The following is a 57671-nucleotide window of genomic DNA, read 5'->3' as shown; positions in this document are numbered from 1 at the left end:
CGATCGTGTGGGGGTCGGCGAACGGCAGCGACTCGGGTCGCGATGTGCACAGCACGATCACCCGCTCGCCGGCGATGCGACGGCTGACGAAGGCCAGCACGTCGATCGACGGCTGGTCCATCCAATGGACGTCGTCGAGACACACAAGGACCGGTGTCTGTCCCGCCGAGTCGACGAGCAGCTCCAGAACCGCCAGGGAGGTGAAGAACGGCTGCACCTCGATCGAGTCGGTCATCGCGAAGCAGGCCAGGAGGGCGTCGCGCTGCACGGCCGGAAGCCGGTCGACGCGGGGCAGCAGGGGCCGCAGCAGCTGGTGGAGGCCGGCGAACGGCAGGCGCGTCTCGGACTGACTGCCCCGGGCGGTGAGCACGGTGAACCCGGCGGACCGCGCGTGCTCCACGACCTCTGCCTGCAGAGCACTCTTGCCGACCCCGGGTTCCCCGAACAGCCCGATCGCGCGCCCCCCGGAATCCACCGCGTTGAGGTGACCGAAGAGGGATCGCAGCTCGTCGTCGCGTCCGACGAGGCGCCGGCCATAGGTCGTGCTCACGCAACGATCATCCGATCGACAGCTCCCGCTGTCCACCAGGGGCCGGACGCATCAGTAGGACGGCGAGGGGACGTCGTCACCTCCCGGCCGACCGAGTGCGGCGGCGATCTGCCTCCGCGAGGTGATGCCGAGTTTGCGGAACACCTTGTTCAGGTGGAACTCGACCGTCGAGGTCGTGATGAACAGCCGGGAGGCGGTCTCCGCGTTGGTCAGTCCCGAAGCGGCCAGCAGGGCCACCTGCCGTTCCTGCGACGTGAGATCGAACCGGGTTTCCGGGACGCGTCTGCGTGCTGTCTCCCCTGTCGCGAGCAGCTCGATCCGGGCTCGTTCGGCGAACAGCGAGGCGCCCCACGCGCTGAAGGACTCGTACGCGGCCCGCAGATGGGTCCTGGCCTCGGATCGGCGCTTGCGCCGACGGAGCCACTCGCCGAACAAGAGGCGTGACCGGGCGTGTTCCGCGGCGAGGGGGACGGCTGCCAGAAGGTCGATCGACTCCTGGTACCACTTCTCCGCATGGGCGGTCTCGTCCACCAGGGCACGGCATCGGGCCAGGAGCCCCAGCGCCCACGGCGTTCCGGCAAGCTGCGCGCGATCTTCGAGCCGCTTCAGCGCAAGGGCCGCCGTGTGCCGGTCGCCCGCGCGGACGGCGGCTTCCACGAGCAGCGGCAGCACGAGATTGCCCTGCGAGGGCACGTCCTCCTCATAGGTGGGCAGTGCGTGGCGCAGCGCCTCGTCGTAGCGCCCCAAACCGAGGTTGAGAACGCAGAGAGCGTGATGTGCCAGGTGGCGCAGCATGCCCAGTCCGCATGTCGTCGATACGACGTCCATCATCGCCACAACGGCGTGCACATCGCTTTCCCTGCCCATCCACGCATACAGCAAGCCCCTGTTGAGATCTCCCTGAGTCGTCAGTCCGATGGCCGCGGCGTAGTCGTCGGCCTCGGCGAAGAGCGCCTCAGCCGCGGTCAGCCGCCCGTTCCGTATCTCGGTGTACGCCAGGACCGACAGGGACAGGCTGAGGCCGTACAGCGCACCTCGGCTGCGGTCCGCGGCCGCGAGGCGGCCGACGATCTCGACGAATGCCCCGATGTCCCACACGTCGTCCGCCGCCAGGCCCACGATGACGCTCAACGGGCTCGCCATGTCGTGCAGTTCGGCTGAGGCGCGCAGCTTCGCCAGAGCTTCCTGGATCGTCGCCACGCCGCTCTCGTAGCCGTGGGCCGTACGGAGAGCCAGGCCTCTGATCAGCTGCTCGGGGCTCCAGTCCGGGGCGTCCGGCCGGTGCGGGGTGGCGACCGCGATCTTGGCCACGTCCGTCAAGGTCGTGCGATCCATGGGGTCCCGGGCGATGACGGCGGCGTGCATGGCCTCGTAGAGCAGCTCCCAGGTCATGCGGGGGTCCGCGTCGCCGAGTTCGGCCACGGCGTCGAGCATCATGGCGGGGACGCGGTCGTTGCTTCCGGCGTTGAAGAGCTCCGCCGAGGCCCGGATCCGCAGCGCACGGGCGCGGGCGGAGGGCTGTTGGAGTGCGGGTACGGCGAGGTCGAGCAAGGGGAGCACCGCGGCCCGGTCCCCGGAGGTCAGATGGGCTTGGGCCGCGGCGAGGTAGCGCTCAGCGCGTTCGGCGGGGTCGACGGTGAGTTCCGCCGCCTTGGACAGGAACAACGCCTGAGCGGAATATCCACCCCTGGCCCGGGCGCAGTCCGAAGCAGTGTCCAGGTCCGCGGCGGCCGCGTCGTCGGGGCCGACGGTTGCCTGGGCGCGGTGCCATGCTCGCCGGTCGGGAACTCGGGCCGGGTCGCTGGCCGCTTCGAGGGCGGCATGGATCCGCCGCCGGTCGTGCCCGGAAGCCGCCGCGTAGACCGAGGAGCGGATGAGCGGATGCCGGAACCCGAGGCCGGCGCCGTGGTCCAGGACCCCGGCCTCGATGGCGGCGGCCGCGGACCTGGCCGCCAGGCCCAGCACGCCGGCCGCGTGCCAGACCACCGCCATGTCGTCGGTCGGCGCCGCGGCCATGAGAAGGAGCAGCATCCGGGTGTCCGACGGCAGCGCGGCCACCGACTGCCGGAAGTACTCCTCCAGCAGCCTGCTCACCGGCAGCGGATCGGGCATCGGCGCGACCCCGGCGAGCTGCTCGGCGCCGAGATGCGCCGCCAGTTCGACGAGCGCCAGCGGATTGCCCCCGGTACCGGCCACGATCCGGTCCGCGACCGCCGTGTCCAGGTGCCCGCCAACGGCGAGGGACAACAGCTCCCGGGCTTCGGCGGCGGGCAGCCCGCCGACACGCAGGGAAGGCAAGACGTCGAACAGTCCGTGGTCGCCGAGGTCGTTCCTGGTCGCGAAGATCAAGCCCAGCGAGTCGGCGTGCAGCCGCCGGGCGACGAAGGCCAACGTCTCGGCCGACTCCCGGTCGAGCCAGTGGACGTCGTCGATCAGGCACAGCATCGGCAGCTCCGACGCCGCGGACGACAGCAGCGCCAAGGTCGCCAGACCGACGAGGTACCGGTCCGAGTACGAGGTGTCGGCCAGACCGAACGCGGCGTTCAACGCGCCCCGCTGTCTGGCGGGAAGCCGCTCGATGCGGTGGAGGTGCGGCCGCAGCAGCCGGTGCAGCGCGCCGTAGCCCAGGAGCTGTTCGGCTTCGACGCCGACCAGCCACGTCAGCCGGACACCGGCGGCCTGGGCCGCCGCGTGTTCCAGCAGCCGTGTCTTGCCGACCCCTGCTTCGCCCGCCAGCACCAGGACCCCGCTGAGTCCTTCCCTTGCTGCGTCGAGGAGTTGTCCGATCGCCTCGCGTTCGGCGACGCGGCCGACCATCGGCCGCACCGTCCCGGAACGAGCCCCGCGCCACACCATGGGAATCCCCTGTCATCGACACCGTGACGTGAGAAGACGCTAGGCGCGTGGGTACCTCGTAATCGAGCGTCACATGACGGTGATCCGACTCAACCCGCCACCCGCCACCCGCCTTGCGCAGCTCGGCGGGGGAGGACGACTCCGAGTGGCCCCCGCCCGGGAGACAGCAACAAGGACCGTGCTCGGGTCGAGCGCCGTGGGCCGAGGAGGCGGCCGGGGCTGGCGAAGCGCTACGGCGTGACGTCGATCAGGACCTTGCCGACCGTGCCGGTCTCCACCGCCCGGTGGGCGTCCGCGGTGCGGTGGAGGGGGAAGCGGACCAGCGGGAGGCCGTGCTCGGTGCCGACCGGCAGGGCGCCGTCGCGGAGGGCGGCGGAGACGTCCTCGACGGCCGCGGCTCGGGCCTCGGGACCGGCCGTGAAGAGCACCAGGAACTGGAGGCGTGTGTTCAGCACCATGTTCTGCGGCACGTTCAACTCGACCGGCCGGCCACCGTCGTTGGCGTACGTCGCGATCGTGCCGCGGGGTCGCAGCACGGCCACGTCCAGTGCCAGGTTCGTGCCCAGCGCCACCTCTGCAACGATGTCGACGCCGTCCGGGGCGACAGCGCGGATCTCGGCGGCCGGGTCGCCCTCGCGGTAGTTGATCACGTGGTGGGCTCCGGCGGCGGTGGCCAGGCTGGCTTTCTCCGGGCTGCTGACCGTGCTGATCACGGTGGCGCCGGCCCAGCGGGCGAGCTGGATCACCGCGTGCCCGACCGCTCCGGCCCCGCCCGCGGCGAGCACCACCTTCGCGTCGAGCGCCCCGGGCCGCAGCCGGCGGGGCCCGTCCTCCGCGACGGTGAGGGCGCGGTGCGCGGTCAACGCGGGGACCCCGAGCGCGGCGCCGACGTCGAAGCCGGCCTCGTCCGGCAGCGGCACGGCCTGTGCGGCGGGCACGACGGTGAACTCGGCTGCGGTGCCGGTGGGTCGCCCGGCGGCGGCCATGAACAGCCACACCCGCTGACCGATCCGGCTCCGGTCGACACCCTCACCGACAGCGTCGACCGTGCCGGCGCCGTCGAGGTGCGGGGTGATCTCGGAGAAGCGCTTGGGGTGGCCGGCGCCGGAACGCGCCTGCCAGTCGGTCGGGTTGACCCCGGACACGGCGACCCGGACGCGAACCTCGCCCGGGCCGGGCGCCGGCAGGTCACGGTCGACGAACCGGAGGACGTCGGGGGCGCCGTTGTCGCGGTAGATGATGGCCTTCATGATCCGTCCTCGGAGCCTGGTGGAGCGGGATTTCCCGGCATGGCCTGGCAGTTCGCCAGGAAGTCCGGCGTAAGACGTAACGCGTAAGGCGTGGGGCGTGGGGCGTCGGGGCGTGGGGCGTGATCGCGGCCCGGCCACCCGGTCCCGGTCAGCCGATGGGCACGTCGCTGGAGCGGGACTCGACGGCATCGAGGGTGGCGAGGGCCGCCGCGTCGAAGGCGATCTCGCCTGCCGCGACATTGGCCTCCAGGTGGGCGGCGTTGGCGGTGCCCGGGATGAGCAGCACGTTCGGGGCGTGGTGCAGCAGCCAGGCGAGGCCGATCTGGGAGGGCGTGACGCCCAGGGACTCGGCCGCGGCGACTACCGCCGGCTCGTCGGTGACCTTGGGCAGGCCGGGGAAGGCCCCGCCGAGCGGGAAGTACGGCACCCAGGCGATGTCCTCGGCCGTGCACAGCCGCAGCATCTCCTCGTCGTCGCGGGAGACGAGGCTGTACGCGTTCTGCACGCAGACGACGCCCGCCGGCAGGGCGCGGCGCAGGACGTCGAGCGTGACGCTGCTCAGGCCGATCGCGCCGATCTTGCCCTCGTCGCGCAGGGCGGTCATCACCGCGAGCTGGTCGTCGAGGTCGACGACCTGGTCGCCCTCGGGGCGCAGCCCGGGGCCGGAGTCGAGGCGCCGCAGGTTGACCACCGGGAGGCGGTCGACACCGAGGCTGCGCAGATTGTCCTCGACGCTGGCGCGCAGCTGCTCGGGCCGCTGCGCCAGACGCAGCGCCGGCTTCCCGCCGGGGTTGGGGTCGGCGCCGACCTTCGTGACGACCAGGACGCCGTCCTCGGGGCGCAGCGCCTCGCGGATCACGGCGTTGGCGAAGCCGAAGCCGTAGAACTCGGCGGTGTCCACGTGGTCGACGCCCAGCTCGACCGCGCGGCGCACCAGCGCGACGGCCTCATCGCGCCGATCGTGCAGGCGCTCCAGATGCAGGGCCCCGTAGCCGATCCGGAAGACCGTGCGGGCGGCGAACGAAGCGGTCACGGTGGTCACGACGTTGTCACCTCGATCGGTGTTCGCAAAGCGGTGTACAGCAGTTCGGCCTGGTAGAGAGCCATGACCCGGTGCGCGATCGGGGTGGCGTGCTCCCGGGCGACGGCCGGTTCACGGTGCTCGACCTTGACCAGCCAGGCCGTGACGCAGTCGTGGAGCATCGCGCGCATCCGGTCGGTCATGTCGACGACGATCTCGCGGATGGCCGGGTCGGTGGTCGCCTCACCCCAGGTCTGCACGCCGACCCGGGCCTCGGCGGGGTCGATGGCGGCGATCAGGCGGGAGAGCAGGTCGTCGGGGTCGGGTGGCGCGTCGGCCGCGGCGTACTCGCCGATGACGTCGGCCCGCTTGGCGAGCACCTCGCGGGCGGCGGCCCGGACCAGGTCGGCCTTGTTGCGGTAGTGCGCGTAGATCGAGCCGGCAGACAGGCCGGACTCGGCGGTGATGTCGGCGATCGAGGTACGTTCCAGCCCGTTACGGCTGAAGCAGCGGACGGCGGCCGCAGCGATCTGGGTACGCCGGAGTTCCTTGCGCGCATCGGTGAGCCGCGGCACCTGCACCCCCACAAAAAGAATCGCCGTGCTGCTTGTGGAGACAGTAACAGAAGCTCCGTTCTGTTTGCGGTGGCGTCCCGACGAGCGGGCCGTCATGTCGACCGGCCTCTCCGCGACCGGCCTCTCCGCGACCGGCGCGACCGGACCGCACCCGCTCGCTCAAGGTCCTGGCCACCGCGCAGCCGGCGGCAGCGGCGCAGGCGCTGCCGCCTCCGGTGTGGCGCGGAAGGCCTCGATCACGTACGCGGCGAAGCGGCGTGAGGCCGTGACCCGCGCGGTGGGCGGCGTGTCGTGGAGGCCGCGGTGGGCCATGAGCATGAGGACCAGGTCGTCGACGACGAAGCCGGCGCGCAGTTGGCCGGTCTTCTGGGCACGGCGGGCCAGTTCGCCGACCGCCTGAAGTGTTCGCTCCCGGTCGGCGGTGAAGTCCATCGCCTCGGGGAAGGCCGCCATGAAGGCGTCGGCGAATCCCCGACTGTGGGCGTGGAGTTCACAGATCCGCTCGACCAGGTCCCGGAATCCGTGCCACGGGTCCGGGTCCGCGAGGGCGTCACGGACGGCGGCCTGGCAGGCCCGCCGCTGCTCGGCGAAGGTCGCCGCGATCAGTGCCTGCTTCGTCGGGAAGTGCCGGTAGAGCGTGGCGGGGCCGACGCCCGCGTGCCGGGCGACCTCGCGCATGGGTGCGCCCAGGCCGTCCTCGCCGAACACCGCGCGGGCGGCCTCCAGGATGCGGGCCCGGTTGTCGCGGGCGTCGGAGCGCACGGTCTGAGGCAATCGGCTGGTCATCGTTTCTCACTTCGGCCAAACGGACGGGGGCGTCCGTTACGGTCCGAGGATAGTGCCGCCGCCCCGTCCCGGCCTGTCAGCCGGGGCGCCAGGTCCCAGCAGCGCCCGCGGCCGCAGCGGCTGCGAACCGTTTCGCCACGAACCCGACCCGAGGAGCAGAGATGAAAGCCGTCCTGATCAGGACGTTCGGTGACCCCGACGGACTGGAGGTCGTCGAGGTGCCCGCGCCCGTTCCTGCCCCGGGGCAGGTGCTGGTCGCCACGGAGGCGATCGGGGTGGGCGGCGTGGACGCCGTGATCCGCCGCGGATCGCTTGCCGCCTACGGCTTCCGGGAGGGCCACCTGCTCGGCAGCGAGGTCGCGGGAAAGGTCACCGCGGTGGGAGAGGGCGTGGACGCCTCGTGGATCGGGCGGCGGGTGTGGGCGTTCACCGGCCTGTCCGGTGGCTACGCCGAGCAGGCCGTCGCCGCGGTCGAGGACGTCCTCGCCCTGCCCGACGGTCTGACCGGCGCCGACGCGGTGACCCTCGGCGGCTCCGGCGTGGTCGCCCACTTCGCCCTGGAACGCGCGCACTTCACACCCGGTGAGGCGGTGCTGGTACGCGGTGCGGCGGGCAGCATCGGGATCACGGCGGTCCAACTCGCCTCCAGGCACGGGGCGAGCGCGGTCGCGGTCACCACCGCGTCGGCCGGCCGCGGCGCCCGCCTGCGGGACCTGGGCGCCACCCACGTCCTCGACCGCACCGGCCACGGCGGCCCGGACGCACCGGCGGGCTTCGACGTCGTGATCGACGTCGTGGGCGGCCCCCAACTCCCCCTGTTCCTGGACAAGCTGAACACCAACGGGCGCTACGTGGCCGTCGGGGTGGTCGGCGGGCAACCCCCCGCGGACTTCGGCATGCGGCTGATGGACGCCTTCCGCAAGTCGCTGTCGTTCGCCACCTTCAGCTCCGACACCGTGCCAGGACCCGACCGGCAGACCGTCCGGACGTCCCAGTTCGCCGAGGCCGCGCACGGGGACCTGCGCGCGGTCGTACACGAGGTGCTGCCCCTGGACCAGGCGGCGCGGGCCCACCGCCGGATGGACGCGGGCCAGGTCTTCGGCAGGGTCGTCCTCGCGCCCTGACCCGGACCCCGGGTGACCGCCGGGCCCGTCCCGTAGGCGATGACAACGGGGTTGCGCCCGCTCGCTGGCCGCCTCCAGCTTCGTCATGGCGCGCCGCGATGGTGAAGGGGCTCTCTGCCGGGTCAGCCGGTGCGCGGGATCCAGTCGCTGCCGCCCAGGGGGTAGTCGTAGCCGGGACGGTTGACGTCGGCGCTGGTACGGAAGGGGGTGCCGTCGTTGTCGACGCGGACGGTGCCGTGGCGGCTGCCGCTCGACCAGTCGAGGGTGAGGTCCCAGCGGACGTCGTGCGCCTTGGTGTGGGCGGTGACGTAGAAGACCTCGGGGTCGGACTCGCTGACGCTGTAAGGGAATGGGCGCTGGCCGTTCCTGACCGCGACGGTGGGGCTGCCGCTGTCAAGGTCCACGTCGAAGGACTTGGTCTCGACGCCGCCCCCGCAGCCGGCGCCCATCGCGTAGTCGTTCCAGGCCAGCGGCGCGTTCCTGGACTCGATGCTCACGTGCAGCGCTTCCAGGACGACGGTCCGCGGGCCGGTGCCCTGCACGGTGAGGGCGATCCGCTGCTCGTCCGAGGAGACCGCGCCGTACGAGGCGGCCCAGCGCGGCGCGTTCTCCTCGTTCGCGGGCGGGCCCATCTGCGCGGGTGCGCTGTCGACGAGGAAGTGCTGGCTGCACGGGTTGTCGTAGATGTACGGGCGGGTGCGGACGGTGATCGGGACCGCGGCGCTGCCCGCGGCCGGCGCGGCGGACGTGTCCGGCGCCGGGCTGCCCGGCGTGGTCGGGGCTCCGCCCGCCCGCCGGCCGGCGGCCGCGCCCGCGCCGGTGCTGCGGGTCGGTGCGGTCGGTGCGGTCGACGTGCCCGGCGTCGGGGTGTTCCGCGAGGGGGAGCCCGCGACCGCCTTCCGATCACCCGTGTCGCTCAGGACCCCGTTCGCGCTGTCGCCGCCGCGGCCGGCCCATGGCGGATGCACCGCGAGTACGGCGGCCACCAGTACGGCCGCCGCGGCGGCGGCGACCAGCGCCGTACGGCGCCGTCGCGGTGCGGCGGACCCGCCCGGCACGTTGACGACGACCGGTACCTCCGGCGCGTCCAGGGCCTCCGGTACGGCCGGCGCGTCGGATACGTCGGGCGCGTCGGGTACGGCCGCCCCGGGCGCCCCGCCGGGCTCGGCCGCCTCCGGCACGCGGGCCGCGAGGTCCTCACCGGCCCGGCCATCCCCGCCCTCGCGCCGAACCTGCGACGCCGCCGCACGGGCCGCGTCTGCCAGGACCCAGCGGCGGTGCAGCTCCACGAGTTCCTGCGGCGTCGCCTTGCACACCCGCGCTAGGCGCTCCACCGGCGCGTAGTCGTTCGGGAACGCGGCGCCGTTGCAGTACCGGTGCAGCGTCGACGTGCTCATGTGCAGCCGCTTCGCGAGCGTCCCGTAACTCAGCCCGGAGCGGTCCTTGAGCCCCCGCAGCAGCGTCGCGAACCCCTCGGCCGGCCCGTCCCCCGCCGCCCCTTCCACGCGTCCCGCCATTCCGCAGCGTCCCCCCGCATCCCGTTCCGGCGTTCCAGAGCCACTGAATTCGCCCTGCTCAAAGCCTGTTTGGCCATTCCAGTATCCCCGACTGCCCAGCGGGCGTGGCGGTCGGGACGGATCACCGGACACGTTGCTTCCATCCGAGCACCACACCGGTGTCACCAGCGAAAGAGGTCCGCACCATGTCCGGCATCCGACCCTCCGGTACCCGTCTCGCCGTCGCCGCCGCGACCGCCGCGCTCGCAGCGCTCTCCCTGACCGCGTGCGGCAACGACGCGACCGGTGCCCGCGCCGAGCCCACGGGGACGAACTCCGCGGCGTCCACCGCCACCGCCGCCCCCGACCCGTCCGCGACGTCCCCCGCGACGTCCCCCGCGGCGAACCCCGCGTCGTCCAAGGCGCTCGCCAGTTCCGGGCAGTCGGGGTCCGGCGGCCCGAAGCCGACGACGCGGCACACCACCGCCAAGCCCCCGGCCTCCTCCGGCAAGCCGGTCACCTGCCAGGCTTCCGACACCAAGACCGTCGCGGCCCCGCTGAACCGCCCGGTGAACCACATGCTGCTCACGGTGACCAACACCGGCAGCAGGACCTGCTATCTCTACGCCTACCCGGCGCTGCAGTTCACCGGCGCCCAGGCGGTCCCGCCGGTCATCGCCGATTCCCACCCGCAGGCCGTGGTGACGCTCGCCCCGGGCGAGTCCGGCTACGCCTCGGTGACCCTGGCCGCCGCGGACGGCACCGGCACGAACGGCTACACCGCGAAGACTCTGGCGGTCTACTTCTACGGCCGGTCCGGCAACGAGAGCGTCGGCGCCGCCGCCCACCCGCCGCTGCCCGCCAAGGGCCTCTACATCGACAGCACGCTGAAGACCACGTACTGGCAGCAGTCGATGGACGACGCCCTGAACTGGTGACGTAGGGGCCGCGCCGGCGGCGGGTGGCCTCGGCGGCTACGAGGTCACCGGCAGGGTCGAGTCAGCAGCAGGAGATGTTCTCCGCGCACGGGCCCTTCGGGCTCTGGGTGATCTCGAAGGTGACTCTCTGGCCTTCGACCAGTTGGGGAAGCTCGTGGTCGATGAAGTTCGAGTAGTGCGCGAATACGTCAGGGCCGGCGTTCGACTGCTCGATGAAGCCGAATCCTCTGGCCGCGTTGAACCACTTCACGGTACCTGTGGTCATTTTACGCCTTCCTGCACGCTTGAAGTGCGGTGATAGATATCCGCGAAATTGCCTGCGCGTCGCGGATATCTATCTTTTCCCCGGCGAAAAGGGGCGGGAGGTCGATGTCGACCCTCCGAGGGCGCCCCTCCCACGGTGCATTCACGGCACCGTGGGGGGACGGCTCGAGCGTCAGCCGATTGTCGGCGAACCCTGCTCGGGGGCAGGACTCATGCCGCCGGGCTGAGGGCGGAGCGGCGCTGCGAGGTTCCCTGCGGTGCCAGGGTGGGCCGGGTGGAGCGCCTGGCCTGCGAGGGGCGGTTGCGCCGGCCGCGGGAGGAGGTCGACGTGCTGCGCCTGGAGCGTTCGGCGACCGGTTCGGTGATGGTGACGGGCACGCCTGAGGGGGTCCGCGCTCCGGTGATGCGGGTCAGTTCGGCCTGCCCGGAGTGGGTCTGCGTGCTCTGCGGGGTGATGCCGGCGGTGGACATCAGCCGGGACATCTCGCGGCGCTGGTTGGGCAGGACCAGGGTGACGACGCGGCCCGACTCACCGGCCCGCGCGGTGCGTCCGCCGCGGTGCAGGTAGTCCTTGTGGTCGCTGGGCGGGTCGACGTTGACGACCAGGTCGAGGTCGTCGACGTGGATACCGCGGGCCGCCACGTTGGTGGCCACCAGCACGGTCACGTGACCGCTCTTGAACTGCGCGAGGGTACGGGTGCGCTGCGGCTGCGACTTGCCGCCGTGCAGCGCCGCCGCCCGCACGCCGTTGTGGAGGAGGTGCGCGGTGAGTTTGTCCACGGCGTACTTGGTGTCCAGGAACATCAGCACCCGGCCGTCGCGGGCCGCGATCTCGGTCGTCGTGGCCTGCTTGTCCGTGGTCTGCACGTGCAGCACGTGGTGTTCCATCGTGGTGACCGCGCCCGCGGAGGGGTCGACGGAGTGGACGACCGGGTCATTGAGATACCGGCGTACCAGCAGGTCGATGTTGCGGTCCAGGGTGGCGGAGAAGAGCATCCGCTGACCGTCCGGGCGCACCTGGTCCAGCAGTGCGGTGACCTGCGGCATGAATCCCATGTCGGCCATCTGGTCCGCTTCGTCCAGCACGGTGATGGCGACCTGGTCCAGCCGGCACGTACCGCGGTCGATGAGGTCCTTGAGCCTTCCGGGAGTCGCCACGACGACCTCGGCGCCGCCGCGCAGGGCGTTGACCTGGCGTCCGATGGACATGCCGCCGACGACGGTGGTCAGCCGCAGCCGCAGGTCGCGGGCATACGGAGTGAGGGCGTCGGTGACCTGCTGGGCCAGCTCCCGCGTGGGGACCAGGACCAGGGCCAGCGGCTGTCCGGGCTCGGCGCGCCGTCCGGCGGTGCGGGCGAGCAGCGCCAGGCCGAAGGCCAGGGTCTTGCCGGAGCCGGTGCGGCCGCGGCCGAGCACGTCGCGTCCTGCCAGGGAGTTGGGGAGCGTGGCGGCCTGGATCGGGAACGGCACGGCCATCCCCTGCGTCGCAAGCGCCTTCACCAGCGCGGGCGGCAGGTCCAGCTCGGCGAAGGTCTCCACCGGGGGCAGGGCGGGCGTGAGGGTGACGGGCAGGGCGAATTCCCCCTGCTGCGCGGCCGGTCGACGGCTTCCGTAGTTGCCGGAGCGGGACGGGCTGCCCGAGCGGGACGGGCCGCCGGAGCGGCTCGGCGCCTGACCGCGGTAGCCGCCGCGGCCGGAGCCGGAGCCGGCGGAGCGCCCGCGGGAAGTGCGATCACTGGAGCCGAAAGTGCGATTCATGGAGAACCTTCCTCGATGCGGTACGTCGAGGAATCCCGGCGGCGCAAGGCCGCGCTGGGAGCACAAGGACGAACCGATGAATGTGAATGCGCGAGAGCGGGCCGACTGCCCGAAAGGCGCGGGGCGAGATGTCCGGCGGGCGGGTGCCTTTCACGGCGCACCCGGGCAGCGCCTGAGACTGCCTGGAGAAAACAGCAGGCCGGGGCCCGCACCCCATGGTGCGGGCCCCGGCTCTGCGCTGAGCGTCAGGCAGGAACGATGTTCTCCGCCTGCGGGCCCTTCTGGCCCTGGGTGACGTCGAAGTTCACCTTCTGGCCCTCCTGCAGCTCGCGGAAGCCGGAGGCGGCGATGTTCGAGTAGTGGGCGAAGACGTCAGCGCCGCCACCGTCCTGCTCGATGAAGCCGAAACCCTTTTCCGCGTTGAACCACTTCACGGTGCCAGATGCCATATCAAAATCTCCTTCAGGGGCAGTGCCCGGAATCCGCAGTGTGCGGAATCCGCGTCGCCGCGATGATTATCCCATCCGGAAGAATGCCGGAAATACAAAAGCGCTCCCGCCGTGTACGACGGCGAGGGCACTTGAAGTCTTCGGGAACCACAACTGCAACTGATGGAAACCTTAGCACGTCACAGCGGTCGCGTCCGGATTTTCCCATGGCGATGCCGTCGAAGGCGTAAATGCTCCGGATGGCATGCTGGTATTTCTGCACTTGCGGTATCAGATTTTTGCGCCCGTGCGGCGCGTGTCACGGTCCGAAGGCGGTGCCGGGCTCCGGCGCGGCCCGATCACACCCGCCGGCGGTGTATCCATGAGGCGCCGTTATCTGCCGTGGCGGCGGCAGAATAGTGCAGGTTCCCGGCCGAGGTCGTGGCCGGCGGGACCCCGAATGCGGGGGAGATGGCCGCTTGCCGGCGTCCTGGCTGTCTACGGCTGCACCTCGCCGGCGCGTACCGGCGTCAGGTCGTCAGGCCCGGTAAGCGGGGGCGGCATGCCCTGCCTGCCCGTCCGGACGCAGCCATGCGGGTGAACTTCGGGCTGCAGAAACGTTCAGGGGCCAGGTGGGCCCGTGGGACGCCCCGATGCTGGTGGCCGACGAAGGGGGATTCCATGGGGCTATGCACGCACCTCGCCGGTGACCTGGTTTCCCTTGCGGTGGCCACGCCCGGCTTCGCGGGCTCGGCCGGCGGTCGTGCCGGCGCGCTCGCGGCCCTGGGGTGACGGCGTGTCCGAGGGGGCTGCCGAGCGCACCGGCGCCCGGCCAGGCGTCGCGGCTGACGCGCGGGGCGGGCAGCTGGACGTGTCGGTGCTGGCCTGGGCGGGCAGCCTGGGGCTGGTGACCGGCGGCGTCGAGGTGGAGCGGCTGGCTGCCATGCGGCTGGGAGCCTTCGCCGCCCGTGTCGTCCCCGCGGCCGGGGCGGCTCAGGCGGAACTGACGGCGCAGTGGGCCGCGTTCGTCTGCCTGGTGGACGACAGGCTCGATCGCGGCGGTCTCGGCTCCCACCCCGAGCAGGTCCGGATACTGTTCGGCCGGCTGCTGGGCGTGCTCGCCGCCGACCGTCCGGTCGTCTCGCGGGGCGATGTCGAGACGGCGCTGGCCGATCTGTGGCGGCGTACGGCCCCCCGCATGTCCCCCCGGTGGCGGGAGCGGTTCATCACCGACTACCGGGACTTCGCGGAGGCCACCTGCCAGGAGGCCACGGGCCGCCACGACCGGGTCGCACCGTCCCTTCGCGACTACGTCCGCCTGCGCCGCAGGACCATCACGGTGCTCCCGACGCTCGACGTCGTGGAGTACGCCGCCGGGGCTCCATGGCCCGACCACCCCGAGGGCGATCCCGCGGTGCGGGCGCTGAGGGATGCGGCGGCCGACGTGGCGGGCTGGACGAACGACCTGGTCTCGACCGGCGCCGACCAGCGCGTGGGCCAGGAGAGCCTGGTGGCCGTCGTGGGGCGCGAGCACGGCTGCTCACCGTCCGCCGCGCACCAGCGCGCGACCGCGATGCGGGACGCCCGCCTGCAGGACTTCCAGCGGCTCGCTGCTGCTCTCGCGGCCGGTGACGGTGTCCCCGGGCCGGTCCGGGAGCCGATGCGGGGCTACGTGGAGGCGCTGCGCTCGTTCCTGGCCGCGACCCTGCACTGGCTCGGTGTCACCGGCCGGTTCGAGACCCGCTGGCTGCCGGACGGTGACGGCGGCCCGGCCCCGGGAGTCGCGCCATGACCGCACCCGTGGCCGTTCGTTCGCCCTGTCCGTCGGACAGGACCTAGGGAAGATCACTGATGAGACCACTCGCCGCCGAGTGCCTGCCCCCCTCGTGGGCCGCCTCGCGCTTCCCCGCCGGGCTGCCGGCCGCCCAGGGCCTGATCGCCGCCGGGCTCCTCGACCGCGTCGGCGAGGACGGTGCCGTCCGCGACGGATGCCGGAGCCGCGTCCTGGAGTCCGCACTCACCCTGGCACTTCTCGAGCGGCACGGCCACGGGCACGCTGGAGCGCGGGCCCGCCTCACGCGCTATCTGGAGTGCCACCGCGGCGGCGGCCTGCTGGACGGCGTCTTCGCCGAAGCGGCCCTGGGGCAGAGGGAACGGCCGCTACGGCCCGAGGTGTTCGACGCGGTCAGGGACCGGGTGCCGGACTTCGCGGGCGCCCGCAAGCGCGCGCTGGTCCACGCGCTCCTCACGATGCTCGGCGCTGCACCGGGCCGCGAGGACGGGGAGCCCGCGGCCTTCGCGCTCGCGTCGCTGCACCCCTGGGCCGCCGTGCAGGTCACCGCGGTCAAGGTTGTCCTCGGCCGGGCGGCCGGGAAACCGCCGGCTGCCGCCGAGCTGGCCCTGCTGGCGTCCACCCAGCGGCGCGGAATCGTGTGGGAGGGAAACCTCCTGATCCACCTCTCGGTCCTGCACGCCCTCGCGGGCCTGCCCGGCATGGGCGCCACCGTCGAGGACGGGCTGCGCACGGCGCTCCTCCACCAGCGTGAAGACGGCGGCATGCCCTTCGTCACCGACACGGACACCTGGTCCACGGTCACCGCGGGACTCGCCCTGCACACCGCGGGCGCGCCACGGCGCATACTGCATCACGTCGCGCGGCACCTCGTGACGGTCCAGCAGGAGGACGGCGGCTGGTCCTACACCGACCGGGCGCGGCTCTCCGACACGGACTGCACCTCCGTGGCGGTCGAATTCCTCCACCAGCTCGATCCGCGCGCCTACCGCGACGCGATCCGGCGCGGCACGGACGCACTGATCGCCGTGCGCGGGCCGGACGGCGGTTTTCCCACCTACGGGGCGGGCACCCCGTCCGAGGCGTGCATGACGGCCGCCGCCGTCAACGCGCTGAGCACCATGGAGCGCCCTCCTGACGCCGTGGTGCGGTCGGCCCTGCACCACCTGGTGAACAGCCGGCGCCAGGACGGCACTTTCCCTCCCGGCTGGAGCAGCAGCCGGCTCCACACCTTCTTCCGGGTTCACCTCGCCATCGGCCACTCCGGCCGGCAGGCCACTCCCGCCGTCCGCGTCATGCACGAGCGGATCACCTCCCTGGTGTGCGCCGACCAGCGCGCGGACGGTGGCTTCGGCCAGCAGGACGGCAGCCGGAGCGACGCGATCAGCACCGCCTACGGCCTGATCGTCCTGGCCGGTCGGCCGGACCCGGCGCCGGCGGCGCGCGCGGCCCGCCATCTGCTGTCCCACGTGCGCCCCGACGGCTCCGTCGACTCGCCACCCGACATGGTCGGCCCTCGCCCCTTCCCCTACCACGTCCCCGTGCTGGCCGGCGCCTTCGCGCTGCTCGCGCTGGGCCATCTCACCTCCCGCATCCGGCCCGTCCGCCCGCTCGCACCCGCTCTCGCACAGCGCACCCGCGCCGGCGCGGAGAGAACGCTCGAAAGGACTCTGCCGTGACGCCGCCTCCAGCCACGGACCGGCACCGCCGTCCGGGCGATCCCGCCGCCACCACCGGCTGAGCCCCCGAGCCCGTCGTCCCGCATCCCCCGTCCTGCGAACCGCCCGGAGAGCACCCCATGGCCTTCCCACCGCGCCCCACACCGATGGACCTGACCATGCATCACATGGCCCAGGCCCACCCCGCGACCTCCCAGACCGTCGGAGTGCTCCTCCACCTGGAGGGCGCGCCCCCGTCCCTCGGCGAACTCCGCAGCCACGTGGCCGGCCACCTGCGTGACGAGCCGCGTCTCACCCACTACCTCCACGGACCCGGGCTCCGGGCGCGCTGGAGGCACGAGCCCGCGCCGGACCTCGACACACGCGTCCGCGCCCTGGACGTCCCACCCGGTGACGCCCGCCTCGACGACGCCCTGCACGAGCTGGTGGAGCGCCCGCTGCCCGGCGAGGGCCCGCTGTGGGACGTATGGCTGCTGTCCGGCTACGCCACCGACCGCTACGCCGTCTGCTACCGGGCCCACCACAGCGCCCAGGACGGCATGGGGATCATCGGCACCCTGCACACCCTCTTCGGCGCCACCACCGCGCCGCCCGCGGCCTCCGCCGTCCGCACCGGCCCGCGGGCCTACCTGCGCACGGTCCGCAGCACGCTGGCGGCCTGCGCCGCCAACGGCGTCTGGGACGATCCCGCGCGGCCTTTGAGCGGTGCCCGCACCGTCGACTGGGTGTCGGTTCCCACCGGACGACTGCGTACCGCGGCCGCGGCGCGCGGCGGTGACACCAACGACGCCTTTCTGGCCGCCCTCAGCGGGGCCTTGCGTACGTGGTGCTCGGAACACTGGCCCAGGGGCGCCGGGCGGCCCCTTCCCGCCATCACGATGATCAATCTGCGCCGTGCCGAGGAACGCGCACGTCCCGGCAACCTGATCGCCTTCGCCCCCCTCGCGCTTCCCTGCGACGAGCCGGCGGCGGGAGACCGCCTCGACGGTGTGATCGCACAGACCCGCGCCACCAAGGACCCGGCCCACCAGAGCGCCCTTCGCGCACTGATGGACCGCACGCCCGCCCGGGCCTTCCATGCGATGGCCGGCCGGCTGACCACGCCCGCCCGGGTGCCGATCACCGTCTCGTACCTCGCGATCCACCGGCCGCTGGCCTACCGCGGTGATCCCGTCGCCCGCGTCCAGCCCTTCACCTGGCTGCCGCCCCGTCAGCCGGCCTCCATCGTCGCCTGCAGTTACAACGGCGACACCAGCGTCTGCTTCACCACCGACGCGGCGCTTCCGGCGGGCCGCAGCCTTCCCCGGCTGTTCCGCGAAGCGGCGGAAGAACTGGCGGGCGGAGCGGTCGGTCCGGAGCCGTCAAGCCCGCCCGGCGGTACCGCTGTTGCGGCGCCCGTGGCCGTTCCGATCGACGACGGCGCCCCCGTAGCCGTGGCCGACTTCGCGCTCATCAAGAAGCTGCTGGTCGACCACGGGGCCCTGCCCGCCGAGCCGATCACACCGGACGCGACCCAACCGCAGGCGGGCATCGACTCCATGGCCGTCACCGCGCTGTCCATGGCGATCGAGGACCGCCTCGGCCTGATCATCACCGAGCACGACCTGGCGAAGGCGCCCACCGTCGGCGACATGGTCGACCTCGTCAACCGGCAGGCCGCACTCCCGAGCGGCAGCTGAACCCGCCGTCCCCCCGTGCCCGACGAAGGTGAGCCCATGACCACTCCGCTCCGTGACGTGCTGCCGCAGCAGGCGCGATCCGCCCGGCTGGTCGGCCTCGGGTCGTGGCTGCCACCGCGCCAGGTGACCAACGCGGAATTGTGCGCGCGCCTGGACACGTCGGACGAGTGGATCCGGACCCGCATCGGCATCGCCACCCGCCACGTCGCCGACCCCGCGACCGCCACCAGCGACATGGCGGTGGAGGCGGGCATGCGGGCGATGAAGTCCGCGGGGGTGGAACACGTCGACGCCGTGGTGCTGGCCACCGCCACGCCCGACCACCCGGTGCCGGGCACCGCGCCCGCGGTGGCCCACCGGCTCGGACTCGGCCATGTCCCCGCTTTCGACGTCGGCGCCGGCTGCTCGGGTTTCGTCTACGCCACCACCGTCGCCTCGGCGCTCATCCGGGCCGGCACCGCCCGGAGCATCCTGGTCGTGGGAGCGGAGACGATGTCGGCCATCGTCGATCCGGCCGACCGGACCACAGCGCCGATCTTCGGCGACGGGGCCGGCGCGGTCGTCCTGCGGGAGGCACGGGCGGGTGAACCCGGGACCTTCGGGCCGGTGGCCTGGGGAAGCGCGGGCGAGCACGCCGCGGCCATCTGCATCCCGGAGGGCGGCTCCCGCAGGCCCTCGCACGCGGGAGACGCACCACGGGGGTACGTGCACATGGAGGGCAACCTGGTGCTCCGGCACGCGGTCCGCCAGATGGCGCACGCGGTCCGCGACGCGGCAGCGGCGGCCGGCTGGGACCTGCGGGACATCGACCGGCTCATCGTCCACCAGGCCAATGCCCGTATCAGCGCCGGAGTGGCCGACGCCCTGGGCCTTCCCGCCGAGCGCGTACCGTCCAACATCACCGACGTCGGCAACACCTCCGCCGCGTCCATCCCGCTGCTGTTGGCCTCCGCCGCGGCCGAAGGGCGGCTCACGGCGGGTCAGCGGGTGATGGTGGCGGCCTTCGGCGCCGGATTCACCTGGGCGGCCACCACCCTCGTATGGCCCGCCGACCTGCGTCCCCTGACCTGAGCGGAGGGGGGCTCCCGCGAAGGGGACGCGGCGGGAAGTGGACGCGCGGTCCGGCGGCCTGAGGCCACCACGACGAAGCTAGTCCGGCGGGCCGGTCGGGTCTTTCCTCACCGCGCCCGGTGCTGCTCCGGCACTGCACGGCACCCTTACGAGAACCGCACGGCACCGGATTGTGCAGGGTCCGCGCCCGTGACTTCTGCCTGCGTTCCTGCCTGGGAAGCGCGAAGGCCCGCTGGTTGGCTGTCTGGTGCGGGCGGGAACCCGGGCCTCACCGAAGCGGTCCGGTCGCGGTCCAGCGAGGTCGCTGCCCGTACGACGAGCCGCCCGGCCTGGCCGGGCTCCGGCCGCAGCCTTCCGGGGAGGTGCGGCCGTCCGTCCGGTTCCCACCCGCCGCAGCCCCGGGAGTCACCTCCGCTGAGGAAAAAACTTGAGCTTGGTGTTGACGACCGCCTCCGTGCCCGAGCGGGAGAAGGTCGCTTACTGGAACGACGCGGTGAGCAGGACGCTGGTGCCGATGGCGGTCGCCCCGCGCGGCGACGGCCCCTTCGACGGGCGGATCGCCACCGACCACCTCGGATATCTCCAGGTCTCCACCATGGAGGCGGACGCGGAGCGGGTCAGCCGTACGCCGGCGCTGATCGCCCGCTCGTCCGAGGCACTGGTGGCCGTCGGCGTCCAGGTCTCGGGCACGGCGACGTTCATCCAGGACGGCCGGCGGGCGGAGGTGGGCGAGGGCGACCTCGTGGTGTACGACACGACCCGGCCGTACTCCTTCGACTATCCGCAGCGGTTCGCCACGCACGTCTTTCAGCTGCCCCGCCGCATGCTGGGCGTGCCGGAGAGCGTCGTCCGGCAGGTCACGGGCCGCGCGATCGGTACGGGGGCCGGCTTCGGCGCGATGCTGCTCCCCTTCCTGGCCACCCTGGCCTCCTCGGCGGACGGCTACCCGCCCGCCGTCGCGGACCGGCTGGCCGGCAACGTCGTCGACCTCTTCGCCACCCTCATCGCCGAGCGGGCCCAGCCGGCGGGCACGGACACGGACACCGCCCGCAGCCACCTGCTGCTGCGCGTCCGCGAGTACATCAACCGGAATCTGGGCGAACCCGGCCTGTCGCCGGAGAGCATCGCGCGGGCGCACCGGATCTCCGTCCGGTATCTGCACCGGCTCTTCGAGGGCGAGGGGACCACCGTCGGCCGGCTCGTCCAGCAGCGGCGTCTGGAGGAGTGCGGCCGGGAGCTGGCCCGCCGTGGCAGGACGGCTCCCACCGTGTCCGCCGTGGCCCAGCGGTGGGGCTTCGTCAATCCCGCGCACTTCAGCCGGGCCTTCCGCGCCGCCTACGGCGTCTCGCCCCGTGAGTGGCGCGACCTGCGCACCGCCCGGGACGGCGTCGGCCGGCTTCCGGCGGGCACGCCGGCGCCCGGGACCGATGCCCGCGGCGCACTACCGGCCGCGAGCTGACCTTCCGCCCTCCGGCGGGTACGGTCCCCGCTGCCGGCGGCCGGGCCGCCCTGTGCCCCGGGTGACCCGGCGGCCGCTGCTCGGCCGTGCATCCCCGTACCAGCCATCCCCCTCGGCTCTCTCGACAGGAAACCGCGTGACCGAGTCCGCCCCTCCGTCCGCTCGGCACCCGGTCCTCGACCACCTCACGCGGGCCTTCGTGGACGCGCACACCTGCCCGCCGACGGCGTACGGCCCGGGCCCGGAACAGGCCCGGCTGGACCTCGCGCGTCTGCAGGGGACGGGCGACCGTGCCCCGGGCGAGGAGGAGGAGGCCACCTCCGCGGAGTGGTTCGCGCTGCCCGGCGGACCGACCGGCCACGTACGGGTCCAGGTGGTCAGACCGGCCGACAGCGCCGGAGAGATCCCCGTCGTGCTCTTCCTGCACGGGCTCGGCTGGGTCCTGGGCGACGCCGGCACCCACGAGCACCTGGTGCGTACGTTCGCTCTCGGTACGGACGCGGCCGTCGTCTTCGTCGACTACGAGCGCGCCCCCGAGGCGCGGTATCCGGTCGCCGTCGAGCAGTGCTACGCGGTCGCGAGGTGGATCTCCGAGCGCGGCGGCGAGATAGGTCTGGACGGCAGCCGGATGGCCGCCGTGGGCGACTCGGCGGGCGGCAACCTGGTGGCGGCGCTGACCCTGCTCGCCAAGGAGCGCGGAGGGGTGCGGCTGGTGCAGCAGGTACTGCTCTGCCCGGTCACCGACGCCGACTTCGACACCCCCTCCTACCAGGAGTTCGCCCAGGGCTACTTCCTCGGCCGCGAGAGCATGCGCTGGTTCTGGGACCAGTACCTGCCCGACGTACGGCAGCGCGGCGAGGCCACCGCGTCACCGCTGCGGGCCTCCCTGGAGCAGCTCACCGGACTCCCCCCTGCGCTGGTGGTCACCGGCGAGGCCGACGTCGTACGCGACGAGGGCGAGGCCTACGCGGCGAAGCTCCGTGCGGCCGGCGTCACGGTGGTCTCGCTGCGCTACCACGGGACGATCCACGGCTTCATGCTCCTCGGCCCGCTGCGCGGCACGGACGCCGCCCGCGCCGCCCTCATCCAGACCCTGGACACCGTGCACGTCGCCCTGCACCGGCACCGCGGCTGACACCTCCGTCCGGGTAGCCGCGGCCCGCCCCTCCTGTCCGGTCACCCCCCCCGGCCGCCGGCAGACCTCCGCCCCGCGTCCGGCTCGCCCCGTTCGGGGATAATGTCCGAAGAGGCAGGGCGGATGCGGGAGGCGGGAAGGACGTGGCGCGGGTGGCCGACGCGGGTGGCGCGGGGTTCGGGATCCTCCTGCGGCAGGCGCGTCTGGCGGCGTCGCTGACGATCGAGGCGCTCGCGGAGGCGTCAGGGGTGAGCGTCCGCGGGATCGGGGACCTGGAGCGGGGGCGGCGGGCGACTCCCCAGCGCGGGACGGTGGCCGCGCTCGCGGACGGCCTGGGGCTCGGCGAGGCGGAGCGGGAGCGGCTGCTGGCGGCCGCCCGGTCCGGCCGCAACCCCCGCCACGCTCCGGCGGGGCTGCTTGCTCTGCCCCGTGGCATCGACGACTTCGTCGGCCGGGAGGCGGAGCTGATACGGCTGGCGGCGCTGGCCGGGCGGCAGCCGACCGGGCTGCCGGTGGTGGTCGCGGTGTCCGGTCCGCCGGGAGCGGGCAAGACCACCCTGGCCCTGCACGCCGCCCGCGAGCTGGCCGACCGCTTCCCCGACGGGCACCTGATGGTCGACCTGCGCGGCATGGACGACGACCCGCCCGGCCCGGCCGAGCTGATGCTGCGCGTCCTCAAGGCGCTGGGGATCGCCGACCGGGACCTCGCGAAGGCCGGTCCGCAGGGCCACCCGGAGCTCTACCGGCAGGCGCTGGCCGAGCGGCGCTGCCTGCTGGTGCTGGACAACGGCCGGGACGAGGCCCAGGTCCGCCCCCTCCTGCCGAGCGCCGGTGCGGGAATGGTCGTGGTCACCAGCCGGAGGATGCTCACCGGCCTGGAGAACATCCACCGCCTGCCCATCGGCGAGCTGTCCCCCGCCGAGGCCACCGCCTTCCTCGCCTCCGTGGCCGGGCAGGAGCGGGCCGACGCGGACCCGGCCGCACTGGCCGAGGTCGCCAAGCGCTGCGCCCACCTGCCGCTGGCACTGCGGGTGGCGGGCAACTGGCTGGCCACCCGCACCGGTTGGACCGTACGCCGGCTCGCCGACCGGCTCGCCCTCGAAGAGCGCCGCCTGGAAACCCTGACCGCCGGCGACCTCCACCTCTCGGCGGCCTTCGAGCTGTCCTACCGCCAGCTCACCCCCGCCGCCGGCCGCCTCTTCCGCTTCCTCGCCCTGGTCGACGGCCCGGACTTCAGCGCGGCAGGCGCCGCCCAGCTGACCGGGCAGCACCTCTACGACGCCGAGGACGCCCTCGAGGAACTCGTCGAGACCGGCCTGCTGGGCACCGGCCAGGACCGCTACCGCCTCCACGACCTGCTGTGCCTGTACGCCCGCAGCCGGCTGCACGCCGAGGAGTCGGCCGAGGACATCGCGGCGGCCCGCACCGCGCTGCACGGCTGGCTGCTCGACACCGCCGTCGTCGCGGGCCGCTGGTACGAACCCGACCACGGCGCCCCGCCCCCCACCTGGCAGGGCGTCGTCGACCTGTCCACCGCCGGGAACGCCCGCGCCTGGCTGCAGGCGGAGGGCGCCAACTGGCTCGCCGCCTTCCGGGCCGCCGCCACCGCCGGGGACCACGCCACCGTGGTGGAGGTCGCCGAGGCCCTGCACTGGTTCTCCGACCAGTGGATCTTCTGGGGACACTGGCCCGAGGTCTTCGCCACCGCGGCCCGCAGCGCCCAGGCACTCGGCGACCCGCTCGTCGAGGCCACCCAGCTCAACTACCACGCCTGGGCCCTGCTGATCTGCGAGGGCCGCCACCACGACAGCCTCGACCGCTCCGCCCAGGCCCTTGCCGCCGCCCGGCAGGCGGCGGACCTCCCCCAGCAGGGCTGGGCCCGCTACTACAGCGCCTGGGCGCTCCGCCTGCTCGGCGACCACACCGCGGCGGCACATCACCACCGCGAGGCGGCACGGCACTTCGAGGCGGCCGGCGACCTCCACGGCACCCTCCAGGCGGTGAGCGCGCGAGCCCACGCCCTTCTCCTGGCGGGCCGGTACGAGGAGTCCGTCACGGAGGCCGTGCGCATCCTCGCCTTCCTCCAACACGCCGGGGACCGTATCGAACCGCATATCGCCGCCATCGCCCGCGCGAACCTGCAGACGAACATCGGCCGCGCCCACGCCTCGCTCGAGCACTGGTCGGAGGCCGCCGGCCACCTGCGTACGGCCGTCGAACTCTGGCGCGACAGCGGCAACATCGGCATGGAGAGCCACGCCCTGATCCACCTGGGCAATGCCCTGCTGGCCACCGGGCAGCGGGAGCAGGCCAGGGACGCCTTCACCCGGTGCCTCGGTCTCGGCACGGCGGCCGACCCCGGCAGCGTCAGCCAGGCCCGCGAGGGGCTCGCGGCCCTCGACGCCCGCTGAGCGCTGCTGACACCGCTCAGTGCCGCTGAGCGGCGGACCGCCCTCGACGCGCCGGTCGGTTCCGGCCACGCCGGAGGCGGCCCTCGCGGTCGGTCAGCGGACGGCGCGGACGGCCTCGTCGATCAGTTCGGCGACGCGCTCGGGGTGCGCGAGCATCACCAGGTGCGAGGAGTCGACCTCGACGGTGGTCATGCCGGCCCGCTGGTAGCCGTAGCGCTCCACCTCCGGGTTGATGGTGTGGTCGGACGTGGCGACCAGGCCCCAGGAGGGCTTGGTCTTCCAGGCCGCGGCGGGGGCCGCCTCGCCGAAGGCCTGCGCGGCCAGCGGGCGTTGGGAGACGGCGAGGACGGCGGCGAGATCGGGATCGACGTCGGCCGCGAAGATCGCGGGGAACCTGTCGACCTGCACCGAGACGTCCGTACCCGGCTCGGCGCCCTCCACCGGGAAGGGGCTGTAGACCAGCGCCTCGGCCAGGTCGGAGTCGGGGAACCTCCCCTGGAGCTCGCCCAGGCTCTCGCCCTCCTGGAGGGCGTAACCGGCGAGGTAGACCAGCGCCTTGACGTTGTCCTCCACGCCGGCGACGGTGATGACGGCGCCTCCGTAGGAGTGGCCGACCAGGACGACCGGTCCGGGGATCCGGCGGACGATCGAGGCGATGTAGGCGGCGTCGCCGAGCAGGCTGCGGTTGGGAACCGCCGGGGCCACGACCTCCAGGCCGCGGGCGAGCAGTTCGGGAATGACTCGGGCGTAACTGGACGCGTCGGCGAAGGCGCCGTGGACCAGGACGACGGTCGGGCTGTCGGTACGCGGCATGGCGCACGTTCCTTTCGGGGCGGGGGTGGGGGTGGCGGGTCAGGCGGTGTGCAGGGCGGCGCGCAGGATGTGCACCGCCTGGGCGATGGCAGCCTCGGCGGCGTTCGTGCCGCGCAGCGCGTCGAGCATCACGAAGTCGTGGATGACGCCCTGGTAGCGGACGGCGGTCACCGGGACGCCGGCCTCGCGGAGCTTGTTGGCGTACGCCTCGCCCTCGTCGCGCAGGACGTCGGCCTCGCCGGTGATGACCAGCGCCGGCGGCAGGCCGGCGAGCTGTTCGGTGGTGGCCCGCAGCGGTGAGGCGGTGATCTCGGCCCGCTGGGCCGGGTCGGTGGTGTACTGGTCCCAGAACCACTGCATGCCGTCGCGGCGCAGGAAGTACCCGGTGGCGAACTGGTGATAGGACGGCGTCTCGAACGAGGCATCGGTCACCGGGTAGAACAGCACCTGCTGGGCGAGGTCCAGACCGCCGCGCTCCTTGGCCATGAGCGTCAGCGCGGCGGTCATGTTGCCGCCGACCGAGTCGCCGGCGGCGGCGATGCGGGTGGCGTCCAGGCCCTTGCCCGCACCGTCGGTGACCACCCAGCGGGCGACGGTCCAGTTCTGCTCGACGGCCACCGGGTAGCGGTGCTCAGGAGAGAGGTCGTACTCGGGGAAGACCACCGCGGCCCCGGTCCCCACCGCCAGCTCCCGCACCAGGCGGTCGTGGGTGTGCGCGTTGCCGAACACCCAGCCGGCGCCGTGGATGTAGACGATCACGGGCAGCGGGCCGGTCGCGCCGGCGGGCTTGACGATACGGGCGCGGACGGAGCCGGTGGGGCCGCCCTGGACGGTGATCCACTCCTCGTCGACCGCCGGCTTGGCGATATCCCCCGACTGCACCTCGTCGACCGCCTTGCGCCCCTCGGCGGGCGGCAGCTCGAACAGATACGGAGGGTTGGCGGTGGCCGCGGCGAAGTCGGCGGCGGCCGACTCCAGCACGGGCGCGGCGGGAGTGGTGAGGTCGTCAGCCATGGCTGTGTGTCTCCTGTGGGATAGGGGTCGGGCGGCCCGGGTCCGGGGCGCGACGCCGGGCGTCCGGCCGGGCGAAGAGCGGCAGGCTCGAATCGAACGCTAGGGGCGTTCCGCCCCGCCTCCTTGCCTGCCGGTGCCCTGCTTCTGACCTGTCCGCGCCCCACCCGCCCGCCGCCGCGCAGTCCGCCCCGCGGCGGACGGGTCGCCCGTCCTGGCGCGGCGGTTCCGGGGGCTCGGACATGTCGGTGCCGCTGGGCTCCCTGGGCGGGCACAGGCTGTGACCAAAGCCACCCGGGGGTGGACGGGGTTGGTGCGTAAGGGAGTTGGGGCGGTGGGGGTGCCGGTGGGGGAGGGGGAGAGGGTGTCGGGGATGTCCGGTAGGTGACAATTGCCGGAGCCGCTTCGCAGCTTCTGCGTCGGTGCCGGTTCGCCGGCGTGCAGGAATCGGCCGGGGAGGCCTCGTCTTCCGCCGGACAACCGGACTGCGTCTCCGCTCCGCCTCCCCAGGCCCTGAACGAAGACTTCTCTGTGCTCCTCTCCTCCTCGTCCAAGAAGCCCGTGCGCCCCGTGCGCCCCGTGCGCGGCGCCGGCAGCCCCTGGCGATGCCTGCGGCACTCCGGCATGCGCTGGTGGTCCGCGGCGAACCTGGTCTCGAACATCGGCACCTGGATGCAGATGACCGTCCAGAACCTGCTGGTGCTCCAGATCACGCATTCCGCCGCCATGACGGGCCTGTCCATCGCCGCGCAGGCGGCTCCCGGGCTGCTGCTCGGCCCGCTGGGCGGCGCGCTGGTCGACTCGTGGCCCCGCCGGCGGGTCGCCGCCGTGAGCCAGGCCGCCCTCGCGCTGGTCGCCTTCGTCACCGCGGTGCTCGTCGGCGGGCACATGCTCGGCGTCGGGGCGCTGCTCGGGCTCGCGGTGGTCACCGGGCTGATCGCGACCCTCGACGGGCCCGCCTGCGCGCTCCTCGGCAACGACCTGGTGCCCGAGCGGGACGTACCCTCCGCCATCGCGCTGGGCTCTGTCGTCTCCAGCGCGGGGCGGCTCGCCGGTGTCGCGCTGGCCGGCGTCGTCGTGGCGCTGTCCGGGCCCGCGGCGGCCTATGCGGCGAACGGGGTCTCGTTCCTCTGCGTGGCCGCCGTCATCCCCTTCCTCCGACCGCTGCCGAAGGCGTCCGCGGCCTGTATAGCGGAGGCACCGACGCGGGAGCCGGCCCCCGCCGGCGGCACCCGCCAGGGGCTGCGCTACTTCAGGAACAACCCCCGGCTGATGCGCCTGGCCGGGATCACGGCCCTCAGCTCCGTCTTCGGCCGGAATTACACCCTGACCCTGGCGGTCCTGGTGACCGGCCCGCTGCACCGGGGGCCCGCGGCGTTCGGCGCCGTCTCGACCGCGCTGGCCCTGGGCGGGGTGGCGGGCGCGGTGCTGGCAGGCCGGCTGCGCCGTGCCTCCGTAGGGATCGTCGGCACGCTCGCGGCCGTCGGCGCCCTGATGCAGGTCGCCGCGGGCCTCGCACCGACGGTGCCGGCGCTCATCGTGCTGGTGGTGCCCATGGCGGTGGCCGAGTCGGTGTCCGACACCGCGGGTGCCTCCGTCCTGCTGACCCATCCGCCGGCCGCCCTGCGCGGCCGGGTGCTGGGCGTGTGGCGCAGCGCCAGCACGGTGTGGACGCTGGCCGGGCCGCCGCTGCTCGGGCTGATGCTGGAGTACGCCGGTGCGCGCGGCGCCCTGGTGTGCGGTGGCCTGCTCATCGCGGGCGGCATCGCAGCCGGCTCCCTGCGCCAGGACAGGGCGGCCGTACGCGGGCACCTCCGCGCGGTCGTACCCGCCCGGTTGCGCCGGGCCGATCCGGTCGTCCCCGAGCTGACGCCCGTCGCCTGACGCCCGCGCCCGCTCCCCTCACGCGCGGGCGTCCCCTCCCCTCACGCGCGGGCGCCCGCTCCCCTCACGCGCGGGCGCCCGCTCCCCCCCACGCGCGGGCGCCGCGCCGGAGCGAATGTTCCCGGATGATCTCGTTTCGTCCGCTCCAGGCGGGTATCCGTTCAGGGTCGCCGCCCGGCAGTGCGGAACGGTGCGGAGCGGCGCGTCAAGCGAAGCGAGAAGGGACGGAACCCATGGCCGACATCAGCCCCGTAGAGCTGCAGAAGGCGCTCAAGGGCGCCGAGTACCCGAGCGAGCGGGACGACCTGGTGAAACTGGCGCGGAGCAACCACGCAGACAGCAAGGTCGTCGACAAGCTCTCCTCCGCCGGAACGAAGCGTTTCGACGGGCCGAACGACGTCCAGAAGGCGGTCTTCGGGGAGTAACGCCTCTCAGGACCGCCCGGCCCGGCCCGGTGCTTCGGCGCACGCCTGCCAGCTGCGTGCGCGGTCGCGGCCGGCCGGTCGCTGTTCCGTCACGGGCGAGGGCCGGCCGGGAGCGGCGGCCCGGCGACAGCGAAAGGACTGGTGGCGTGGCATCCTCGACGGCCGGGCGGGACAAGGTCGCCCTCACCGGATGGTTCAGCTTCACCGACGGTGAGGTCACGGCGGGTGACCTGCTCTCGCTCGACGCGGTCCGTGCCGCGCTCGACGCGGCGGGCATACCGTACGAGGTCTTCTGGAGCCCGGTCTTCCACCCCGCCGGGCCGGCGCTGGCGGACCTGCCGCGGCCCGCCCCGCACAGCCGTATGGTCTTCGTCTGCGGTCCCGTGCACGGCGAGCAGGTCGAGGACCTGCACAGCGCGTTCGCCGCGAGTGCCAGGTACGCCGTCGGCGTCTCGGTGGTCGACCCGCGGAGCCCCGCCGTCACCGGCTTCCACCGGGTCCTCGCCAGAGACACCCCGGACGCGGAGGGTGTCGCCGCCGACCTGTCGTTCGAGGCGCCGCCCGCACGGCGGCCCCCTCCCGTGGCCGGCGTCGTCCTCACCGGCGGTCAGGGCGAGTACGGGCCCCGCAGGCGCCACGACGAGGTGACGCACGCCGTGCTCGACCGGCTCCGCGGCATGGACGCGGCGCTGGTCCGCCTCGACACCCGGACCTCCACCGCCGAGTGGGACCTGCCGTCGACGGCCGAGCAGTACGAGGCGGTGCTGCGGCGAATGGACGTCGTCGTCACCAACCGGCTGCACGGCCTGGTCCTGGCGCTGCGGTGCGGGATCCCGGTGCTCGCCGTCGACCCGGTCGACCGGCGGGCGAAGCTGAGCGCCCAGGGGCGGGCCCTGTCGTGGCCCGCCGTGCTCACCCCCGACGAGGTGGGCACGCCGGCCTTCGACCGGTGGTGGTCCTGGTGCCTCACCGAGGGCCGGGACCTCGCACGGGCCCGCCGGGACGCGGCGGCCGGCGGGGGGCGCGGCGCCCTGACGGCCGACCTGCTCGACCTGCTGGCGCAGCCGGTGCCGCTGGCCGGCTGAGCAGCGCCACCCCGTCCGCAGCCCGGGAGGCGACTCGCTCAGGCGGCGGCGATCGCCTCGTCGCACTCGCGGCAGAAGGAGTTCACCCCGACGGGCGGGTACCAGGTCTCGAACGGGTCCAGGGGCTGGTCCTGCGGGTGCTTCACCAGGTCGTCGGTCTCGAGCCCGCACAGGGTGACCGGGCCGGGCAGCCCGTGGTCGCCCTCGGCCGGTGCGGCATGGACCGGGCCGATCCCTTCGGCGGAGCCCACCCCTCCGAACGACTCCGTCCGCTGCTTTGCCGGCTCGTACACGACCGCGTATCCGTTCATGGCGCCGACGCTAGCCACACAGCCGCGGGGTTGCCTGCGCTCACGGCCATCCGTGCCGCATGACCGGCTGAACGGCCCCGCGGCCAAGGCATCGGGGTCCCGGTGTTCGACCGAGGGGGCGAGAGGCACCGCTCCGTTCGGGCGTGCGGGGGCCTCCTGGCCCCTGCGCTCCCGGCCGTGGGGGAACTGCGGGCTGCTGCGGGTGGGTGGTCCGCCGGAGGCGGGGTGCCTTTTGGCGGAGGTGGCCGGTCGATGGCCCGCTGCTGTCGGGTGAGGCGTGGGACGATGTTGGTATGGACGCAGTCGGCAGGAACAACGTCACGGTCACCGGGCGGCGGGACGGGCCGGTGGTGATGCTCGCGCACGGGTTCGGCTGTGATCAGAACATGTGGCGGCTGGTGCTTCCGGCGCTGGCCGAGCGCTTTCGGGTGGTGCTGTTCGACTACGTCGGCTCTGGCCGGTCCGACCCGTCCGCGTGGGACGGGGAGCGCTACTCCTCGCTGGAGGGTTACGCCGGGGACGTACTGGACATATGCGACGAGCTGGATCTGACCGACGTGGTGTTCGTGGGGCACTCGGTCAGCGCGATGGTCGGGGTCCTGGCCGCGGGGCGGCAGCCGGAGCGGTTCGCCAAGCTGGTGATGGTCGCGCCGTCCCCCCGCTACGTCGACGACCCGGCCACCGGCTACACCGGCGGATTCACCGCGGACGACATAGACGAGCTGCTCGAGTCGCTGGAGTCGAACTATCTGGGCTGGTCGGCCGCCATGGCGCCGGTGATCATGGCGAATCCGGAGCGTCCCGAGCTGGGGCAGGAGCTGACCAACAGCTTCTGCGCGACCGACCCGGCCATGGCCGCGGTGTTCGCGCACACGACCTTCCTGTCCGACTCGCGGGCGGACCTGGGATCGGTGAGCGTGCCCACGCTGGTCCTGGAGTGCGCGCAGGACGTGATAGCCCCCCGGGAGGTGGGCGCGTACGTGCACGCGGTCATACCCGGCAGCCGGCTGGTCACCCTGGACGCCACCGGGCACTGCCCGCAGCTGAGCGCCCCGGAGGCCACCGCGCGGGAGATCGTCGCCTTCGCCGGGTCACCCCGGTGATGTGCGGGACCTCCGACGGCGACCCCGACCTGGACACCGGCATCGTCACCGGCACCACCGGTGCCGGGACGGGCACGAGCGTCGGCATCGGCACAGGCAGCGGGAGCGGCACCGGGGAGGAGAGCGTGGACGACGCGGAGCGCGCGCAGTTCTCTGCGCTGCTCGAGGACAGCGCCGAGGACCTGTACGAGCACGCGCCGTGCGGGTACCTGTCCACGCTGCTGGACGGGCAGATCGCCAAGGTCAACGCCACCCTGCTGGCCTGGCTCGGCTACACCCGCGCCCAGCTGGTGGGCCGCAGGCGCTTCGCGGACCTGCTCACCGTGGGCGGCAAACTTTACCACGAGACGCACTTCGCGCCGCTGCTGGCCATGCAGGGCAGGCTGTCCGGGATCGCCCTGGAGCTCAAGTGCGCCGACGGCAGCCGCCTGCCGGTCCTGGTCACCTCGGTGGTCAAGACCGGCACCGACGGGGAGCCGCTGCTGATCCGTACCACGGTCTTCGACGCCCGCGACCGCCGCGCGTACGAGAAAGAGCTGCTGCGCGCCAGGAAGCAGGCCGAACAGGCGGGCGAGGACGCCGAGCAGGCCCGCGCCGAGGCCGAGACCGCCCACCAGGGCGTCGAAGCCGAACGCGCCCGCCTCCAGCGGGTCGTCAGCATCCTGCAGAAGAGTCTGCTGCCGCCCGAGCTGCCGCGGATGCCCGGCCTGGACGCGGCCGCGTATTACCACCCCGCGTCCGTCGACGTCATCGGCGGGGACTTCTACGACCTCTTCCCCCTCGACAAGGGGCGCTGGGGCTTCTTCCTCGGCGACGTCTGCGGCAAGGGCCCCGAGGCCGCCGCGGTCACCTCGCTGATCCGCTACACCCTGCGCGCCGCCTTCCTCGTCGACAGCGATCCCGTCCACACGCTGGCCACCCTCAACGCGGCGCTGCACGAGCGCTTCACCGGCAGCGACCCCCGCTACTGCACCGCGATCGCCGGCACCCTCACCCCCGGCGGCGAAGCCGGCGCCGTCACGGTGGGATTGGCCGGCGGCGGCCATCCGCCCGCGCTGCTGCTGCGCGCCGACGGCACCGCCGACTTCCTGCCGACTCCCGGCGGCATGCTCCTCGGCGTCCTGGCGGACCCCCAGCTCACGTCCGCGACCACCCTCCTGCGCCCTGGGGACACGATGCTGCTCTACACGGACGGGCTGACCGAAGCCCGTACCCGAAGCGGCCCCCGCTACAGCGAGGAGGACCTGCACGCCTTCGTCGCCGACCTGGCCCCCGCCGGCGCGCAGACGACCGTCGACGCCGTGCAGCGTCTGCTGGGCGGTTTCGGCGAAGGCCTCGACGACGACACCGCCCTGCTCGCTCTCGGCGTCCCCGCAGCCCGCACCGCGGCAGCGAACCCGGGCGCCGCGCGATGACGACCGGGATGACCCTCTCCAGCGGGCAGACCGCCACCGGGCCGCTGCTGAGCGTGGCCGGGGACCTCGACCACCGCAGTGCCGGCGTGTTCCGCGCTGCCGTGAACGCCCTCGCCCTGCTGCCGGGGCAGCTGCTGACCGTCGACCTGTCCGCTCTGGCCTTCTGCGACTCCAGCGGCATCACGGCCCTGATCAGCGGGCGCAACAACGCCCGGGCAGCCGGCGCGGACGTCGCCCTGGTCCGCGTGCCGCCGAGCACCGTCCGTATCCTGCGCATCCTCGGCCTGGACCAGGTCTTCCGTGTCGACCCGGCCCCCGCCCCTGGCTCCGCGCCCGACCCCGACCCGGTCTGAACGACGGAAGGGTGCCGCCCGATGAACGGGCGGCACCCTCCGACGGCTTTCGTTTTCGCCGCTACCAGCGATACCAGCGGCCCCGGCCACCGCTGGAGTGGGTGCCGCGCATGACGAATCCCAGCAACCACAGGACAAGCACGACGACGGCGATCCACCACAGAAGGTGGAGTGCGAATCCCGCACCGAAAAGGAGCAGTGCGAGCAGAAGAACAACGAGCAACGGTCCCATGATTATCAACCTCCGAGGGGCCGCCTGCCCGTGGATGCGGCGCCCATGCGCGAAGACCCGCACCCGGTTCGCACACGCGTTCCGCTCACCTCGGGTGATCGCCGCCCCGCGGCCGCCGTCCCCGCACGGCCGGTGCTCCCACCCTGATGGCCTACAGTGCAGGAGAGACCGTCCGGTCTCCGTTACGGAGCAGGATGTGTCGTGTGGCTTCTGAAGGTATCCCCGCGCGGCTGACCGCGTTGCTGTCGGCCCGCGGTGCGGACCTGGGCGTCAGCTGGGCGGACAGCGTGACCGCCTCGCTGGGCGGGCGGATCACCCGGGCGGAGGTCGAGCGGGAACTCGACGAGATCTACACCGCACTGGTGGCCGCGCTCGGCCGCGGCAGCCTGGACGCGCGCGGGGAGGCCTTCGGGGAGGTCCGCGCGCTGCTCACCGAGCTGTCGCGCAACCGGGCACGACAGGGCTTCTCCCCGGTCGAGACCGCGGTCGGCGTCTTCGCGCTGAAGGAGGTCCTTGAGCCCTCGCTGTCCGGCGCGGACGGCGACGTCGAGGCGTACCTGCGATTCGCCGGGCTCCTCGACGCGCTGGGCCTTTTCACCATGGAGGTCTACTCGCGCACCCGTGAGGACCTGATTAGCGCGCAGGCCGAGCAGCTGCTGGAGCTGTCGACGCCGGTGGTGAAGCTCTGGGACGGGGTGATCGGTGTTCCCCTGGTCGGCACCCTGGACTCGGCGCGCACCATGGTGGTGATGGAGAAGATGCTGCAGGCCCTCGTCGACTCCGAGTCCGAGCAGGCCATCATCGACATCACCGGTGTCCCCGCGGTGGACACCGAGGTCGCGCAGCACCTGCTGAAGACCGTGGTGGCGGCCCGGATGATGGGCGCCGAGTGCACGATCTCCGGTATCCGCCCGCAGATCGCCCAGACCATCGTGGCGCTGGGGATCGACTTCGGCGACATCGTCACCAAGGCGACCCTGGCCGACGCCCTGCAGCACGCGCTGCGCCGCTCAGGTGTCGTCCTGACGCGTACCGCCCCCGTGGCCGGCAGCTGATGAGCGAGCGGGTCCCCGTCCTGCGGATCGGGCAGGTGCTGCTGGTGTCGCTCCAGACGGACCTGGACGACCAGGCGGTGACGCTGCTCCAGGACGACCTGGGGACGAGGGTGGTCGAGACCGGCGCGGACGGGGTGGTCATCGACATCAGCGCGGTGGAGATCGTCGACTCCTTCGTGGGCAGGATGCTGGCGACGATCGCCGCGGTCGCACGCCTGCTGGGCGCCAGGACCGTCGTCGTGGGCATGCGCCCGGCCGTCGCCATCACCCTGGTGGAACTGGGCCTGTCGATGGGCGGCGTGCAGACCGCGCTCACCTTGGAGAAGGGCCTGCGCAAGCTGGAGCCGGCCCGGCCCGGCGTGCGGGGAGGCGCCTTGCGGGCAGGCGCGGAGGCCTCGGTGGAGACCTTGCCGGCAGACGCGGACGCCGTGGTACGTGAGGGCGCCGGCACCGTGGACCCGGCGGCGGGGAGCGGGCGCCAGGGCGTACCGCCGGATATCGCGGCAGGATGGTGAACGCGACCCTCCGCGGCCCCGAGGTCCTGGGCATCCGCGCTGTCGCCGGAGTGGTGCGGGCCCGCCAGTTGGTGCGGGCGTTCGCCCAGGAGTGCCGGCTGAGCCTCGTGGAGCAGACGAAGTTCGTCACGGCCGCCAGCGAACTGGCCCGCAACACCCTGGTGCACGGCGGCGGCGGATCGATGACCGCCGCCATGGTCGAGGAACGCGGGCGGCGGGGAGTGCAGTTGGTGTTCGCCGACCAGGGGCCCGGCATCGCGGACGTGGACCTCGCCCTGACCGACGGCTGGTCGTCCGGCGGCGGGATGGGCCTGGGCCTGCCGGGCTCCAGGCGGCTCGTCGACGACTTCTCCCTCGACACCGCGGCGGGGCACGGAACGACGGTGTCCATCACCAAGTGGGCCCGATGACGCCCCCCGGTCCCGCACCGCTGGTCCAGTGCGAGGACGTCGCGTGGTTCCGCGACCAGACCGGCGGCGCGCGCGGCGCCGCGGCCGCCCTCGGCCGGCGGGTCGGCCTCGGGGAGGAACGCACCGCGCAACTGGTCCTGGCGGTCGCCGAGTTGGTTACCAACGCCGACAAATACGCCGTCGACGGCTCCCTGCTGCTGCGAGTGCTGCGCCAAGGAGACGTCGCGGGAGTCGAGGTGCTGGCCGTCGACGGCGGTCCCGGCATGGCGGACGTGTCCGCGGTGCTGCGGGACGGGATGTCCACAGGCGGCAGTCTGGGCATCGGCCTGGGCGCGGTGAAGCGGCTCGCCGACCGCTTCGACATCCACTCACGGCCCGGGACCGGCACCGTGGTGCTTGCCCGCTTCTGGCCTCGCCCCACGCCCCCCTCGGCGGCGGGCGAGTGCCCCGTCGCGGGGATCACCCGGCCGATCGGCGGTGAGGAGGTCTGCGGCGACGCGTGGGCCGCGCGTGCCGACACCCTCGACGGCGAGGATCCGCCCGACGAGGCGGGCGGGCTCGCCGGCCGTCCCGCCGAGGGCGCGCAGGGCGTGGGCCGTTCCGGTCTGTTCCGCCCGCCGGACGCGGGGCCGGGCGGCGGCCTGCTGGTCATGTCGTGCGACGGGCTGGGCCACGGCCCGCTGGCGTCCCTGGCCGCCCAGGCGGCGGTGCAGGCCTTCCACACCAGTACCGCACGCACTCCCCAGCAGGCCGTCGAGGACATCCACAAGGCCCTGCACGGTACGCGCGGTGCCGCGCTGGCCGTCGCCCGTATCGAGCCCGACGGCCGGACCCTCTTCTGCGGCGTCGGGAACATCACGGCCGCCCTGGTCACCGCCACGACCCGTACGAACCTGCTCTCCCACCCCGGCATCGTCGGCCACCAGATGCACCAACTGCGCAGCTACGAATACCGCTTGCCGCCCCACGGGGTCCTGGTGATGCACTCCGACGGGCTCAGCCACCGCTGGACCCCGGACGACCTGGCGGGCCTGCTGCACCACACCCCAGCGGTGATCGCCGCGGGCCTGCTGCGCCAGGCCGGGACCCGGCGCGACGATGCCGGCGCGGTGGTGGCCAAGGCGTCGCGGTGAGCACCGTGCGGGCCGGGGTACGCCACCCGCCGGCCGGGCCGGCCGGGCGGCAGGGCAGGGCGCCGGGGCTCCGCGGTCACCGCCCGCACCCGGTGGCCGGGGGCGGTGTCAGATCGGGCGGCTGACGGCCGGGTGTGGGGCCGGTCAGCCGGGGAGGAGTTGCTGGCCGCCGTCGATGTCGTAAGTGGCGCCGGTGAGTGCCTCGTTGCCCATGATGTGCAGGGCGAGGGCGGCGACGTCGGCCGGGACGACGACCCGGCGGATGGGGAGGGTGGCGCGCAGCTCCGCGCGTCGGGCTTCGAGCCGGTCGCCGAGCAGGGAGGCGGACAGGGGGGTGTCGACGAACCCCGGGGCGATCAGGTTGGCCCGGATCGGGGCGAGTTCGAGAGCCAGGTTGGCAGTGAGGGCCGGGAGGGCCGCGGTCATGGCCGCCACCACGGACAGGCCGACGTCGGGGCGGCGGCCGCCGGTGCCGCCGATGAAGAGCAGCGTGCCGCCGGGCCTGACCTTGTCGCGGGCGCCGAGGGCGACGCCCAGGGCCATCGACAGGCGCTGGGCGAACGCGCTGGTCGCCTCGGCGATGTCCATCTCGTCCAGCGGCATGTACGCCGGGTTCCCCGCGGTGAGCAGGACGTGGTCGACCGGGCCGGGGAGGTCGTGGAAGAACTGCGTGAGGCGGCCGGTGTCGGTCGCGTCGAAGGCGGCCGTGCCGACCGGCCGGAGTTCGCGGGCGGCTTTCTCGAGCCGTTCGAGGTTGCGGCCGACGAGCACCACGTCACCGCCTGCGGCACGCACCTGGCGGGCGGTCTCGTAGCCGATGCCCGCGCTGGCCCCGATCACCACCACGGTCTGGCCGGCGAAGCCGGCCGGGGGAGGCGTTCCGTGGACTCCTGGCTCGACTGGCTCAGCTGGCTCGGCGGTCATGGCTTACCTCCGCGGTCGCGTGACGCTGGCGGTCCGGTCCCCCCATGGTCGCGCGCGGGGGCGATGACCGCCTGTCGGCGGGAGGCCGCACGCAAAATCACAGGACGATAACAGGTCTGGTCCAAATGGTCTCGTTCGCCATGCAACAGGCGATGGCCGCCGCCCCGGCGGCCGGCACGATCGATGACGTCGAGCACGTGGTGGTCTTCATGCAGGAGAACCGCTCCTTCGACCACTACTTCGGCACGCTCAAGGGCGTACGCGGCTACGCCGACCGCTCGCGGCTGCGCTTCCCGAGCAACTCCGACGTCCTGCGGCAGACGTCGTCGGGGCCGTCCGGCGGGAACCTGGTGCTGCCGTGGCACCTGGACACCGCCAAGACCGACGCCCAGCGGGTGTCCGACCTCGACCACGGGTGGTCAGGGACGCACAAGGCGTGGAACAACGGGCTCCACAACAACTGGGCGCCCGCCAAGTCGGCCTACTCCATGGGCTATTACCGGCGTGCCGCCGACCAACTCCAACCGGCTCTACCAGTGGACCGGCACCGTCGACCCGGGCGGCACCAAGGGCGGCCCGGTCACCGACAACTCCGAGAAGGGCTACAGCTGGACGACCTACGCCGAGCGGTTGCAGGCGGCCGGCATCTCGTGGCGGGTCTACCAGCAGCAGGACAACTACGACGACAACCCGCTCGCGTGGTGTCCATCGCCCCGGCGGCGCCGCGGTCGCTGGTGCTGACCCTGACCAACGGCGGCTCGGTGGCCGTGACCTTCACCGTCGGCGCCAACGGCTGCACCGGAACGGGCGGCAGCACGACCGCCGTCGCCGCCGGCGGCTCGAAGACGGTCACCCTCGCACCGGCCTCCGACGGGCAGTACGACTACACGGTGACCGCCGACGTCGGCGACGGCTTCGCGCGGCGGTTCGCGGGACGCACGTACCCGTGGGACGCCGCCGCCGGGCGGTGGGACGGGTGGCGGGACCGGCGGCAGCGGTGGCGCGGCGCTGCGGCCGGTCCACACCAAGCCGGGGCCAATCCCCGTCGGCTTCCGGGGCAATAGGCGCGGCCTAGGATGCGTTCCGCGGTCCGGCGATCACCGCCGGGACGGCTGCACCGTTATGGAACTGCCCAACGGAGGTGACCGCCGTGGAGAACGTCGTAGTCGAACTGCCGCCGGACCTTGCGCCGTTGGAGGTTCCGGCCGCCGGGAAGGCGGAGGCGGCGCCGCCTCCGGCCGCCGCCGACGAGGAGGCCTGCGCCAGGCTGCTGGGGCGTGTCGACCGGCGGATCGAGGACCTGCTGAGCGCCGAAGCGGCGCGCTGGGGCGCGGTGGACGCCCGGGTGGCGGTGCCGGTCGCGGCGGTCGCCGAGCTCTTCGCGGCCGGCGGCAAGCGGCTGCGCCCGCTGTTCTGCGTCATCGGCTACCTGGCGGCCGGCGGCACCGCGGACGACGCCGGCGCGGACGCCGTCGTCGACGCCGCGGCGGCCCTGGAACTGCTCCAGGTCTTCGCGCTCATCCACGACGACATCATGGACAACTCCTCCAGCCGGCGCGGCGCCCCGACCGTCCACGCCCGGCACGCGGACGTCCACGCGCGGCGCGGCTGGGCGGGGGAGTCCCGCCGGTTCGGGGAGGGTGTCGCCATCCTCGCCGGGGACCTGGCCCTCAGCTACGCGAACCGCTTCGCGGGCCGGCTCGACGGCCCCGCCGCGCAGGTGTGGCACGAGCTGGTCACCGAGATGATCACCGGCCAGCAGCTGGACATCGCGCTGGCCGCGGAGGTGGAGCCGGACCCGGTGCTCGCCCGCTGGGTCGCCGTCGGCAAGTCCGGCCGCTACACCATCCACCGCCCGCTGGCCCTGGGCGCGGCCGTGGCCGGACGCCCGGGGCTGGACGCGGTCTTCGAGGCGTACGGGGTCGCGGCCGGCGAGGCCTTCCAGTTGCGGGACGACCTGCTCGACGCCTTCGGCGACCCGGCGGCGACCGGCAAACCGGCCGGGCTGGACCTGAGCGAGCACAAGATGACGCTGCTGGTCGCGCTGGCCGCGGCCAAGGACCCGCTGGTCGCCCGGCTGGTCGCGGACGGCCGCCGCGCCGGGTGGGACCCGGCCCGGCTGCGCGACGCGCTGCTCGCCTCGGGTGTCCGCGCGGACGTCGAGCAGCAGATCGACGCGCTGGTCGCGGACGCCCGCGCGGCGCTCGCGGACTCGCCGGTGCCGTACGGCTGGCGGCTGCGCCTTGAGGAGCTTGCCCACAAGGTCGCCTACCGCGACCGCTGACGGCGGCTGGGACAGGCCCTGGGCCTACACCGCTCCGTGGTACATGACGCCGAGCACCAGGGCGGCGATCGCGGTGGCGAGGAAGACGATGCCGCCGACGATGTCACGGGAGCCCACCCGCAGGTGGGCGATGATCGCGCCGATGAAGTACAGGATGAGGCCGCACGCGGCGAGGGTCCCCAGGATCGGCACCCGGAAACCGGCCACCAGGCCCAGGGTGCCCGCCGCGAGCAACGAGCCCAGCACCGGGACGTACTTGCGCGGCAGGCCCTTCATGTCAGCCTGTGTCTTGGGGTATTCATGGCCGATCAGGTAGGTGACGGCGGCGGCGCCGTTGAAGACCGCGCCGAGGACGGTCACCGTGACGTAGGCGGCGAACACGATTTCTCCGCATCTGTGGGAACAGTCGGCATCGGAATGCTGCCTGCGTGTCGATGATCGTAGCGGTTCTGGCAAGCGTGACCCCAGGGCGGGCATGCGGCCGTAACCGGGTTGTAATCAGCGGCATTTGGCGCCGCCGCGCTTGTGGAACCGGATGCGCGGCCGTTGCGGAGTCCGCGCCCGGGAGCCATTCTCCTCCGTCCGGCCGACCACGTTTCCCCCGCGCTTGTGCGAGGCAACCATACGATGACGGAACGGAGTTGGGCGTTGATATTTATGGGTAACACTGATGGGGCCCGACTTCGCGCAGCCGTAATCAGCGCACCTGAACTACCTGTATAGGTCGTGTATGGCACGCCCTGGCAGGGTGGCTCGACTCGCCCCACCCAGCGAACGCCCGTGGAACCCGACAGGAGCGACCTTGTCCGAACCGCAGACCACCGCCCCCGCGGACCGGCGCGTCGTACTCAACAGCGAGGGGCAGTACTCGATCTGGTGGACCGACCGCGAACTGCCGGCGGGCTGGCGGGCCGAGGGGACCGCGGGGTCGCGGGAGCGGTGCCTGGTCCGCATCCAGGAGCTGTGGGCCGACCTGCGGCCGGTGAGCCTGCGGCGCCGGGCGGAAGCGGAAGGGGAGGGTGCGGCGCAAGCGGAGGGTGCGGCCGACCGGTTGGGGGCCGGTGCCGCCTCGGTCCCCGGGCTGGTCGGGCGGCAGGCGCGGCGGAATCCGGAGGCCGTGGCCGTGGAGGGCGACGGGTTCGTCCTGTCCTACGGCGGGCTCGACGCCGCGTCCAACCGCTGGGCCCGGTATCTGCGGTCGCGGGGCGTGGGGCGCGGCGTGCTGGTGGGGGTGCTGCTCGGCCGGGGCGCCGAGCTGCACGCGGTGTCGCTGGGCGTGTGGAAGGCGGGCGCCGGGTGCGTGCCGCTGGACCCGGACTTCCCCGCCGCCCGGCTGCGCCTGCTGCTCGCCGACGCGGGGGCGCGGGTGCTGGTCACCGAGGCGGCCTACGGGCCCGACGCGTTCGAGGGGCAGCTGCTGTGCGTGGACGACCCCGAGGTGTGCGGTGAGCTGGCCGGGCACCCGGGCGAGCCGCTCGCCGGGGCGCCGGACCCGGACGACGTGGCGTGCGTGGCCCACGTGCCCGCCGCGGCCGGTCGCCCGCACGCCGTGACGGTCACCCACCGCGGCCTGGCGCACCACGTGGCCTGGGCCGAACGGGAGTTGGCCAGGACGGGAAGCGGCGGCACCGCGGTCTTCGGCTCGGCCGCCTCCGAGCTGACGGCGACCGGCCTGTGGGCGCCGCTGTGGTCCGGGCAGCGGGTGCTGCTCGCCCCGCAGGCCCTGGACCCGACGCGGCTGGGGGAGTGGCTGGCGGCCGCCGGCCCGTTCGGCTTCCTCAAGCTCACCCCAGGCCATCTCGACCTGCTCATTCGGCAGTTAGGCGACGAGGCGGTCGCGGCGCTGGCCGGCACCTTCGTGGTCGCCGGCGGCGAGCCGGGTCCCGCGGCGGACCAGCTCGCCGAACTGCTGGGTCCCCGGCGGCTGTTCACCTCGTACAGCACGGCCGAGACGTCGTACGGCACCTTCCTGCACCCGGCGCCGCCCGGCGCCGAGGCGCAGATACGGGTGCTCGACGACACCTGCCGGCGCGTACCGGCCGGTGTCGTCGGCGAGTTGTACGTGGCCGGGCCCGGGGTGGCCCGCGGCTACGACGGCCGGGCCGCGCTGACGGCGGACCGGTTCCTGCCCGACCCGTACGGCCCCGAGGGGACGCGGATGTTCCGCACGGGTGAGCTGGCGCGGCGGACGGCGGCGGGCGAGGTGGAGCTGCTCGGCCGCACCGACCGGCAGGTGTGGGTGCGCGAGCACCGGGCCGACCCCGCGGAGACCGAGGAGGTGCTGCACGACCACCCGTACGTCGCCGAGGCCGTCGTCATCGCCGTGCGGGCCGCGCCCGGCGACGTCCGGCTGGCCGCCTACGTGGTGCCGCGCACCGGCGCGCGGGGCCTGGACGCGGCGGCGCTCGCGGCCCACTGCCGGCAGCGGCTGCCCGCGCACCTGGTGCCGGCGAGCCTGGCCCTGCTCGACGAGGTGCCGCGCGCCGCGGACGGCCGGCTGGACGTGGCGGCGCTGCCCAGCCCCGGGTGGTACGACCCGTGCGGGCCAAAGGACGCCCACGGGCGGCTGCCCTTCGAGGGGCGCGCCTTCGCCGAACTGGTCGCGGCGTGCCGGGTGCCCGGTGCGTCCGTCGCCGTCATGGAGGGCGGCGACCTGGTGGCGGTCGAGGCCGCGGGAACCGACGGGGAGGGCAGGGCGGTCACCCCGCGCACCGCCTTCCCGGTGGGCGGGCTGAGCCGGCACGTGGCGACGCTGGGCGCGCTGCGCCTGGTGGACGAAGGGGTGATGGCCCTGGACGCCGAGGTCGCCCGCGACGGCGACACCTCGGCCACCCTCGCCGACCTGCTGGGGCACACCGGCGTGGACGCCGGCTCCGACCGCCTCCCCGCGCTGCTCGAGGACGCCACGGGCGAGCCCTTCCGGCTGCTGATGCGGCGCCTGGTGCTGGGGCCGCTCGGCCTGGACGACAGCTGGTTCGGCGAACAGCCGGGCGCGTACGGCAGGGCGGGGACGACCGGCGCCCCGGCGGCCCGTGTCGGCCACGACGCCGCCGGGCACCGCCTCGGCGCCGCCCGCACGGCCGCCGGCCCGGGCGAGCTGTGGACCACCGCGGCGGACCTGGCCAAGGTGGCGCTGGAGATCCGCCGCTCCGCGCTCGGCGCCCCGCTCGCCCTGCTCGGCCGGGAGACCGCGGCGCGCATGCTCACGCCCAGCCCGGACAGTCTCTACGGCCTCGGCACGATGGTCGACGTCCTGGGCTCCGACACGGAGTTCGGGCACGAGGCCGCCCCTGACGGGTACTACGCGGCCACGGCACTGCGCGTGCGTACCGGTCGCGGGCTCGTCGTGCTCGCCAACGGCCGCGCCGGTGAGCGACTACGCAAAGAGATCGGTGCGCGCCTGAGGGACGTACGCCAAACGATGGAGCGGCGTTGGCCATTGAGTGACGGAAAGTGGCGAGGCCCGGAAGACGCGCAGGGAGCGGGGTGAAGGACCGGTACGCAGCGTGAGAGGTTCGCAACCATGTTGTCCGCGCCAGGCGTAGTACACACAATGACTCTGCAATGTCTCCCGCGGGGGGGCGGGGCGTGCGCCGCCCCGGGAAGGGGACGGTGTGTCACCCTGGCTATCTTTTCAGGTGCTGGGCCCGCTCAAGGTGAGCGTGGACGGCAAGTCACTACTACTACGCAGCGCGCGGCAGCGCACGATCCTGGCCGTGCTGCTGCTCACTCCGGGACGTGTCGTCTCGGTGGACGCACTGGCGGACGCCGTCTGGGACGGCGAGCCGCCCGCCACAGCGCGCAACCAGATCGCCATCTGCGTCTCCGCGCTGCGCAAGACGTTCCGTGACGAGGCGGGTGTCGACGGCCTCATAGAGACCGTGCTGCCGGGTTACGTGCTGCACACCGAGGGCCATTACGTCGACGTGGTCGACCTGTACGAATCGGCGGCGGCCGCGGGGGCCGCCGCGGAGACAGGCGACCCGGACGCGGCCGCGGCCCGGTTCGAGGACGCTCTCGCGCTGTGGTCGGGGCCGGTGCTCGACGGCATGGACGGCGGCGCCCTGACCGGGGCGGTGAGCCGGCTCACCGAGCTGCGCATCGACCTGGCGGAGGAGTACGCCGCCGTCCAGCTCCAGCAGGGCCGCTACCGGTCGGTGGTGGCGAACCTGTCCCCGGTCGTGGCCGAGCACCCGCTGCGCGAGCACGCGCGTGCCGTCCTCATGCGGGCGTACGACCGGTTGGGCCGCCGGTCAGAGGCGCTCGACTGCTTCCGCGAGGGGCGCCGCATCCTCATCGCGGAGCTGGGCGTCGAACCCGGCCCCGAACTGCAGGAGCTGCACCGCAAGGTGCTGGAGGGCGACGGTCCCGCCCCGGTACGGACCGCACCGCCCACCGCCGTGGCCGCGCGTCCGCCGGAGGCCGTACCGCGGCAACTGCCGCTGCCGCCCGAGCCCTTCGTCGGCCGGGAGGCCGAACTGGAACTGCTCGAAAGGCTCGTGCAGCCGGCGCCCGGCCAAGGCGGCGGCCTGCCGGTGCGGATCGCCGCGGTCTACGGCGCCGCCGGTGTCGGCAAGAGCGCGCTCGCGCTGCACTGGGCCGACCGTGTCGCGGAGCGCTTCCCCGACGGGCAGATCTACCTGGACCTCCAGGACCTGCCGGGCAACGGCGGCCCCGTCACGGCCGAAGCGGCCCTGGACCGGGCGCTGCGCGCGCTCGGCGTGCCCGGCGCCGCGGTCCCCGCCGGCCTCCAGGACCGGGCCGCGCTCTACCGCAGTACCCTCGACGGCAAGCGGCTGCTCGTCGTCCTGGACAACGCCGGCTCCCTGGACCAGATCCGGCCGCTGCTCCCGGGGCGCGGCCCCGCCCGGGCGCTCTTCACCAGCCGCGACCCGCTCAGCGGGATCGCCGGCGCCTTCGCCGCGGTCCGCGTCGAGCTGCACGTCATGAGCCCGGCGGAGTCGCTCGGCCTGCTCGCCGCCACCATCGGCGACCACCGGGTGGCGGCGGAACCCGCCGCGGCGCAGCGGCTGGTGGACCTGTGCGACCACCTGCCGCTGGCCCTGCGGATCGTGGCGACCCGGTTACTGTCCGACCACCAGGGGTCGCTGCGCAGGATGGCCGCACGCATGGAGGACCGCCGCGAGCGGCTCGACGTGCTCAGCTCCGGTGAGAGCGGGGTCCGCTCCGGCCTGTGGCTCAGCTACCGGGCCCTGTCCGTCCAGGCCGCGCGCCTCTACCGGCAGTTGAGCATGCTGGACGTGCCCGACTTCCCGGCCTGGATCGGCGCCCCCGTCCTCGGAGTCACCCCGGGCGACTCCGAGGAACTGCTCGACCGGCTCGCCGCCGCGCAGTTGCTGGAAACCTGCTCCGTACACGGCGGCGGCACGCGCTACCGCTTCCAGGACCTGATGCGGCTGTTCGCCCAGGAGCGCTGCCTGGCCGAGGACAGCGCGCAGGAACGCGAACAGACCCTGGACCGGGTCCTGTCCGCCATGCTCACCGTCGTCTACGCGGCGCAGGAGCAGCTGTACGGCAAGGGCGAGGTGGCCCCGCACGTCCCCGCGTACACCGCGGAGGTCCCGGGCGGGACGGTCAGCGAACTGGTCGCCGACCCCATCGAGTGGTTCGAGGGCGAGCGGGAGGTGCTCGGCTCGCTGGTGGCGCAGGCCGCGCGCGGCGACCAGGCGGGCCGCGCCTGGGTCCTCGCGGTGGGCTCCGTCTCCTTCTTCGAGACCCGCAACCACCTGGAGGACTGGCAGCGCACGGCCGAGTGCGCGCTGGCGGGTGCGCGGCGCGTCGGCGACATCCGCGGGGCCGGCACCATGCTCCGCTCGCTGGGCACGCTCGCCATCTACCAGCGCCGCTACGAGGAGGCGCGGGAACGGCTGGAGTCCGCCCTGCTCCACCTGGAGCAGACCGACGACATCCAGGGCCGGGCCATCGTGCGGCGGAACCTCGCGGTGTGCGCCCGCTTCTCCGGCGACCTCGCCGGGGCGGCCGGCAGCTGCGAGGAGGCCCTGGTGCTCTTCCGGCAGGCCGGCGACTCCTCGGGGCTGTCCCACGCGCTGGGGCTGCTCGCCCAGATCGAGATCGAACTGGGCAATCCCGAGCGGGGCGTGGAGCTGAGCAACCAGGCCATCGAGGTCAGCTACGAGGCCGGATCGCTGCGCAGCCGCACGCAGAACCTCTACCGCCTCGCCGAGGCGCTGCTCAGCGCCGGGCAGTCGGCCCAGGCGGAAGGGGTCTGCCACGACGTGGTGGGCCTCACCCGCGGCCAGGGCGACCGGCTGGGCGAGGCCCACGGGTTGTGCGTGCTCGGCGAGGCGCAGTGGCGGCTGAACGAGCCGCACAAGGCGCGCGCCAGCCTGCTGCGCGGGCTGCGCGCCGCCGAAGAGGTCAACGACCGGTTCCTGCAGGCCCGTATCACCACCAACCTGGCCTGCGCCGAGGCGATCACCGGTGGCACCGGCGCCGACGCGCCGCTGGAGTGGGCGCAGCAGGAGTTCCGTACGCTCAACGCCCCGGTGTGGGTGCGGCGTGCGGGCCGGCTGCGGGAGGCGCTGGAGTCGCACGACGCCGACAGCCCGATCGAGGGGCTGGTGCTCGCCGAGCTGCTGCACGGCTGCTGATCGCGGCCGCGGGCCCGACCTGCCCCGGGCGTGCCTCACGTCCAGGGCAGGTCGCTCGTGCCCGTGCTGTTGCCGAGGGCAAGGAGCAGCGGAAGAAAGAGGAGCGCGGTGGTGAGGAACGCCGCTGCGACCGTACGGGGCTTTCGCATGGATGACTCTCCCTAAGAGTTCGCTGTAATTCCTCCGGACGGCTCTTGGCATCACCCTAGGCGCGGTCGCTTTTGACGCGGTTTCCCGGCGATTTCGCGTCCCCGAAATCGACTCGATAATGCGGGAAAAGAGTCGGCGGATACGTTCACGAACAGATTTCACCGGGGATTGTTCGTGGGACGGGGACCGCACTGTGCTGAACTCTGGGGGAGTGGCCGTCCGGCCTGCCGACAAGACCGCCGACGGACCCGCCGACGCTGACGACCCGCGCGCCGACCCGTCGCTGACGCTCGAATTCCGGCTGCTGGGACCGGTGTCGGTGACCCGTGCGGGCACGGCGGTCGCGCTGCCGGGGGCGAAGATCCACACCGTGCTCGCGGTGCTGCTGCTGGCCCGCGGCGCCCTGGTCGCGGACGGCCGGCTGAGCGCGGCACTGTGGGGCGACGCCCCGCCGCCCACCTCGAACGCGCAGATATACACGTACGTGTCCCGGCTCAGGAAAATCCTCGGGGACGACGCGGAACGGATCTCCAGGAAAGGCCCGGGATACGTACTCGACGCCCGGGGCGCCGAGGTCGACCTCTTCGCCTTCGAACGCCTCGACCGGCTCGGCCGCCAGGCGCTGAAGGAGAACCGCCACGAGGAGGCGGGGCGGCTGCTCGGCAGCGCCCTGGACTGCTGGAGCGGCCACGCCCTGGACAACGTGACCGAGCACCTGCTCCAGTCCGAGCGGCCGCGGCTGGAATTCCTGCGGGCGGAGGCGCTGGAGCGCCGCATCGAGGCGGACCTGGAAACCGGCAGGCACCGCTCCCTGGTGCCGGAACTGCTCTCCCTGGTGGCCCGCTTCCCCATGGAGGAGAACCTGCGCGCCCACCTCATCACGGCGCTGCACCGCTGCGACCGGCAGGCCGAGGCCGTCCACGTCTACACCGAGGGCCGCCGGATACTCGACGAGCAGCTCGGCGTGGTGCCGGGGCAGCTGCTCAGCAACGCCTACCTGCGGATGCTGCGCGGCGAGGGCGCAGCGCAGCCGCGCCGGCCGCTGGTCGCACTGCCGGTGCGGACGGCCCCCTTCACCGGGCGCGCGGCCGAGGCGGCCCGGCTCAGGTCACTGCTGTTGCGGCGGCCCTCGGGCCCGGTCTCCCGGCTCAGGGCCGCGCTGGTCACCGGGATGCCCGGCAGCGGCAAGACCGCGCTGGCCGCCGAAGTGGCCCACGGCTGCGCCCGGTCGTTCCCCGACGGGGTGGTGCACGCCGACCTCCAGGACGCCGACGGAGCCGCCCGGGCGCCCGCGGCCGTACTCGCCGAGATCCTCTGCGCGCTCGGCGACACCGGGCAGCCCGGGCAGCGCGGCGGCCACGACCTGACCGACCTCGTACGCCGCTACCGCGCGCTGACCGCCACCTCCCGGCTGCTGGTCGTGCTGGACGACGCGTCCAGCGACGCGCAACTGGCCCCGCTGCTGCCCGCGAGCCCGGACACCGCGCTGCTCGTCACCAGCCGCAGACGGCTGGTGACCGTGCCGGCGCCCTGCACGGTCCCGCTGGAGCCGCTGGGCGACCAGGACGCGGTGGCGCTGCTCGCCGAGACCGCCGGCGCCGACCGTATCCGTGCCGAACTCCCCGCGGCACGCGACCTGGTGCGCTACTGCGCCGGGCTGCCGCTCGCCGTGCGGATCGCGGGCGCCCGGCTCGCCGCCCGCCCGCACTGGACGGTGGCCCGGCTCGCCGCCCGGCTCGCCGACCCGCGCACCCGGTTGGCCGCCCTGTCCTACGGCGACCTCGACCTGCCGCGCACCCTCGACCGGGCGCTGTCCCGGCTGAGCCCGATCACCGCGGCCGTCCTGCCCTGGCTCTCGGCGGTCGGCCCCGGCCCCTTCACCGCCCGGCTGGCCGGTGACGTGATCGGCCTGGACGGGGTCGAGAGCGCCTTGGAGGAACTCGTCGACGCCTGCCTGCTCACCTCGGAGCCGGACAGCGCCGCACTGGGCGAGGACCGCTACCGATTCCACCCCCTCTTCCTGCTGCACGCAGGCGAGCTGCCCAGAAGGGAACTTCCCCGGTGATCCCGCGCCAAGCGAACGGCAAGTGCGGTGACAGGTCTGTTGAAGACGGATGGCTGAGGCTGGCCGCCATGAATCCCAAGGATGGTGAACGCCATGAGTGAGGCGGCCCCGACCCCTCAGGAAGGCGCGATACAGGCGCTGCACTCGGCCATCGAGGAGGCAGCCGGACTGCTGGAGGTGGAGTACGCGCGTGACAGGGTGCTGCGCATCCTCGACCTCTACGGCGGGGACCTCGCCGAGGGCGTGGTCGCCTTCCGAGTGTCGACCGGCGCCCGCCGCGCGGGCGAACTGGACTGCCGCTTCACAGTGCCGCGAGACACCGACCCCTACGAACTCGCCGTCAAGAACGGCCTGCTGGCGGACACCGACCACCCCGTCTCCCGGCTGCTCGCGGACATCAGCGAGAACTGCCCCGTCGACGGCTACGGCATCGACTTCGGCGTCGTCAAAGGCTTCAAGAAGATCTGGGTGGTGCTGCCCAGGACCGAACTGCAGCCCGTCGCGCACCTGGCCGGCATCGCCTCGATGCCGCCCAGCCTGGGCGCGAGCCTGGACTTCATCGCCCGGCACGGCCTGGGCGACACCGTCGGCCTGCTCGGCATCGACTACGTCGGCCGCACCGTCAACATCTACTTCGGCGAACCGCCCGAGGGCGGCATCGCCCCCGAGTCCGTACGGTCGATGCTGCGCGAGATCGACCAGGCCGAGCCCTCCGAGCAGGCACTGCGGCTCGGACAGCAGGCCTTCGGCGTCTACGTGACCCTCAGCTGGGACTCCCCGCTGATCGAGCGGATCTCCTTCGCCGTGGCGACGACGGACCCCGCCTCCCTCCCCGTCGAACTCGACGACCGGATCGACCTGTTCGTCCGGCACGTGCGCGCCGCCGACCCGGACACGAAGTTCGTCTACGCCGTCGCCTCCCAGCCCGACGGCGAGTACTACAAGCTCCAGTCCTACTACCGGTGGGGCTCCGGCGTGCCGGAGATCATGCAGCTGCCCGAGGGAGTCCTCGCGGACCCGGTGTAGCCCCGCCCCGCTCGCTTCCCCCGCCTGAAATGGCGTCGCTCGTTTTCTTGAACTCCCTGTGGCCCGGCGGACGTCGGATGCTTCCTGCCGCCCGGCCGCACTCCCGGAAGGACGAAACCTTGGGCACCGTAGAAGTTCCGGTACTGATCGTGGGCGGCGGCGGCGCCGGCCTGTCCGCCTCCACCTTCCTGTCCGACCACGGCGTCGGCCACCTGCTGGTGGAGCGCCGCGCGGACACCTCGCGCCTGCCGAAGGCGCACTACGTCAACCAGCGCACCATGGAGATCTTCCGCCAGCACGGCCTGGCCGACGACGTGCTCGAACTGGGCGCGAGCCCCGAGCAGTTCGGCAAGGTGCGCTGGCAGACCACGCTCACCGGCCAGGGCCCGCTCGACGGGCGGCTCATCCACGAGATGGACGGCTTCGGCGGCGGCGCGCTGCGCGAGGCGTACGAGGCGGCCGGACCGGTGCTGCCGGTCAAGCTGCCGCAGCTGCGGCTGGAGCCGGTGCTGCGCCGGCACGCCGAGCAGCGCAACCCCGGGAAGGTGCTGTTCGGCCATGAGCTGGTCTCGCTGACCCAGGACGAGGGCGGCGAGAGCGTCACCGCCGAGATCCGCTCCGCCGAGACCGGCGAGACCACCACGGTCGTCGCGCGCTACGTCATCGCCGCCGACGCCGGCCGTACGGTCGGCCCGGCGATCGGCGCCCGCATGGAGGGCATGCCCGCCCTGTTCGACGCGACCACGGCGTATTTCTCCGCCGACCTGTCGCAGTGGTGGAACGAGGGCTCGCTCATCACCTGGTTCCTCAACCCGATGCGCCCCGACCTGTCGAGCGCGCTCATCGAGATGGGCCCGACCTGGGGCAAGAACTGCGAGCAGTGGGGCATCCACCTGCCGCTCGCGGGCATCGACCGCGATGACGAGCAGGCGGTCGTCGGCCGTATCCGCGAGGTCCTCGGCCTGCCCGACCTCGAACTGACCCTGCACGAGGTGACCAGCTGGACCGTGGAGGCGGTGCTCGCCGAGCACTACCGCCACGGCCGGGTCTTCCTGGCCGGCGACGCCGCCCACCGGCAGCCGCCCGCCGTCGGCCTGGGCCTGAACTCCGGCATCCAGGACGTGCACAACCTCGCCTGGAAGCTCGCCTCGGTGATCTCCGGCGGCGCCGACGACAGCCTGCTCGACGCCTACGAGGCCGAGCGCCGGCCGGTCGGCCAGTTCAACCTCGGCTGGGCGATGTCCGCCTCCGCCAACCACCTGGTCGTCATCGACGCCGCGCTGGGCCTCGGCCCGCACGTGCCGCCGGAGCGCCGCGCGGGGGTCTTCTTCGGCTTCTTCGCGCCCACCCCGATCGGCGCCGCGCAGCGCGCCAGGGCCGCGGAGATCTTCGCCACCCACCGCGGCGAGTGCCAGGCCATCGACGTGGAGACCGGTTTCTCCTACGAGCAGGGCGCGGTCGTCCCCGACGGCAGCCGCCCGCCGGCCCGCTCGCCGCTGGGCGACACCTACCGGCCCACCACCCGCCCCGGCCACCTGCTGCCGCACGCCTGGATCGAGCGGGACGGGCAGCGGCTCTCCACCCACGACCTGGTCGGCTCCGGCGCCGGTTTCGTCCTGATCACCGGCTCCGAGGGGGCCGCGTGGGCCGAGGCCGCCACGCTGGCGGCCGAGAAGCTCTCCGTCCCGGTGACCGCGGTGCGGATCGGCGAGGGCGGCGACTACGCCGACGCCGACGGCACCTGGGAGCACCTGCGCGAGACGGGCGGGGCGGGCGCCGTCCTGGTCCGGCCCGACCAGCACGTGGCCTGGCGTGCGACCGGCGCCGAGGCGGACGCCGCGGGCGCGCTGACCGAGGCGCTCTCCCTCGTCCTGGGCCACCGGGCCTCGTGACCGCCCGCCCCGGCCCGTCTCCTTCGAGACCCGACCAGACGCCCGATCAGGCGTGTCCCGCGCGGCACGCCCTGACGAAGACGGAAGAAACAGCATGATCAACAGAAGGTCCTTCCTCGCCGGCGCCGGTGGTGCCGCGGTGGCCGGGACGGTGCTGGCCGGCGCCACGCAGGCCAAGGCCAACGCCTCGGCCACCAAGTGGAGCCGGCTCGGCGACCGGCTCCAGGGCCGCCTGGTGCTCCCGACCGACGCGGACTACCAGAAGGCCAAGCAGCTCTACCAGGTCGAGTTCGACTCGACCAACCCCAAGGCGGTCGCCTACTGCGCCTCCCCCGCCGACGTCGCCGCCTGCCTGCGCTTCGCCGAGGGCGAGGGCATCCCCGTCGCCGCGCGCAGCGGCGGCCACAGCGCGGCCGGCTACTCCACCACCCCCGGCCTGGTCGTCGACGTCTCCTCGCTCAACTCCGTGGTGCCCGGCGACGGCACCGTGCGGATCGGGACCGGCGCCCAGCTCGTCGACATCATGGACACCCTCGCGCCCAGCGGCCTGGGCATCTCCGGCGGCTACTGCCCCACCGTCGCGGCCGGCGGGTTCTTCCAGGGCGGCGGCATGGGCCTGTTCACCCGCAGCATCGGCATCGCCGCCGACAAGGTCACCTCGGCGCAGGTGGTGCTCGCCGACGGGCGTACCGTCACCGCCTCGCCCGACTCGCACAAGGACCTCTTCTGGGCCCTGCGCGGCGGTGGCGGCGGCAACTTCGGGGTCGTGACCTCCTACGACGTCACCCCCTCGCCGCTGACCAACGTGGCCGCCATCAACATGGTGTGGCCCTTCGACCAGGCCCTGGACATGCTGGACGGCTGGGCCAGGTGGCTGCCCGACGCGCCCTGGACGATCGGCAGCGGCGTCAACGTCACGCTCACCGACGCCGGTCCGGGCACCGTGCCGAGCGCCGCGGTCTTCCTCGCCTCGGTGGACACCGGCCCGGCCTTCGACGCCGAGATCGCCCGGCTGCTCTCGCTGGTCGGCCGGCCCACGGTCTTCCAGCAGAAGTTCACCGCCCCCTACCGCAACGTGCTGATGCAGCTCTACCAGTGCTCCGAGCTGTCGGTGCAGCAGTGCCACCGCGTCGACACCTCCGCCGACGGGCACATCCAGCGCCCGGCCTTCGGCGCCTGGCGCAGCCGCCTGTTCGAGGACGCGATGCCGCGCGAGGGCTGGTCCAAGGCGCTCGACGCCTTCGTCGACCACCGCTACCCGGGGCAGATGCGCCAGCTGCAGATCTCCGCCCTCGGCGGCCAGGCCAACACGCTGCCGCGCGACGCCTCCGCCTACGTCCACCGCGACAGCCTCTTCTCGGTCAGCTTCCTCACCTCGGAGGCCGCCGCTCCGGTCCCCACCGAGGCCAAGGAGGCCGCCTGGGCCTACGTCGACGGCGGCTTCGCGGCCATCGACCCCTACTCCAACGGCGAGACCTACCAGAACTTCATCGACCCGCGCCTGCCCGACTGGCGGCGCTCCTACTACGCCGAGAACTACCCGCGGCTGGCCCGGGTCAAGTCGAAGTACGACCCCTACCAGTTCTTCCGGTTCGCGCAGAGCGTCCGCTGACCGGCGCCCGGCTCCGCCCGCCGCTCGCACCGGGGCGGGGCCGGGCCCCCCTTCCTCCGCGGCCCGGCGCGCCGCCGCACGGCGCCACCAGCCCTTCCCGCCGGTTCGGCCGGCCCAGACAGGAGCACTCCATGAAGATTGCGAACGCTGCGCGCCCGGCCCCGCTGCGGCTTTCCGACGACATCGACCCGGACGCGGTGCGCCAGGCCACCTCCCGGCTGGTCGCGCACGTCAGCGGCAGAGCCGACCCGGACGGCGCGATACGCGAGACCTGCGAGAGCAGAGTGCTCGAATCCGCCCTCGCGCTGGCGCTGATGACCCGGATCGGCGCCGAGTCCCCTGCCAGGGACCGCCTCCTGGCCTACCTGCGCGGCCACCAGGAGTCCCAGGACCGTCTCGACCTGGTGCTCGCCTCGCTGGCCGTCGGCGGCGCGGTGGGCCGCGAGCCCGGCGGCGACAGCGCCCTGGTCGGCACCCTGGCGTCCGGCGTCCTGGCCGCCGCGCCCGGCTTCATCTCGGTGCGGCGCCGCCTGATGGTCTACGCGGTGCTCTGCGTGCTCGGCTGCCCGCTGCCGGCCGACGCCGAACTCCCCGGCGGCGGGCAGGCCCCCACCGACCCGCTGCACTCCTGGGCCGCCGTGCAGCAGGCGTCCATCACGCTGATCCTGGCCGGCGCCATGGGCGTGCGGAACCGCGTCACCGAGGCCGCGCTGGAGACCCTGCTGGCCACCGACCCGGGCGGCACGGTGTGGGAGGGTTACGCGCTGATGCACCTGCTGGCGCTGCACGCGCTGGCCGGGCAACCCGGCCAGGAGGAGACCGTGCGGCGCGGCGTCGAGACGCTGCTGGCCCACCAGCGCACCGACGGCGGCTTCCCGTTCGTCCTGGAGATGCACAACTGGTGCACCTCCACCGGCGGTCTGGCCCTGCACGCGGCGGGCGCCGACCCGGCGCTGCTCGGCCGCATGGCGACGATGCTCGGCGCCCACCAGGGCGGCGCCCCGCTGCGCTCCCTGTCCCGCGGCGCCGCGCTGACCGGCGGCTGGTCGATGTCGACGATCGTCGCGCAGAACGACGTCGACGACACGTCCTGCGCCCTGGAGTTCCTGCAGGCCGTCGACCCGGTCACGCACGCCGGCGCGATACGGCGCGGGATCGACGCGCTGCTGGCCGTGCAGGGCGCGGACGGCGGATTCCCGACCTACGTCGCCGGCGCCTCCTCCGAGCCGTGCATGACCGCCGCCGCGGTCTGCGCGCTCGCCCCGCACCCGGCGACCGCGCCGGCCCGGGAGAAGGCGCTGGCCTTCCTCGCCGACAACCAGTTCGCCGACGGCAGCTTCGAGCCCGGCTGGAGCCGCAGCCGCCTGCACAGCCTCTTCCGGGTCCGGCTGGCCACCTGCACGGCGGGCCGGGACAACCCGCGCGCCGCCGCGATGGCCGCCCGTATCGAGCGGACGGTGCGCGAGACGCAGAACGACGACGGCGGCTGGGGCATGCAGCCCGGCGACGCCAGCGACGACATCAGCACCGCCTACGGCCTGATCACGCTGTGCTACTCCGACGATCCGGCGGCCGTCAGCCGCGCCCTGACCTGGCTGCTCGCCCAGCAGAAGGCCGACGGCAGCTACGGCGGCCCGCCCGACATGGTCGGCCCGCGCCCCTTCGCCTACCACTTCCCCCTGCTCACCGACATCCCGGTGCTGCTCGCACTCGGGCACGTACGGGCGCAGGTCCTGGACCCGCGGACCGTACTGCACGCCTGACGGCCTCCCGGCCTCCTGACACCCGGTCAGAAGGCCGGGACGGCCCCGTTCACCCCTTCACCCCCACAAAGAACTCGGAGATAACGGCATGATGCGAAAACTGGCCGCCTTGCCCAGCGGGCGGGTGGGCAAGTGGGTCGTCATCGCGATCTGGGCCGTCCTGCTCGTTCCCGCGATGATGTTCGCCGGGAAGCTCTCCGGCGCGGAGCAGAACGACAACTCGGCCTGGCTGCCCGGCAACGCGGAGTCCACCGCGGTCGTCCAGCGCGCCGAGAAGCTGATGCCCGCCGACACCGTGCCGGCGATCGTGGTCTACGACCGGGCCGGCGGCGTCACCGACGCCGACATGGCCAAGGCGCAGGCCGACGCCAAGGCCTTCCTCGGCATCGACAACGTCGTGGGACGGCCGCAGGGCCCGGTGATATCCGACGACGGGAAGGCCATCCAGACCGTCGTCCAGGTCCACAAGGACAACACCGGCTGGGAAGGGCTCGGCAAGGTCGTCGACGACATGACCGTGATCGGCGACAAGGGCGCCGACGGCCTCGGCTTCCACGTCGCCGGACCGGCCGGATACGGCGCCGACTCCATCAAGGCCTTCAGCGGCGGCGGCGCGCTGACGACCATCACCGCGGTGGTCGTCGTCGCGATCCTGCTGCTCACCTACCGCAGCCCGCTGCTCCCCCTGCTGCCGCTGATCACCGTCGGCGTGGCCCTGCTCGGCGCCGAGGCGCTCATCTACGTGCTGGCGCGGCACGCCGGCCTGGTCATCAACAAGCAGACCAGTTTCATCCTGGTCGTGCTGATCTTCGGCGCCGCCACGGACTACGCGCTGCTGCTGATCTCCCGTTACCGCGAGGAGCTTTTGCGGCACGAGGACCGGCACGACGCGATGGCCGAGGCCCTCTACCGCTCCGGCCCCGCGATCGTGGCCAGCGCGGCGACCGTCGCGGTCAGCCTGCTGCTGCTGAGCTTCGCGGAGCTGAACTCCACCAAGGGCATGGGCCCGGCCTGCGCCATCGCCGTGGTGGTCGGCCTGCTCGCCATGGTCACCCTGATGCCGGCCCTGCTGGTCGCCTGCGGCCGGTGGATCTTCTGGCCCGCCAAGCCGGCCCACGGCGCCGAGGCGGTACGGAAGGAAGGCGTCTGGAGCCGGGTCGGCAAGGCCATCGCCGGCCGCCCGCGCCTGGTGTGGGCGGGCACCGCGCTGGCGCTCGCCGCGCTGGCGCTCGGCACCGTCGGGCTCAACGCCTCGGGTCTGGCCAACAAGGACCAGTTCACGAACAAGCCGCAGATGGCGGTCGGCGAGGACGTACGCGCCCAGCACTTCCCCGCCGGGTCGGGCGACCCCGTCTACGTGGTGACCAGGGCCGCGGCGGCCGGCCAGGTCAAGGCGGCGCTGAACGGCGTGTCCGGTTTCGCCGGCGTCCAGGACCCGGTGGTCAAGGGCGGTGAGGCGGTGCTGCTGGCCCAGTTGAAGGACGAGCCCAGCAGCGACGCGGCGAGGCGGACCGTCGACCGGGCCCGTGACGCGGTCCACCGGATCGCCGGCGCCGACGCGCAGGTCGGCGGCAGCACCGCCATCATGGTGGACACCGAGGACGCGGCGACCCGCGACGACAAGGTGATCATCCCGCTGGTCCTGCTCGTCGTGCTGCTCATCCTGGGGCTGCTGCTGCGGGCGGTGGTCGCGCCGCTGGTGCTGATGGCCACGGTGCTGCTGTCGTTCGGCGCCGCTCTGGGCGTGAGCAGCCTGGTGTTCGAGCACGTCTTCCACTTCGCCGGGGCCGACGCGTCCTTCCCGCTGCTGGCGTTCGTCTTCCTGGTCGCCCTGGGCATCGACTACAACATCTTCCTGGTCACCCGCATCCGCGAGGAAGCACAGCGGCAGGGCACCAGGCGGGCCGCGCTGACCGGCCTGTCCTCCACCGGCGGTGTCATCACCTCGGCGGGCCTGGTGCTCGCCGGCACCTTCGGGGCGATGGGCTCGCTGCCGATGGTCTTCGCCGCGGAGCTGGGCTTCGCGGTGGCCTTCGGCGTCCTGCTCGACACGATCGTGGTCCGCTCGGTGCTGGTCACCGCGCTCACCCTGGACGTCGGCCGGTGGATGTGGTGGCCCAGCGGCCTCTTCCGGCGGCAGGACGACGCCCTGCCGCAGGTGGGCGACGTCGATCCCGTTCCCTCGCTCAGCGGCAGGTAACCGACTCCTGCCGAACGCGCCGTCCGGGGCATGTCCGGACACTCACTCACGGGGGCAGTCTCTATGCACGCGAAACCGTTGGACAGAGAAGTCCGCCGCACCTTGACCGCCGTCCCGGTGGCGGTCGAGGAGCACGGAAAAGCGACCGAGCCGGGGCAGCTGCCCCCGGGAAGTGAGGGCCCCGGCGGCAGCGCCCGGCGTATCGCGGAACTGGAGCGCGAGGTCTGGGAGTTGAGGCGGGCCAACGAGACGCTCAAGAGCTACGTCAGCAAGGCGCTGGAGCTCGACATCACGCCCCGGCGCAGGGACGACCACCTCACGGCGGCCGCCGTCCCGTCGTCCCGTCGGGTGCTGAGCCCCGTGGCCGCTCCCGCGGCCGCGGTCGAATTCCGCGTCCTCGGCTCGATCGAGGCCTACGTCGACGGACGGCTGGTGGACCTGGGCGCGCCCAAGCAGCGCGCCGCGCTCGCCCTGCTGGTGAGCCAGGTCGGCCAGCCGGTCTCCGTCGACATGCTGGTCGAGGCGCTGTGGGACGGCCGCCCGCCGCAGTCCGCGATCACCTCCCTGCACGCCTACATCGCCAACCTGCGCCGCGCGCTGGAACCGCACCGCGCACCGCGCACCCCCGCCACCGTGCTGTGCACCCGCGGCCGCAGCTACCTGCTCGACAGCCGGGCCGTCGAGGTCGACGCCCACCGCTTCGGGGAGAGTGCCACCGCCGGCTGGCAGGCATTGGACCGGGGCGACCCGCAACGCGCCCTGCACGCTTTCGAAGCCGGCCTCGCCCTGTGGCGCGGCGAGGCCTACGCCGAGGTGTCCGCCGCCCGCCACGTCACCCCGGCGGCGGTCCGCCTCGAAGAACTCCGCCTGTCCATGATCGAGGGCCGCTGCGCCACCCTGATCGCCGTGGGCAACCACGAACTCGCGGTCCCCGAACTGGCCGCCTTCACCCAGGCCCACCCCTTGCGCGAGTACGGCTGCGAGCTGCTGAGCCTGGCCCTCTACCGCGCCGGCCGCCAGGCCAACGCCCTGTCCGTCCTGCGAGCCCACCAGAAGCGCATGGTCGAGGACTTGGGCATCTCCCCCAGCCCCGCCCTCCAGCACCT

At 73.5% G+C, this 57671-nt stretch carries 45 protein-coding genes and 2 pseudogenes (2 of these 47 running past the window's edge); 31 read left to right on the top strand and 16 right to left on the bottom strand.

All coding sequences use genetic code 11. The annotated features are described in order from the left end of the window. The 6 genes from BUE44_RS17590 to BUE44_RS17565 form a co-directional block, all read right to left on the bottom strand. Positions 1–550, bottom strand: partial view of an ATP-binding protein gene (locus BUE44_RS17590; protein WP_073499386.1) — the start only. It extends 2222 nt beyond the left edge of the window; the window shows 550 of its 2772 coding nt (coding positions 1–550); its start codon is at positions 548–550; its stop codon lies beyond the left edge, outside the window. 51 nt (positions 551–601) lie between these two features. Next, positions 602–3367, bottom strand: a complete 2766-nt coding sequence (locus BUE44_RS17585) for a helix-turn-helix transcriptional regulator (RefSeq protein WP_073499384.1) — start codon at positions 3365–3367, stop codon at positions 602–604. 269 nt (positions 3368–3636) lie between these two features. Beyond that, a complete protein-coding gene (locus BUE44_RS17580; RefSeq protein ID WP_073499382.1) occupies positions 3637–4656 on the bottom strand; it encodes an NADPH:quinone reductase in 1020 nt (339 codons plus the stop codon). A gap of 148 nt (positions 4657–4804) precedes the next feature. Next, entirely contained in the window at positions 4805–5698 is an 894-nt protein-coding gene (locus BUE44_RS17575; protein WP_073499379.1) for an aldo/keto reductase, read from the bottom strand. Next, the gene (locus BUE44_RS17570; protein ID WP_073499377.1) at positions 5695–6264 is read right to left on the bottom strand and encodes a TetR/AcrR family transcriptional regulator; all 570 of its coding nucleotides are present in this window, start codon (positions 6262–6264) and stop codon (positions 5695–5697) included. Before BUE44_RS17570 ends, BUE44_RS17575 begins: the two co-directional genes overlap by 4 nt. Before the next feature lie 147 nt (positions 6265–6411). Beyond that, a complete protein-coding gene (locus BUE44_RS17565; protein ID WP_200804450.1) occupies positions 6412–7038 on the bottom strand; it encodes a TetR/AcrR family transcriptional regulator in 627 nt (208 codons plus the stop codon). A gap of 161 nt (positions 7039–7199) precedes the next feature. Here BUE44_RS17565 and BUE44_RS17560 point away from each other — a divergent pair, with 161 nt between their 5' ends. Continuing rightward, the gene (locus BUE44_RS17560; RefSeq protein WP_073499372.1) at positions 7200–8162 is read left to right on the top strand and encodes a zinc-dependent alcohol dehydrogenase family protein; all 963 of its coding nucleotides are present in this window, start codon (positions 7200–7202) and stop codon (positions 8160–8162) included. A gap of 122 nt (positions 8163–8284) precedes the next feature. Here the strand turns inward: BUE44_RS17560 and BUE44_RS17555 are convergent, their stop codons facing one another. Then, positions 8285–9679, bottom strand: a complete 1395-nt coding sequence (locus BUE44_RS17555) for a helix-turn-helix domain-containing protein (protein ID WP_073499370.1) — start codon at positions 9677–9679, stop codon at positions 8285–8287. A 185-nt stretch (positions 9680–9864) separates the two neighbouring features. On the opposite strand from BUE44_RS17555, the gene BUE44_RS17550 reads away from it, so the two are divergent. After that, positions 9865–10596, top strand: coding sequence for a DUF4232 domain-containing protein (locus tag BUE44_RS17550; RefSeq protein ID WP_073499367.1), 732 nt, complete (start codon positions 9865–9867; stop codon positions 10594–10596). A gap of 61 nt (positions 10597–10657) precedes the next feature. Here the strand turns inward: BUE44_RS17550 and BUE44_RS17545 are convergent, their stop codons facing one another. From BUE44_RS17545 to BUE44_RS17535, 3 genes are all read right to left on the bottom strand, one after another. Further along, positions 10658–10861 carry a cold-shock protein gene (locus BUE44_RS17545; protein ID WP_073499364.1) on the bottom strand — a complete coding sequence of 68 codons (204 nt, stop codon included), beginning with the start codon at positions 10859–10861 and terminating at the stop codon, positions 10658–10660. 209 nt (positions 10862–11070) lie between these two features. Further along, positions 11071–12618 carry a DEAD/DEAH box helicase gene (locus tag BUE44_RS17540; protein WP_073499362.1) on the bottom strand — a complete coding sequence of 516 codons (1548 nt, stop codon included), beginning with the start codon at positions 12616–12618 and terminating at the stop codon, positions 11071–11073. Positions 12619–12863: 245 nt separating this feature from the next. Next, positions 12864–13067, bottom strand: a complete 204-nt coding sequence (locus BUE44_RS17535) for a cold-shock protein (protein ID WP_033176054.1) — start codon at positions 13065–13067, stop codon at positions 12864–12866. Between the two features lie 775 nt (positions 13068–13842). On the opposite strand from BUE44_RS17535, the gene BUE44_RS17530 reads away from it, so the two are divergent. From BUE44_RS17530 to BUE44_RS17500, 7 genes are all read left to right on the top strand, one after another. Further along, the gene (locus BUE44_RS17530; RefSeq protein ID WP_073499359.1) at positions 13843–14838 is read left to right on the top strand and encodes a terpene synthase family protein; all 996 of its coding nucleotides are present in this window, start codon (positions 13843–13845) and stop codon (positions 14836–14838) included. A gap of 59 nt (positions 14839–14897) precedes the next feature. Beyond that, entirely contained in the window at positions 14898–16517 is a 1620-nt protein-coding gene (locus BUE44_RS17525) for a prenyltransferase/squalene oxidase repeat-containing protein (RefSeq protein WP_073499357.1), read from the top strand. Between the two features lie 167 nt (positions 16518–16684). Continuing rightward, positions 16685–18196, top strand: coding sequence for a wax ester/triacylglycerol synthase domain-containing protein (locus tag BUE44_RS17520; protein ID WP_159450268.1), 1512 nt, complete (start codon positions 16685–16687; stop codon positions 18194–18196). Between the two features lie 36 nt (positions 18197–18232). After that, positions 18233–19267, top strand: coding sequence for a beta-ketoacyl-ACP synthase III (locus tag BUE44_RS17515; RefSeq protein WP_073499353.1), 1035 nt, complete (start codon positions 18233–18235; stop codon positions 19265–19267). Between the two features lie 427 nt (positions 19268–19694). Further along, entirely contained in the window at positions 19695–20726 is a 1032-nt protein-coding gene (locus tag BUE44_RS17510) for an AraC-like ligand-binding domain-containing protein (RefSeq protein ID WP_073499351.1), read from the top strand. A 136-nt stretch (positions 20727–20862) separates the two neighbouring features. Next, positions 20863–21861, top strand: a complete 999-nt coding sequence (locus BUE44_RS17505) for an alpha/beta hydrolase (protein WP_073499349.1) — start codon at positions 20863–20865, stop codon at positions 21859–21861. A gap of 152 nt (positions 21862–22013) precedes the next feature. Further along, positions 22014–24272: an ATP-binding protein gene (locus tag BUE44_RS17500; RefSeq protein ID WP_073499347.1), complete on the top strand. Its 2259-nt coding sequence runs from the start codon at positions 22014–22016 to the stop codon at positions 24270–24272. A 93-nt stretch (positions 24273–24365) separates the two neighbouring features. Here BUE44_RS17500 and BUE44_RS17495 read toward each other — a convergent pair whose 3' ends face one another. Next, the gene (locus tag BUE44_RS17495; protein ID WP_073499345.1) at positions 24366–25085 is read right to left on the bottom strand and encodes an alpha/beta fold hydrolase; all 720 of its coding nucleotides are present in this window, start codon (positions 25083–25085) and stop codon (positions 24366–24368) included. Positions 25086–25124: 39 nt separating this feature from the next. Continuing rightward, positions 25125–26099, bottom strand: a complete 975-nt coding sequence (locus BUE44_RS17490) for an alpha/beta hydrolase (protein ID WP_073499343.1) — start codon at positions 26097–26099, stop codon at positions 25125–25127. Positions 26100–26666: 567 nt separating this feature from the next. Here BUE44_RS17490 and BUE44_RS17485 point away from each other — a divergent pair. The 3 genes from BUE44_RS17485 (at position 26667) to BUE44_RS17475 (ending at position 29490) form a co-directional block, all read left to right on the top strand. Next, positions 26667–27980, top strand: a complete 1314-nt coding sequence (locus BUE44_RS17485) for an MFS transporter (RefSeq protein WP_407640032.1) — start codon at positions 26667–26669, stop codon at positions 27978–27980. Between the two features lie 233 nt (positions 27981–28213). Further along, entirely contained in the window at positions 28214–28405 is a 192-nt protein-coding gene (locus BUE44_RS17480; protein ID WP_073499339.1) for a DUF2795 domain-containing protein, read from the top strand. Positions 28406–28551: 146 nt separating this feature from the next. Continuing rightward, positions 28552–29490: a polysaccharide pyruvyl transferase family protein gene (locus tag BUE44_RS17475; protein ID WP_073499337.1), complete on the top strand. Its 939-nt coding sequence runs from the start codon at positions 28552–28554 to the stop codon at positions 29488–29490. Positions 29491–29528: 38 nt separating this feature from the next. Here BUE44_RS17475 and BUE44_RS17470 read toward each other — a convergent pair whose 3' ends face one another. After that, the gene (locus tag BUE44_RS17470; protein ID WP_073499335.1) at positions 29529–29801 is read right to left on the bottom strand and encodes a hypothetical protein; all 273 of its coding nucleotides are present in this window, start codon (positions 29799–29801) and stop codon (positions 29529–29531) included. Between the two features lie 293 nt (positions 29802–30094). Here BUE44_RS17470 and BUE44_RS17465 point away from each other — a divergent pair, with 293 nt between their 5' ends. From BUE44_RS17465 to BUE44_RS17455, 3 genes are read left to right on the top strand one after another with little or no spacing between them, the layout of a single operon-like run. Next, complete coding sequence (locus tag BUE44_RS17465; RefSeq protein ID WP_073499333.1) at positions 30095–30904, top strand: alpha/beta fold hydrolase; 810 nt, start codon at positions 30095–30097, stop codon at positions 30902–30904. Then, positions 30904–32319 carry a PP2C family protein-serine/threonine phosphatase gene (locus BUE44_RS17460; RefSeq protein ID WP_079189832.1) on the top strand — a complete coding sequence of 472 codons (1416 nt, stop codon included), beginning with the start codon at positions 30904–30906 and terminating at the stop codon, positions 32317–32319. Before BUE44_RS17465 ends, BUE44_RS17460 begins: the two co-directional genes overlap by 1 nt. A gap of 8 nt (positions 32320–32327) precedes the next feature. Then, positions 32328–32672: an STAS domain-containing protein gene (locus BUE44_RS17455; protein WP_235002223.1), complete on the top strand. Its 345-nt coding sequence runs from the start codon at positions 32328–32330 to the stop codon at positions 32670–32672. A 61-nt stretch (positions 32673–32733) separates the two neighbouring features. Here BUE44_RS17455 and BUE44_RS17450 read toward each other — a convergent pair whose 3' ends face one another. Next, positions 32734–32904: a DUF5670 family protein gene (locus BUE44_RS17450; RefSeq protein ID WP_031516930.1), complete on the bottom strand. Its 171-nt coding sequence runs from the start codon at positions 32902–32904 to the stop codon at positions 32734–32736. A 194-nt stretch (positions 32905–33098) separates the two neighbouring features. Between BUE44_RS17450 and BUE44_RS17445 the strand changes: the two genes are divergently transcribed. The 4 genes and pseudogenes from BUE44_RS17445 (at position 33099) to BUE44_RS17430 (ending at position 36017) form a co-directional block, all read left to right on the top strand. Further along, positions 33099–33959 carry an STAS domain-containing protein gene (locus BUE44_RS17445; RefSeq protein ID WP_073499329.1) on the top strand — a complete coding sequence of 287 codons (861 nt, stop codon included), beginning with the start codon at positions 33099–33101 and terminating at the stop codon, positions 33957–33959. Next, positions 33959–34309 (top strand): annotated as a pseudogene (locus BUE44_RS38565) (STAS domain-containing protein); the annotation flags it as partial. The gene BUE44_RS17445 and the pseudogene BUE44_RS38565, both read left to right, overlap by 1 nt. A 158-nt stretch (positions 34310–34467) precedes the next feature. Then, positions 34468–34884 (top strand): ATP-binding protein, encoded by a 417-nt coding sequence (locus BUE44_RS17435; RefSeq protein WP_073499325.1) that lies wholly within the window; start codon positions 34468–34470, stop codon positions 34882–34884. Continuing rightward, positions 34881–36017, top strand: a complete 1137-nt coding sequence (locus tag BUE44_RS17430; RefSeq protein ID WP_107415759.1) for an ATP-binding SpoIIE family protein phosphatase — start codon at positions 34881–34883, stop codon at positions 36015–36017. The genes BUE44_RS17435 and BUE44_RS17430 overlap by 4 nt, the downstream gene beginning before the upstream one ends. Positions 36018–36161: 144 nt before the next feature. On the opposite strand, the gene BUE44_RS17425 is transcribed toward BUE44_RS17430, so the two are convergent. Beyond that, positions 36162–36941, bottom strand: a complete 780-nt coding sequence (locus BUE44_RS17425; RefSeq protein ID WP_073499321.1) for an SDR family oxidoreductase — start codon at positions 36939–36941, stop codon at positions 36162–36164. A 44-nt stretch (positions 36942–36985) separates the two neighbouring features. Here BUE44_RS17425 and BUE44_RS17420 point away from each other — a divergent pair. The 3 genes and pseudogenes from BUE44_RS17420 (at position 36986) to BUE44_RS17410 (ending at position 39225) form a co-directional block, all read left to right on the top strand. Further along, a pseudogene (locus BUE44_RS17420) lies at positions 36986–37682 on the top strand (alkaline phosphatase family protein). Next, positions 37592–38005, top strand: a complete 414-nt coding sequence (locus BUE44_RS17415) for a phospholipase domain-containing protein (RefSeq protein WP_235002221.1) — start codon at positions 37592–37594, stop codon at positions 38003–38005. The pseudogene BUE44_RS17420 and the gene BUE44_RS17415 overlap by 91 nt, the downstream one beginning before the upstream one ends. An 86-nt stretch (positions 38006–38091) precedes the next feature. Next, complete coding sequence (locus BUE44_RS17410; RefSeq protein WP_235002220.1) at positions 38092–39225, top strand: polyprenyl synthetase family protein; 1134 nt, start codon at positions 38092–38094, stop codon at positions 39223–39225. Positions 39226–39249: 24 nt separating this feature from the next. Here BUE44_RS17410 and BUE44_RS17405 read toward each other — a convergent pair whose 3' ends face one another. Next, on the bottom strand, positions 39250–39606 hold the full coding sequence (locus tag BUE44_RS17405; protein WP_073499317.1) for a DoxX family protein: 357 nt from the start codon (positions 39604–39606) through the stop codon (positions 39250–39252). A 421-nt stretch (positions 39607–40027) separates the two neighbouring features. Here BUE44_RS17405 and BUE44_RS17400 point away from each other — a divergent pair, with 421 nt between their 5' ends. The 9 genes from BUE44_RS17400 to BUE44_RS17360 form a co-directional block, all read left to right on the top strand. Beyond that, positions 40028–42715, top strand: coding sequence for an AMP-binding protein (locus BUE44_RS17400; RefSeq protein ID WP_073499315.1), 2688 nt, complete (start codon positions 40028–40030; stop codon positions 42713–42715). A gap of 124 nt (positions 42716–42839) precedes the next feature. Beyond that, positions 42840–45857 carry an AfsR/SARP family transcriptional regulator gene (locus tag BUE44_RS17395; RefSeq protein ID WP_073499313.1) on the top strand — a complete coding sequence of 1006 codons (3018 nt, stop codon included), beginning with the start codon at positions 42840–42842 and terminating at the stop codon, positions 45855–45857. Positions 45858–46218: 361 nt separating this feature from the next. After that, complete coding sequence (locus tag BUE44_RS17390; RefSeq protein WP_235002218.1) at positions 46219–48072, top strand: AfsR/SARP family transcriptional regulator; 1854 nt, start codon at positions 46219–46221, stop codon at positions 48070–48072. 93 nt (positions 48073–48165) lie between these two features. Then, positions 48166–49098, top strand: a complete 933-nt coding sequence (locus tag BUE44_RS17385; RefSeq protein WP_073499477.1) for an aromatic prenyltransferase — start codon at positions 48166–48168, stop codon at positions 49096–49098. Positions 49099–49217: 119 nt separating this feature from the next. After that, entirely contained in the window at positions 49218–50990 is a 1773-nt protein-coding gene (locus BUE44_RS17380; RefSeq protein ID WP_073499311.1) for an FAD-dependent monooxygenase, read from the top strand. A gap of 94 nt (positions 50991–51084) precedes the next feature. Continuing rightward, positions 51085–52602 carry an FAD-binding oxidoreductase gene (locus BUE44_RS17375; protein ID WP_073499309.1) on the top strand — a complete coding sequence of 506 codons (1518 nt, stop codon included), beginning with the start codon at positions 51085–51087 and terminating at the stop codon, positions 52600–52602. Between the two features lie 131 nt (positions 52603–52733). After that, positions 52734–54365 (top strand): prenyltransferase/squalene oxidase repeat-containing protein, encoded by a 1632-nt coding sequence (locus tag BUE44_RS17370; protein ID WP_073499307.1) that lies wholly within the window; start codon positions 52734–52736, stop codon positions 54363–54365. Between the two features lie 88 nt (positions 54366–54453). Continuing rightward, a complete protein-coding gene (locus tag BUE44_RS17365) occupies positions 54454–56565 on the top strand; it encodes an MMPL family transporter (protein WP_073499305.1) in 2112 nt (703 codons plus the stop codon). 78 nt (positions 56566–56643) lie between these two features. Next, positions 56644–57671: the 5' portion of an AfsR/SARP family transcriptional regulator gene (locus BUE44_RS17360; RefSeq protein ID WP_265737161.1), read on the top strand. 58 nt of this gene lie beyond the right edge of the window; the window shows 1028 of its 1086 coding nt (coding positions 1–1028); its start codon is at positions 56644–56646; its stop codon lies off the right edge, out of view.

Origin of the sequence: Actinacidiphila paucisporea (assembly GCF_900142575.1) — a bacterium.
GTDB lineage: Bacteria > Actinomycetota > Actinomycetes > Streptomycetales > Streptomycetaceae > Actinacidiphila > Actinacidiphila paucisporea.
Note: the sequence above shows the minus strand (reverse complement) of the source record. Positions and strands in the feature narration are given on the sequence as shown.

Excerpts from the sequence above, each read along its gene's own strand:
- BUE44_RS17480 (WP_073499339.1), top strand. The coding sequence starts at position 28,214 with ATGGCCGACATCAGCCCCGTAGAGCTGCAGAAGGCGCTCAAGGGCGCC.
- BUE44_RS17435 (WP_073499325.1), top strand. The coding sequence starts at position 34,468 with ATGGTGAACGCGACCCTCCGCGGCCCCGAGGTCCTGGGCATCCGCGCT.
- BUE44_RS17430 (WP_107415759.1), top strand. The coding sequence starts at position 34,881 with ATGACGCCCCCCGGTCCCGCACCGCTGGTCCAGTGCGAGGACGTCGCG.
- BUE44_RS17465 (WP_073499333.1), top strand. The coding sequence starts at position 30,095 with ATGGACGCAGTCGGCAGGAACAACGTCACGGTCACCGGGCGGCGGGAC.
- BUE44_RS17425 (WP_073499321.1), bottom strand. The coding sequence starts at position 36,941 with ATGACCGCCGAGCCAGCTGAGCCAGTCGAGCCAGGAGTCCACGGAACG.
- BUE44_RS17445 (WP_073499329.1), top strand. The coding sequence starts at position 33,099 with ATGTGTCGTGTGGCTTCTGAAGGTATCCCCGCGCGGCTGACCGCGTTG.
- BUE44_RS17565 (WP_200804450.1), bottom strand. The coding sequence starts at position 7,038 with ATGACCAGCCGATTGCCTCAGACCGTGCGCTCCGACGCCCGCGACAAC.
- BUE44_RS17375 (WP_073499309.1), top strand. The coding sequence starts at position 51,085 with ATGATCAACAGAAGGTCCTTCCTCGCCGGCGCCGGTGGTGCCGCGGTG.
- BUE44_RS17545 (WP_073499364.1), bottom strand. The coding sequence starts at position 10,861 with ATGACCACAGGTACCGTGAAGTGGTTCAACGCGGCCAGAGGATTCGGC.
- BUE44_RS17550 (WP_073499367.1), top strand. The coding sequence starts at position 9,865 with ATGTCCGGCATCCGACCCTCCGGTACCCGTCTCGCCGTCGCCGCCGCG.
- BUE44_RS17540 (WP_073499362.1), bottom strand. The coding sequence starts at position 12,618 with ATGAATCGCACTTTCGGCTCCAGTGATCGCACTTCCCGCGGGCGCTCC.
- BUE44_RS17585 (WP_073499384.1), bottom strand. The coding sequence starts at position 3,367 with ATGGTCGGCCGCGTCGCCGAACGCGAGGCGATCGGACAACTCCTCGAC.
- BUE44_RS17470 (WP_073499335.1), bottom strand. The coding sequence starts at position 29,801 with ATGAACGGATACGCGGTCGTGTACGAGCCGGCAAAGCAGCGGACGGAG.
- BUE44_RS17385 (WP_073499477.1), top strand. The coding sequence starts at position 48,166 with ATGAGTGAGGCGGCCCCGACCCCTCAGGAAGGCGCGATACAGGCGCTG.
- BUE44_RS17450 (WP_031516930.1), bottom strand. The coding sequence starts at position 32,904 with ATGGGACCGTTGCTCGTTGTTCTTCTGCTCGCACTGCTCCTTTTCGGT.
- BUE44_RS17460 (WP_079189832.1), top strand. The coding sequence starts at position 30,904 with ATGTGCGGGACCTCCGACGGCGACCCCGACCTGGACACCGGCATCGTC.
- BUE44_RS17560 (WP_073499372.1), top strand. The coding sequence starts at position 7,200 with ATGAAAGCCGTCCTGATCAGGACGTTCGGTGACCCCGACGGACTGGAG.
- BUE44_RS17515 (WP_073499353.1), top strand. The coding sequence starts at position 18,233 with ATGACCACTCCGCTCCGTGACGTGCTGCCGCAGCAGGCGCGATCCGCC.
- BUE44_RS17490 (WP_073499343.1), bottom strand. The coding sequence starts at position 26,099 with ATGGCTGACGACCTCACCACTCCCGCCGCGCCCGTGCTGGAGTCGGCC.
- BUE44_RS17535 (WP_033176054.1), bottom strand. The coding sequence starts at position 13,067 with ATGGCATCTGGCACCGTGAAGTGGTTCAACGCGGAAAAGGGTTTCGGC.
- BUE44_RS17495 (WP_073499345.1), bottom strand. The coding sequence starts at position 25,085 with ATGCCGCGTACCGACAGCCCGACCGTCGTCCTGGTCCACGGCGCCTTC.
- BUE44_RS17365 (WP_073499305.1), top strand. The coding sequence starts at position 54,454 with ATGATGCGAAAACTGGCCGCCTTGCCCAGCGGGCGGGTGGGCAAGTGG.
- BUE44_RS17520 (WP_159450268.1), top strand. The coding sequence starts at position 16,685 with ATGGCCCAGGCCCACCCCGCGACCTCCCAGACCGTCGGAGTGCTCCTC.
- BUE44_RS17580 (WP_073499382.1), bottom strand. The coding sequence starts at position 4,656 with ATGAAGGCCATCATCTACCGCGACAACGGCGCCCCCGACGTCCTCCGG.
- BUE44_RS17455 (WP_235002223.1), top strand. The coding sequence starts at position 32,328 with ATGACCCTCTCCAGCGGGCAGACCGCCACCGGGCCGCTGCTGAGCGTG.
- BUE44_RS17555 (WP_073499370.1), bottom strand. The coding sequence starts at position 9,679 with ATGGCGGGACGCGTGGAAGGGGCGGCGGGGGACGGGCCGGCCGAGGGG.
- BUE44_RS17370 (WP_073499307.1), top strand. The coding sequence starts at position 52,734 with ATGAAGATTGCGAACGCTGCGCGCCCGGCCCCGCTGCGGCTTTCCGAC.
- BUE44_RS17525 (WP_073499357.1), top strand. The coding sequence starts at position 14,898 with ATGAGACCACTCGCCGCCGAGTGCCTGCCCCCCTCGTGGGCCGCCTCG.